Annotated in this window: 56 protein-coding genes and 1 pseudogene (2 of these 57 only partly in view); 23 read left to right on the top strand and 34 right to left on the bottom strand. The window is 72.9% G+C overall.

Features of this window, described 5'->3' with window-relative positions:
- The 3 genes in view from cydC to K5O09_RS08045 are tightly spaced (at most 40 nt apart) and all read right to left on the bottom strand, a layout consistent with a single transcriptional unit that may run on beyond the window.
- Window positions 1-561 carry the 5' portion of a thiol reductant ABC exporter subunit CydC gene (cydC, locus tag K5O09_RS08055; RefSeq protein WP_222172244.1) on the bottom strand. Its footprint begins 3066 nt before the window's first position, so 561 of the gene's 3627 nt are visible here — the first part of the coding sequence; it begins with the start codon at window positions 559-561; its stop codon lies off the left edge, out of view.
- A complete protein-coding gene (gene cydB / locus K5O09_RS08050; protein ID WP_222172243.1) occupies window positions 558-1556 on the bottom strand; it encodes a cytochrome d ubiquinol oxidase subunit II in 999 nt (332 codons plus the stop codon). The genes cydC and cydB overlap by 4 nt, the downstream gene beginning before the upstream one ends.
- A gap of 40 nt (window positions 1557-1596) precedes the next feature.
- Complete coding sequence (locus K5O09_RS08045; RefSeq protein WP_222172242.1) at window positions 1597-3075, bottom strand: cytochrome ubiquinol oxidase subunit I; 1479 nt, start codon at window positions 3073-3075, stop codon at window positions 1597-1599.
- 117 nt (window positions 3076-3192) lie between these two features.
- Here K5O09_RS08045 and K5O09_RS08040 point away from each other — a divergent pair, with 117 nt between their 5' ends.
- From K5O09_RS08040 to K5O09_RS08030, 3 genes are all read left to right on the top strand, one after another.
- Window positions 3193-3543, top strand: a complete 351-nt coding sequence (locus K5O09_RS08040; RefSeq protein ID WP_222172241.1) for a BlaI/MecI/CopY family transcriptional regulator — start codon at window positions 3193-3195, stop codon at window positions 3541-3543.
- Between the two features lie 77 nt (window positions 3544-3620).
- Entirely contained in the window at window positions 3621-4559 is a 939-nt protein-coding gene (locus tag K5O09_RS08035) for a M56 family metallopeptidase (RefSeq protein ID WP_222172240.1), read from the top strand.
- A gap of 341 nt (window positions 4560-4900) precedes the next feature.
- Window positions 4901-6292 (top strand): IS30 family transposase, encoded by a 1392-nt coding sequence (locus tag K5O09_RS08030; RefSeq protein ID WP_222172239.1) that lies wholly within the window; start codon window positions 4901-4903, stop codon window positions 6290-6292.
- Between the two features lie 340 nt (window positions 6293-6632).
- On the opposite strand, the gene K5O09_RS08025 is transcribed toward K5O09_RS08030, so the two are convergent.
- Entirely contained in the window at window positions 6633-8207 is a 1575-nt protein-coding gene (locus K5O09_RS08025; protein WP_222172238.1) for an ABC transporter permease, read from the bottom strand.
- A 53-nt stretch (window positions 8208-8260) separates the two neighbouring features.
- Window positions 8261-9190, bottom strand: coding sequence for an ABC transporter ATP-binding protein (locus tag K5O09_RS08020; RefSeq protein ID WP_222172237.1), 930 nt, complete (start codon window positions 9188-9190; stop codon window positions 8261-8263).
- 74 nt (window positions 9191-9264) lie between these two features.
- Here K5O09_RS08020 and K5O09_RS08015 point away from each other — a divergent pair, with 74 nt between their 5' ends.
- The 4 genes and pseudogenes from K5O09_RS08015 to K5O09_RS08000 all read left to right on the top strand — a co-directional run bounded on the left by K5O09_RS08015 (window position 9265) and on the right by K5O09_RS08000 (window position 13118).
- Window positions 9265-9873: a TetR family transcriptional regulator gene (locus tag K5O09_RS08015; RefSeq protein ID WP_222172236.1), complete on the top strand. Its 609-nt coding sequence runs from the start codon at window positions 9265-9267 to the stop codon at window positions 9871-9873.
- A gap of 188 nt (window positions 9874-10061) precedes the next feature.
- Window positions 10062-10421 (top strand): helix-turn-helix transcriptional regulator, encoded by a 360-nt coding sequence (locus K5O09_RS08010; protein WP_222172235.1) that lies wholly within the window; start codon window positions 10062-10064, stop codon window positions 10419-10421.
- Window positions 10418-12313: pseudogene (locus tag K5O09_RS08005) on the top strand (heavy metal translocating P-type ATPase); the annotation flags it as partial. The gene K5O09_RS08010 and the pseudogene K5O09_RS08005, both read left to right, overlap by 4 nt.
- Before the next feature lie 199 nt (window positions 12314-12512).
- Entirely contained in the window at window positions 12513-13118 is a 606-nt protein-coding gene (locus K5O09_RS08000) for a cadmium resistance transporter (protein ID WP_222172660.1), read from the top strand.
- A gap of 451 nt (window positions 13119-13569) precedes the next feature.
- On the opposite strand, the gene K5O09_RS07995 is transcribed toward K5O09_RS08000, so the two are convergent.
- The 5 genes from K5O09_RS07995 to K5O09_RS07975 all read right to left on the bottom strand — a co-directional run bounded on the left by K5O09_RS07995 (window position 13570) and on the right by K5O09_RS07975 (window position 18476).
- Window positions 13570-13830: a zf-TFIIB domain-containing protein gene (locus K5O09_RS07995; protein WP_370635549.1), complete on the bottom strand. Its 261-nt coding sequence runs from the start codon at window positions 13828-13830 to the stop codon at window positions 13570-13572.
- 687 nt (window positions 13831-14517) lie between these two features.
- Window positions 14518-15789, bottom strand: a complete 1272-nt coding sequence (locus K5O09_RS07990) for an erythromycin esterase family protein (protein ID WP_222172233.1) — start codon at window positions 15787-15789, stop codon at window positions 14518-14520.
- A gap of 72 nt (window positions 15790-15861) precedes the next feature.
- A complete protein-coding gene (locus K5O09_RS07985) occupies window positions 15862-16140 on the bottom strand; it encodes a hypothetical protein (RefSeq protein WP_222172232.1) in 279 nt (92 codons plus the stop codon).
- Window positions 16137-17882, bottom strand: a complete 1746-nt coding sequence (locus tag K5O09_RS07980; RefSeq protein WP_255596318.1) for a cation-translocating P-type ATPase — start codon at window positions 17880-17882, stop codon at window positions 16137-16139. Before K5O09_RS07980 ends, K5O09_RS07985 begins: the two co-directional genes overlap by 4 nt.
- Window positions 17883-18080: 198 nt before the next feature.
- On the bottom strand, window positions 18081-18476 hold the full coding sequence (locus K5O09_RS07975; protein WP_222172230.1) for a metalloregulator ArsR/SmtB family transcription factor: 396 nt from the start codon (window positions 18474-18476) through the stop codon (window positions 18081-18083).
- 126 nt (window positions 18477-18602) lie between these two features.
- On the opposite strand from K5O09_RS07975, the gene K5O09_RS07970 reads away from it, so the two are divergent.
- Together K5O09_RS07970 and K5O09_RS07965 are read left to right on the top strand one after the other, a co-directional pair.
- Window positions 18603-18965: a helix-turn-helix transcriptional regulator gene (locus K5O09_RS07970; RefSeq protein ID WP_222172229.1), complete on the top strand. Its 363-nt coding sequence runs from the start codon at window positions 18603-18605 to the stop codon at window positions 18963-18965.
- A gap of 53 nt (window positions 18966-19018) precedes the next feature.
- A complete protein-coding gene (locus K5O09_RS07965; RefSeq protein ID WP_222172659.1) occupies window positions 19019-21097 on the top strand; it encodes a cation-translocating P-type ATPase in 2079 nt (692 codons plus the stop codon).
- A gap of 83 nt (window positions 21098-21180) precedes the next feature.
- Here the strand turns inward: K5O09_RS07965 and K5O09_RS07960 are convergent, their stop codons facing one another.
- The 13 genes from K5O09_RS07960 to K5O09_RS07900 form a co-directional block, all read right to left on the bottom strand.
- Window positions 21181-24363, bottom strand: a complete 3183-nt coding sequence (locus K5O09_RS07960; RefSeq protein ID WP_222172228.1) for a LysM peptidoglycan-binding domain-containing protein — start codon at window positions 24361-24363, stop codon at window positions 21181-21183.
- Entirely contained in the window at window positions 24360-24809 is a 450-nt protein-coding gene (locus K5O09_RS07955) for a TadE/TadG family type IV pilus assembly protein (protein ID WP_222172227.1), read from the bottom strand. Before K5O09_RS07955 ends, K5O09_RS07960 begins: the two co-directional genes overlap by 4 nt.
- A 5-nt stretch (window positions 24810-24814) precedes the next feature.
- Window positions 24815-25267, bottom strand: coding sequence for a TadE/TadG family type IV pilus assembly protein (locus K5O09_RS07950; RefSeq protein ID WP_222172226.1), 453 nt, complete (start codon window positions 25265-25267; stop codon window positions 24815-24817).
- On the bottom strand, window positions 25264-25608 hold the full coding sequence (locus K5O09_RS07945; protein ID WP_255596202.1) for a TadE/TadG family type IV pilus assembly protein: 345 nt from the start codon (window positions 25606-25608) through the stop codon (window positions 25264-25266). The genes K5O09_RS07950 and K5O09_RS07945 overlap by 4 nt, the downstream gene beginning before the upstream one ends.
- Before the next feature lie 89 nt (window positions 25609-25697).
- On the bottom strand, window positions 25698-25901 hold the full coding sequence (locus K5O09_RS07940) for a hypothetical protein (protein WP_222172225.1): 204 nt from the start codon (window positions 25899-25901) through the stop codon (window positions 25698-25700).
- Window positions 25902-25937: 36 nt separating this feature from the next.
- The gene (locus tag K5O09_RS07935) at window positions 25938-26840 is read right to left on the bottom strand and encodes a hypothetical protein (RefSeq protein ID WP_222172224.1); all 903 of its coding nucleotides are present in this window, start codon (window positions 26838-26840) and stop codon (window positions 25938-25940) included.
- Window positions 26837-27706 carry a type II secretion system F family protein gene (locus tag K5O09_RS07930; RefSeq protein ID WP_222172223.1) on the bottom strand — a complete coding sequence of 290 codons (870 nt, stop codon included), beginning with the start codon at window positions 27704-27706 and terminating at the stop codon, window positions 26837-26839. Before K5O09_RS07930 ends, K5O09_RS07935 begins: the two co-directional genes overlap by 4 nt.
- A complete protein-coding gene (locus tag K5O09_RS07925; protein WP_222172222.1) occupies window positions 27703-29307 on the bottom strand; it encodes a CpaF family protein in 1605 nt (534 codons plus the stop codon). The genes K5O09_RS07930 and K5O09_RS07925 overlap by 4 nt, the downstream gene beginning before the upstream one ends.
- Window positions 29304-30128 carry a hypothetical protein gene (locus K5O09_RS07920; protein WP_222172221.1) on the bottom strand — a complete coding sequence of 275 codons (825 nt, stop codon included), beginning with the start codon at window positions 30126-30128 and terminating at the stop codon, window positions 29304-29306. Before K5O09_RS07920 ends, K5O09_RS07925 begins: the two co-directional genes overlap by 4 nt.
- Before the next feature lie 4 nt (window positions 30129-30132).
- Window positions 30133-30780: an SAF domain-containing protein gene (locus K5O09_RS07915; RefSeq protein WP_222172220.1), complete on the bottom strand. Its 648-nt coding sequence runs from the start codon at window positions 30778-30780 to the stop codon at window positions 30133-30135.
- An 89-nt stretch (window positions 30781-30869) separates the two neighbouring features.
- A complete protein-coding gene (locus tag K5O09_RS07910) occupies window positions 30870-31742 on the bottom strand; it encodes a PKD domain-containing protein (protein ID WP_222172219.1) in 873 nt (290 codons plus the stop codon).
- The gene (locus K5O09_RS07905) at window positions 31730-32353 is read right to left on the bottom strand and encodes a hypothetical protein (RefSeq protein ID WP_222172218.1); all 624 of its coding nucleotides are present in this window, start codon (window positions 32351-32353) and stop codon (window positions 31730-31732) included. The genes K5O09_RS07910 and K5O09_RS07905 overlap by 13 nt, the downstream gene beginning before the upstream one ends.
- A 284-nt stretch (window positions 32354-32637) precedes the next feature.
- Entirely contained in the window at window positions 32638-32814 is a 177-nt protein-coding gene (locus tag K5O09_RS07900) for an AlpA family transcriptional regulator (protein ID WP_255596201.1), read from the bottom strand.
- 209 nt (window positions 32815-33023) lie between these two features.
- Between K5O09_RS07900 and K5O09_RS07895 the strand changes: the two genes are divergently transcribed.
- Complete coding sequence (locus K5O09_RS07895; RefSeq protein WP_222172216.1) at window positions 33024-33449, top strand: helix-turn-helix transcriptional regulator; 426 nt, start codon at window positions 33024-33026, stop codon at window positions 33447-33449.
- A gap of 265 nt (window positions 33450-33714) precedes the next feature.
- Here K5O09_RS07895 and K5O09_RS07890 read toward each other — a convergent pair whose 3' ends face one another.
- Window positions 33715-34197 (bottom strand): Fur family transcriptional regulator, encoded by a 483-nt coding sequence (locus K5O09_RS07890; protein ID WP_222172215.1) that lies wholly within the window; start codon window positions 34195-34197, stop codon window positions 33715-33717.
- Between the two features lie 101 nt (window positions 34198-34298).
- On the opposite strand from K5O09_RS07890, the gene K5O09_RS07885 reads away from it, so the two are divergent.
- Genes K5O09_RS07885 through K5O09_RS07875 form a run of 3 tightly spaced genes read left to right on the top strand, consistent with a single transcriptional unit; the run spans window position 34299 to window position 37321 of the window.
- Window positions 34299-35534, top strand: coding sequence for an iron ABC transporter permease (locus K5O09_RS07885; RefSeq protein ID WP_222172214.1), 1236 nt, complete (start codon window positions 34299-34301; stop codon window positions 35532-35534).
- An 18-nt stretch (window positions 35535-35552) separates the two neighbouring features.
- Window positions 35553-36539: an ABC transporter substrate-binding protein gene (locus tag K5O09_RS07880; protein ID WP_222172213.1), complete on the top strand. Its 987-nt coding sequence runs from the start codon at window positions 35553-35555 to the stop codon at window positions 36537-36539.
- A complete protein-coding gene (locus K5O09_RS07875; RefSeq protein WP_222172212.1) occupies window positions 36536-37321 on the top strand; it encodes an ABC transporter ATP-binding protein in 786 nt (261 codons plus the stop codon). The genes K5O09_RS07880 and K5O09_RS07875 overlap by 4 nt, the downstream gene beginning before the upstream one ends.
- Before the next feature lie 11 nt (window positions 37322-37332).
- Here K5O09_RS07875 and K5O09_RS07870 read toward each other — a convergent pair whose 3' ends face one another.
- From K5O09_RS07870 to K5O09_RS07850, 5 genes are all read right to left on the bottom strand, one after another.
- A complete protein-coding gene (locus K5O09_RS07870) occupies window positions 37333-38628 on the bottom strand; it encodes an amidohydrolase family protein (protein ID WP_222172211.1) in 1296 nt (431 codons plus the stop codon).
- Window positions 38625-39431, bottom strand: a complete 807-nt coding sequence (locus K5O09_RS07865; RefSeq protein ID WP_222172210.1) for an ATP-binding cassette domain-containing protein — start codon at window positions 39429-39431, stop codon at window positions 38625-38627. Before K5O09_RS07865 ends, K5O09_RS07870 begins: the two co-directional genes overlap by 4 nt.
- Entirely contained in the window at window positions 39428-41167 is a 1740-nt protein-coding gene (locus K5O09_RS07860) for a dipeptide/oligopeptide/nickel ABC transporter permease/ATP-binding protein (protein ID WP_222172209.1), read from the bottom strand. Before K5O09_RS07860 ends, K5O09_RS07865 begins: the two co-directional genes overlap by 4 nt.
- Window positions 41160-42236 carry an ABC transporter permease gene (locus K5O09_RS07855; protein WP_222172208.1) on the bottom strand — a complete coding sequence of 359 codons (1077 nt, stop codon included), beginning with the start codon at window positions 42234-42236 and terminating at the stop codon, window positions 41160-41162. The genes K5O09_RS07860 and K5O09_RS07855 overlap by 8 nt, the downstream gene beginning before the upstream one ends.
- Window positions 42237-42312: 76 nt before the next feature.
- Window positions 42313-43878 (bottom strand): ABC transporter substrate-binding protein, encoded by a 1566-nt coding sequence (locus tag K5O09_RS07850; RefSeq protein WP_222172207.1) that lies wholly within the window; start codon window positions 43876-43878, stop codon window positions 42313-42315.
- A 281-nt stretch (window positions 43879-44159) separates the two neighbouring features.
- Here K5O09_RS07850 and K5O09_RS07845 point away from each other — a divergent pair, with 281 nt between their 5' ends.
- Genes K5O09_RS07845 through K5O09_RS07835 form a run of 3 tightly spaced genes read left to right on the top strand, consistent with a single transcriptional unit; the run spans window position 44160 to window position 46191 of the window.
- A complete protein-coding gene (locus K5O09_RS07845) occupies window positions 44160-44921 on the top strand; it encodes an amidohydrolase family protein (protein ID WP_222172206.1) in 762 nt (253 codons plus the stop codon).
- Complete coding sequence (locus K5O09_RS07840) at window positions 44918-45388, top strand: hypothetical protein (RefSeq protein ID WP_222172205.1); 471 nt, start codon at window positions 44918-44920, stop codon at window positions 45386-45388. Before K5O09_RS07845 ends, K5O09_RS07840 begins: the two co-directional genes overlap by 4 nt.
- Window positions 45385-46191, top strand: a complete 807-nt coding sequence (locus tag K5O09_RS07835; protein WP_222172204.1) for a creatininase family protein — start codon at window positions 45385-45387, stop codon at window positions 46189-46191. Before K5O09_RS07840 ends, K5O09_RS07835 begins: the two co-directional genes overlap by 4 nt.
- Before the next feature lie 117 nt (window positions 46192-46308).
- On the opposite strand, the gene K5O09_RS07830 is transcribed toward K5O09_RS07835, so the two are convergent.
- Together K5O09_RS07830 and K5O09_RS07825 are read right to left on the bottom strand one after the other, a co-directional pair.
- Window positions 46309-47631 carry an MFS transporter gene (locus K5O09_RS07830; protein ID WP_222172203.1) on the bottom strand — a complete coding sequence of 441 codons (1323 nt, stop codon included), beginning with the start codon at window positions 47629-47631 and terminating at the stop codon, window positions 46309-46311.
- A 73-nt stretch (window positions 47632-47704) separates the two neighbouring features.
- Window positions 47705-48427, bottom strand: coding sequence for a GntR family transcriptional regulator (locus K5O09_RS07825; RefSeq protein ID WP_222172202.1), 723 nt, complete (start codon window positions 48425-48427; stop codon window positions 47705-47707).
- Between the two features lie 174 nt (window positions 48428-48601).
- On the opposite strand from K5O09_RS07825, the gene K5O09_RS07820 reads away from it, so the two are divergent.
- The 7 genes from K5O09_RS07820 (at window position 48602) to K5O09_RS19160 (ending at window position 53731) form a co-directional block, all read left to right on the top strand.
- Complete coding sequence (locus tag K5O09_RS07820) at window positions 48602-48904, top strand: urease subunit gamma (protein WP_222172201.1); 303 nt, start codon at window positions 48602-48604, stop codon at window positions 48902-48904.
- A gap of 17 nt (window positions 48905-48921) precedes the next feature.
- Window positions 48922-49272, top strand: a complete 351-nt coding sequence (ureB, locus tag K5O09_RS07815; RefSeq protein WP_222172200.1) for an urease subunit beta — start codon at window positions 48922-48924, stop codon at window positions 49270-49272.
- Window positions 49265-50980 (top strand): urease subunit alpha, encoded by a 1716-nt coding sequence (locus K5O09_RS07810; RefSeq protein ID WP_222172199.1) that lies wholly within the window; start codon window positions 49265-49267, stop codon window positions 50978-50980. The genes ureB and K5O09_RS07810 overlap by 8 nt, the downstream gene beginning before the upstream one ends.
- Window positions 50981-50985: 5 nt before the next feature.
- Window positions 50986-51726 carry an urease accessory protein UreF gene (locus K5O09_RS07805; protein WP_255596198.1) on the top strand — a complete coding sequence of 247 codons (741 nt, stop codon included), beginning with the start codon at window positions 50986-50988 and terminating at the stop codon, window positions 51724-51726.
- Window positions 51719-52474, top strand: coding sequence for an urease accessory protein UreG (gene ureG, locus K5O09_RS07800; protein ID WP_222172198.1), 756 nt, complete (start codon window positions 51719-51721; stop codon window positions 52472-52474). Before K5O09_RS07805 ends, ureG begins: the two co-directional genes overlap by 8 nt.
- A gap of 24 nt (window positions 52475-52498) precedes the next feature.
- Window positions 52499-53263 (top strand): urease accessory protein UreD, encoded by a 765-nt coding sequence (locus K5O09_RS07795; RefSeq protein WP_222172197.1) that lies wholly within the window; start codon window positions 52499-52501, stop codon window positions 53261-53263.
- Window positions 53264-53599: 336 nt separating this feature from the next.
- Window positions 53600-53731 (top strand): hypothetical protein, encoded by a 132-nt coding sequence (locus tag K5O09_RS19160; RefSeq protein WP_255596196.1) that lies wholly within the window; start codon window positions 53600-53602, stop codon window positions 53729-53731.
- 27 nt (window positions 53732-53758) lie between these two features.
- Here the strand turns inward: K5O09_RS19160 and K5O09_RS07790 are convergent, their stop codons facing one another.
- The 3 genes in view from K5O09_RS07790 to K5O09_RS07780 are tightly spaced (at most 31 nt apart) and all read right to left on the bottom strand, a layout consistent with a single transcriptional unit that may run on beyond the window.
- A complete protein-coding gene (locus K5O09_RS07790; RefSeq protein WP_222172196.1) occupies window positions 53759-54382 on the bottom strand; it encodes an urea carboxylase-associated family protein in 624 nt (207 codons plus the stop codon).
- A gap of 31 nt (window positions 54383-54413) precedes the next feature.
- Window positions 54414-55955 carry a hydantoinase B/oxoprolinase family protein gene (locus K5O09_RS07785; protein ID WP_222172195.1) on the bottom strand — a complete coding sequence of 514 codons (1542 nt, stop codon included), beginning with the start codon at window positions 55953-55955 and terminating at the stop codon, window positions 54414-54416.
- Between the two features lie 14 nt (window positions 55956-55969).
- A protein-coding gene (locus tag K5O09_RS07780; RefSeq protein ID WP_222172194.1) for a U32 family peptidase crosses the window boundary here: on the bottom strand, window positions 55970-56028 show its end. 844 nt of this gene lie beyond the right edge of the window; the window shows 59 of its 903 coding nt (coding positions 845-903); the start codon falls outside the window, past its right edge; its stop codon occupies window positions 55970-55972.

The following is a 56028-nucleotide window of genomic DNA, read 5'->3' as shown; positions in this document are numbered from 1 at the left end:
CCAGCCGACCAGCGCGGCGAAGACCGGCACCAGCGGCAGCGTCACCAGCACGGTCGCGGCCGAGGGCAGGTCGACGAGTGCGAGCAGGGCGACCACTGCGGGCGGCAGCACCCCGGCGACCACCAGTGCGGGCAGGTAGGTTGCGAACCACGGCCGCAGCGGGTCCAGGCCGGTCGACAGCAGCGTGGCGACGTCGACCGGGTCGCCGCCGGCGCCGCGGCTCGCCAACCAGGCCGGTCCGCGCCGCGCGATCGCGGCCAGGCCGTCGCGCCGTGCCGAGGCGATCACCCGCGCGGACACCCGGTGTGCGGCTGCCGGGAGCAGCGCGGCGGTGCTGGCGCGCACCAGCAGGGCGGCGGTGAGTCCCGCCAGCGGCACGAGCCAGCCGCCGCCGTCGTCGAGCACCGTCACCACCAGGTGCGCCGCGCCCAGCGCGATCACGACGACGGCGAGCGCCTGGGACACCGAGAGCGTCACCAGCCAGACGAGCGCGCCGACCGCGGGGCGCGCCAGGCGCAGCAGGCGCGGGTCGAGCGGGCCGCGTGGCCTGGGCCCGGTCACGTCGGCACCGGCTCGCTCGCCACGCGCTTGCGGAAGACCCAGTAGGCGAAGGCCTGGTAGGCCAGGACGCCGGGCAGGATGAGCACTGCGGCCCAGCTGATCGTCTGCAGCGCGGTGGGACTGGCTACCGCGTTCTCGACGGTCACGGACCATGCCGGGTCCAGCGTGCTGGCCAGCAGCACCGGGAAGCGGTGCAGCAGGACGCCCGCCACGGTGGCCCCCACCACGCCGACCGCCAGGGCGAAGGCCCAGCCCTCGCGTCGCCGTCGGGCCGCGAGGACCACCAGGGCGAGCAGCCCGGCCGCGAGCAGCCCGGCCCACCACGGCCAGGCTCCGGTGAGGCCCGAGACCAGCGCTGTCGCCCCGAGCGCCAGCGCCGGTGCCGCCACCCAGGCCCGGGCGCGTTCGCGGACCGGCCCGGTCGTGCGCAGTCCCAGGTATGTCGCGCCGAGCACGACGGCGGCGCTCAGTCCGATCAGCGCCCCGGTGAGCGCGGCGGGTTGGGCGAGCGCTGACAGGGTGCGGCCGAGTGCACCGCCGCTCGCCGCGACCTCCCCGTCGGGGCCGAGGGCCAGCCCGCCGGTGAGCACCCCGAGGGTGGCGCCGAGCAGCGCGGCCGTCAGCGCCGAGCTGGCCGCCAGTGCGATGTCGCAGCCGCGGCGCCAGGCGGCGGAGTCCTTCTTGCCGCGGAACTCGAGGGAGACGCCGCGGACCGCGAGCGCCAGTAGCAGCGCCACCATCGGCAGGTAGAGCCCGGAGAGAAACGCCGCGTACCAGTCCGGGAAGGCGGCGAACATGAGCCCGATCGCGGCGACGAGCCACACCTCGTTGCCGTCCCAGACCGGGGCGATGGTGCGCAGCGCCGCACCTCGCTGCGCGCCGTCGCGGCCCAGCGCGGGGGCGAGGATCCCGACGCCGAAGTCGAAGCCCTCCAGCACCAGGAACAGCACCCAGCACACGACGATGAGGCCGAACCAGACGACGGCGAGGTCCATGGGTCTCCTGAAGGTCAGGTGCTGGCGGGGTCGGGCGAGCTCAGTAGGCCGGGGCGGGGCCGCGCCCGGCCGAGCCGGCCGAGGTGCGGGCGGCGGGATCCTCGTCGTCCTGGTCCGGCTCGTCGGCGGTGGGGTCGGTGGACAGGTCGAGGCGGGACAGGTGCAGCACGAGGCGCAGCCACACGACGGCGAGCACGCCGTAGACCAGGCCGAAGCCGACCAGCGAGGCCAGCACCTCCCCCGAGGTCAGGCCGGCCGAGACGCCGTCCTCGGTGCGGAACAGCCCGAACACCAGCCACGGCTGGCGGGCGGTCTCGGTGAAGATCCAGCCGAAGGTGTTGGCCAGCACCGGCAGCGTGGGGATGAGGGGCAGCAGCCGCAGCAGGGTGCGCCCGCCGAGGGCCGTCAGCCGGGTCGACCCCACCAGCGGGCGGCCCTTGCGGGTCAGCACCAAGAACAGCAGCGCGAGCCCGGCGGCGAGCATGCCGGTGCCAATCATCAGCCGGAAGGTCCAGTAGGCGACCGGCACCCACGGCACGTAGTTGCCTGGGCCGTAGGCCGCGGTGTACTGCGCCTGCAGGTCGTCGATGCCCTCGACGACGGCGCTCGGGTCGCCCATGGCCAGGATCGAGAGCAGGAACGGGACGTCGATCGAGAAGAACGGCTCGCCACCTCCCGGGTCGCCGATCGCGAGGATGGAGAACGGCGCGCCGGCTTGAGAGGCGTAGAGCGCCTCGGCCGCGGCCATCTTCATCGGCTGCACGGTGGTGATGACCTTGCCCAGCACGTCCCCGGTGATCGCCACGGCGCCGCCGCCGAGCGCGGTCACCCAGGCACCGAGCCGGGCCAGGCGGCGCCAGGCGGCGTGGTCGCGGTGACCCATCCCGCCGTGGCGGCCCCAGGCCCGCCAGGCGCCGATCGCCATCAGCAGCGCGCCGCCGGTCATCGCGGCGCCCGCCATGGTGTGCGGGAAGGCCGCGAGGTTGACCTCGTTGACCATCAGGTCGCCGAAGCTGTCCAGCCTCGCCCGCCCGGTGTCGGGGTCGATGTCGTAGGCGACGGGGTTCTGCATGAAGGAGTTCGCGGCCAAGATCACGAAGGCCGAGATCGTCGTGCCGACGGCCACGACGTAGATCGTCGTCAGGTGCACACGCGGGGGCAGCCGGTCCCAGCCGAAGAACCACAGCCCGAGGAATGTCGCCTCGAGGAAGAAGGCCAGCATGCCCTCGATCGCCAGGGTCGGCCCGAAGACGTCGCCGTAGAACCGGGAGAACGCGCTCCAGGACAGCCCGAACTGGAACTCCTGGACCAGTCCGGTGACCACCCCGACGGCGAACGTGGCCATCAGCAGCTTGCCGACCAGCATCGTCAGGTCCCGGTAGTGCTGCTTGCCGGTGCGACGCCACGCCGTCTGCAGGCCCGCCGTCAGCGCGGCCAGCGAGATCGACAGCGGCACGAAGAAGTAGTGGTAGATCGTCACGACCGCGAACTGCAGACGTGACAGGTCGAGCGTGTCCATGGGGGCGACGTCCTCCGGGGCGTCCGACGGAGTACTACACGTCGTCGTAAGTATGACACGCCAGAGTACGTGATTCGTAGTACGACAAGGGCCGTAGGTCCCGGGTATACTCCCGCCATGGCGATGGGCGAGCTCGAGAGCGCGGTGATGGCGCACCTGTGGGACGCGTCCGGGCCGTGCACGGTCCGCGAGGTCCACGACGCGTTGGCCGCCAGCCGCCCGCTGGCCTACACGACCGTGATGACGGTGATGGACCGCCTCGCCAAGAAGGGCGTCGTCACCCAGGTCCGCGACGGCCGGGCCTATCATTACGTCCCGGTGCGCACCAGGGAGCAGACGACCGCCGATCTCATGCTCGACGCCCTCGGCGGTGCCGACCCCGCCACCAGGGTTGCCGCGCTGCAGCACTTCGTGGGTCGGGTCAGCCCGCGCGAGGCCGAGGCCATCCGCGCCGCGCTGTCGGGCTGAGCCCGCCTCGTGGCGACCGCCCTCGGACCCCCGCCCCCCGCGGCCGTCGTCGCCGGTCGGGCCCAGCCCGGACCGGCATGACCGCGCTCACCCTCGCGGCCCTCGCCGTCCTGCTGTCCCGGTTCGCGCCCGTCCTGCTCGCCCGCGCACGCCTGCTCGACCGGGTGCCCCGCGCCGCCGTCGTGCTCTGGCAGGCGGTGGCCGGCGCCGCGGTGCTCGCCGCCGTCGGGGCCGCGCTCGCCGCACCAGAGGAACTGGTGCGCGCGCTGCGCGGGGACCGGCTGCGCCTCGACCCGGTCGTGCTGCTCGCCGCCGCTGCCGCCGCGGCCTTGGCCGGGGTGATCGTCCTGCGGCTCGCCGTGGTGGCCCTGCGCCTCGGCGTGTCGCTGCGCCGCCGGCGCCGCCGGCAGCGCGAGCTGCTCGACCTGCTGGACTCGCCCGATCCGGAGCATCTGCGCCTGCACGTGCTGGGCGGGCAGGTGCCGATGGCCTACTGCGTGCCCGGGCGCCCCGCTAGCGTGGTGGTCACCGAGGCGACGTTGCGCATGCTGTCCCCGTCGCAGCTCGAGGCCGTCGTCGCCCACGAGCGCGCGCACCTGCGCGCCCGCCACGATCTGGTGCTGGAGGGCTTCACCGCGCTGCACGTCTCCTTCCCCCGGTTCGTGCGCAGCCGCCTGGCGCTGGAGGCGGTGCGCCGGCTGCTCGAGATGCTCGCCGACGACGGCGCGGTCCGCCGGGTCGGCGCTGCGCCACTGCGCCAGGCGCTGGCCGAGCTTGCGCCGACCGCCGACGACGGCGAGATCGAGGCACGGATCGCGCGCCTGGGCGACGTCCCCGCCCAGGCCGAGGCCGACGGCCACGAGGGCCCGCAGGCCCGCGCCGCGACCAGGGGCGCGCCGTCGTCGCTGCCGCTCTCCGCCCTCGCCTACGCGCTCGCGCTCGCCGTGCTCGCGGTGCCGACCGTCGCGATCGTCTCGCCATGGCTGCGCACCGCCCTGGGTGCCATCGGGTTCTAGGCGCTGGCATGGCTGCCTGGCGTCTTCGGATCGCCCGTGTCGTGGGCAAGAGGAGCACCCGCAGAGCGCCCGTCGAGGATGGCACCGCAGCTGCGACCCGCCCCAGGACAGCGATCAGAGGTGCCGCGCAGTTGTGCCATGGCGTGGCAGCCTCGACGGGCCGCTCCGCACGGGTAGGCGTCGCCGGCAACCTGAAGGCCGACAGACACGGCCGGTGCACCCCACGGCCGCGCATGTTCGCGCCGTGGCCGGTGCGATCGGACGTGAGGTGGTCAGTGACGGCGGCGCAGATGGCGGACTCAACCGGTCGTCGCAACACCTCGTGATCGCGGAGGTGTCGGATGGCACGGCGGCAGCAACAGGCGGATCGGGCGTTGCGACCGGCGATGCGATCACCGGGTCGACCGATTCCGGCGAGGCATGTGGAGCGGGAGTTCTGGCGGCTGATCGCGGCGGGCAAGAGCAGCGAGGAGGCCGCGGCCGGGGTCGGTGTGTCGGGGCCGGTCGGGGTCCGCTGGTTTCGTCACGCTGGCGGCATGGCGCCGTTGTCCCTGGCTGAGCCAACCGGCCGCTACCTGTCGTTCGAGGAACGCGAAGAGATCGCGGTGCTGAAGGCCCGCGGGCTCAGTGTCCGCGCGATCGCCCGCGAGCTGGTGCGTGATCCGGGGACGGTCTCGCGGGAGTTGCGGCGCAATGCCGCGACCCGGGGCGGCAAGCTCGAGTACCGGGCGACGGTCGCGCAGTGGAAGGCGCAGACGGCCGCCCGGCGCCCCAAGGCGGCCAAGCTCGTCACCAACCCCCGCTTGCAGGAGTACGTCCAGGTCCGGCTCAGCGGGCAGCTGCGCCGGCCCGACGGGACGCTGGCCGCCGGGCCGGCGACGGCCTGGAAGGGTCTGAACAAGCCCCGCCGGGGCGACCGGCGGTGGGCGATGGCCTGGAGCCCGGAGCAGATCTCGCGGCGTCTGGTGGTCGACTTCCCCGACGATGAGGACATGCGCATCAGCCACGAGGCGATCTACCAGGCGCTCTACATCCAGGGGCGCGGGGCACTCAAGCGCGAGCTGGTCGCCTGCCTGCGGACGGGGCGGGCGCTGCGCAAGCCCCGGGAGCGCGCGCGCAACAGGCCCCAGGGTCACGTCACGCCCGACGTCGTCCTCAGCGAGCGGCCCGCCGAAGCCGAGGACCGGGCGGTCCCCGGGCACTGGGAGGGCGACCTGATCATCGGGCTGAACCGGTCCGCGATCGGCACCGTCGTCGAACGCACCAGCCGCTACACCCTGTTGGTCCACCTGCCGCGCCTCGAGGGCTACGGCACCGTCCCGCCGGTCAAGAACGGGCCGGCCCTGGGCGGCTACGGCGCCGTCGCGATGAAGGACGCCCTGCAAGCCACGATGACCACGATGCCGTCGGAGCTGCTGCGGTCGCTGACCTGGGATCGCGGCAAGGAGCTGTCCGCGCACGCCCAGTTCAAGATCGACACCGGCATCGCCGTCTACTTCGCCGACCCGCACTCGCCCTGGCAGCGCGGCACGAACGAGAACACCAACGGGCTGCTGCGCCAGTACTTCCCCAAGGGCACCGACCTGTCCCGATGGCCCGTCGAGGACCTCCAGGCCGTCCAGGCCGCGATCAACAGCAGACCCCGCAAGGTCCTCGGCTGGAGAACACCGGCCGAAGTCCTCGATGAGCAACTACGGTCGCTCCAACAGGCAGGCGTTGCATCGACCGGTTGAACCCAGTGATACCAGATCCGCGTCGCGGTCGAGCAGACAAACAGAACGGCGACGCCGGCGATCGTCAGCGCCAGGGTGCTTGTGACGACGCCCGCCAGGGTCAGCGTGCCGCCGACTACCAGTGCCGCGACGATCCGGGCGATCGCGGGCCGCTCCTCGCGTGGCAGTCGGCTCTCGTCGCGCATTGGAAGAGCCTCGCACGGACCGGTCCGCGCCGGTACTCCTCCCCCGCCGCATGGAGAACGTGGCGCCGGCTCCTAGGCCGGCGATCGAGTCTCGGGCCTGGCGACCTCGACGCGGTCTCGCTCACGCCGGTCTTGCCGGCCGAGTGCCTGCGCCGTCATGGTCGCAGTGCGAGGTCTCGCCTGTGGAAGGCGACGGCGCCCGCAGCGGTGAGCGCGACGGCGAGCGCGGTCAGTGCCAGTAGGGGCCCGGCGGTGATGTCCTGGGCCGGGGCCGCGGGGGCATGGGTGAAGGGGGAGATATCTCGCAGCCCGTCGGGTAGTCCGAGTGCCTCGCCCAACGGTCCTAGGAGCAGGGCGGCCGTGAGGGTGGCCCAGGTGGTGGCCGTGGCCCATCGGGGGATGGTCGCGAAGATGGCGACGGCGAGGCCGGCCAAGGTCAAGATGGCTGGGCCTTGGGCGAGGGCGGCGGCGGTGAGGGAGGTCACCTGGGTGGGTAGGTCACCCGTGGACAGACCGTGCACGAGGCCGGTCGTGGCTCCGGCCGCGGTGAGCAGGCCCAGGATCGAGATGGTGGTGATGGTGAGGTGGGCGAGGAGCCATCGGATGCGCTCGACGGCGGTGGCCAGCACCGGCTCGAGGCGCCCGTCGGCTTCCTCGGATGCCAGGCGCAGGACGGTCTGTGCGGGGTAGCACGCGATGATCGCACCGATCAGGGTGGTGACTGCGGCGAAGTAGGTGTCGGCGATGGTCTGGCTGGTCGCCCCGAGGCGGGCGAGCAGGTCGACGAACTCGGGGTTGGAGGACAGGTCGTCGATCTGGCGGCCGACCGATCCGAGGACCGCTGCGAGCACGATCATCCCCGCGCACCATCCGGCGAGCGGGCCGCGCTGCATCCGCCACGCCATCCCGAGCGGGCCGAGGAGCCCGGTGGACGCGGTCGGTGGCCCGAGGCGCGGGGGGAGCATGCCTTGTCCGAAGTCGCGGCGGCCCAGCAGGACTGCTGCGGCCGCGCCGGTGACGGCGAACGCCAGCACCGACAGGCCAAGGGGCCACCAGGTGTTCTCGGCGAACGCCTTGACCTGCTGCGCCCAGCCGATCGGGGACAGCCACGACGGCCACGCGCTGGTCGCGGTGAGCCCGTCGTGACTCAGTTCGCCCAGTGCGTCGCCACTCGCGCGCAGCAGGTAGGCGACGCCGACGGCGACGACGGACATGGAGCTGGCAGCCCGTGCGCTGGGCGACAGCTGCGCGACGACTCCGCCGACGCCGACGAACACCAGGCCGGTTGCTCCCAGCGCTGTGCCGAAGGCCAGCGCACCGTCGGCCGGCAGACCGCTGGTGAGCAAAGTCAGGGCGAGCGCTCCGGCGAGCAGCAAGTTCGTCAGGGCACCCAAGACCAGTGCGGCGACAAGGCCGGCGTGCGAGCCCACGGGGGCTGCGCCGACCAGCTCTCCACGGCCGGTCTCCTCCTCGTGGCGGGTGTGGCGGACGACCGTGAACGCGCTGAGCAGCGCGGTCAAGATCGCCAGGATCCAGAACGCGTCTGATGCCAGAAGCGCCCCGGCACTGGTGTCGGCGGCCGGACCGCGCAGCATGCGCAGCGCCGGGTTCGCCGCCAGGACCACCGCGGCGCTGGTCCGTTCGGCCTGCGTCGCGTAGGTCTCGGCGTTCCCGGCTGCCTGCGCGGCCAACAGGGCAGACAGCCCGGCGATCCAGACCGGGATGCGCACCCGCTCGCGTCGACCCGCGAGCCGGAGCAGCCGCAGTGTCCCCGTGGACGCGCTCACCGGTGGCTCGCCTGGCCTCGCCCGACCCGCCCGGGCGGGTCGGCGGCCACGTCGTAGTGGCGCAGCAGCAGCTGTTCCAGGGTCGGGGGTTGGCTGACCAGCCTGCGCACACCGGCCGCAGCGATCGCCGCGAGCACCTGGTCCAGAGAGCGGTCGTCCACCTGGCAGCGCACGGTGCCCCCGTCGAGCTGCAGGTCGTGCACCCCGTCCATCGCGGCGATCTGGTCGATGGGTCCGCTGACCTCGGCCTCGACGAAGGTGCGGGTCAGATGGCGCAGGTCGTCGAGTGTTCCGCTCTCGACGGTCCGCCCGTCGCGCACGATGCTCACCCGGTCGCACAGCGCCTCGACCTCCCCCAGGATGTGACTGGACAGCAGGATCGTGCGTCCCTGGTCCGCGATCTCGCCGACGACCTGCCGGAACACCTCCTCCATGAGGGGGTCGAGGCCGGAGGTGGGCTCGTCGAGCAGGAGCAGCTCGACGTCGGAGGCCAGAGCCGCCACCAGTGCGACCTTCTGCCGGTTGCCCTTGGAGTACGCCCGTCCCTTCTTGCGCGGGTCGAGATCGAAGCGCTCGAGCAGCTCGGCTCGCCGGCGCCGGTCGATCCCGCCACGCAGGTGGCCGAGCAGGTCGATGACCTCCCCGCCGGACAGGTTCGGCCACAACGTGACGTCCCCCGGCACGTAGGCCAGCCGACGGTGCAGACTGACCCGGTCCCGCCACGGGTGGCCGCCCAGGAGGCGGGCATGCCCGCCGTCTGCCCGCAGCAGGCCGAGCAGGACGCGGATGGTCGTCGTCTTGCCGGCTCCGTTGGGTCCGAGGAAGCCGTGCACCTCCCCCGCCTCGACCGTCAGGTCCAGACCGGCCAACGCCGGACTCCGTCCGAACGCCTTGGTCAGTGCGCTGACCTCGATCACGGATGCCATGCCAGGACCCTAGTTCACTTGATGTGAAACTACAACCAGTGAAGTTTTACAAGGAGTGGACTAGAGTCGGGGCCATGGTGGTCGACCCCGGACTGCGGGAACGCAAGAAGCAGCGCACTCGCCGCGAGCTGGCCCACGCCGCACTGAGGCTGTTCGCCGAGCAGGGGTACCAGGCCACGACGGTCGCCCAGATCGCCGCGGCGGCCGAGGTGTCAACCAAGACGTTCTTCAGCTACTTCCCCAGCAAGCCCGACGTGCTGTTCGCCGACCCGCACGAGCGCATCGACACCGCCGTCGGCGTGCTCGTGGACCTGGCTCCGACGCAGCCGCCCGACGTCGCACTGCACCGGGCGCTCGGGCACCTGCTGAGCACGGCACAGCACGCCGATCCCGATCTCGGCATCCTTCGGCAACGGCTGATCGCCACCGAACCCGCGGTCCAGGCCCGCGCGCTCGCACACATCCTGTCCGCGCAGGCGCAGCTGGCCGAGGCGCTGCATCGCGCCTACCCCGACCGCCTGGACCGCCTGGTCACCGCAGCCGCGGTCGGCTCCGTCGTCGGCGCGCTGGTAGCTACCTTGTACGAGGGGGTCCGGCAAGACCTCCCGGTCGAGGACCTGCGGCGCGCAGCCTCGCACGCGACACAGATCGCGCTCGACGGCGTATCGTCCGCCCTGCCCTGAGGCAGCCGACGAGAACCGACTGTCTCCGTCGTCAGCACGTCGGAGCAGATCCCGGACGGGGGTGATGATCGGCCGATCGAGTGCGTCACGCCTCTGGTGTCTGCTTGTGGGTAGGCAGGCCCGGGGAGACTCAGGCGAAGTTCAACTGACTGTTGGAGATAGGTCAGCGTCTGCTGTATGGTCAGCGTGTGCTGACTATTGCTTCGCGGTTGGATGTGATGAACCGGCTCGGTCGGGCGATGGCCGATCCGACCCGTTCGCGGATCTTGATGACGCTGCTGGAGGGACCGAGCTATCCGGCGGTGCTCTCGCGTGAGCTGGGGTTGACGCGCTCGAACGTGTCGAACCATCTGACGTGTCTGCGGGACTGCGGGATCGTGGTTGCCGAGCCGCAGGGCCGCCAGACCCGGTATAAGATCGCGCACCCGCACCTGACCGCGGCGCTGACCGCGCTGGTGGAGGTCGCGTTGGCCGTGGATGAGGACGCGCCGTGCCTCGATCCTGGGTGTTCGATCCCGGGGTGCTGCGGGACGGGAGCGAGCGCGTGAGTGCGGTCACCGGCTCGCAGGTCGACGACGTCGCCCTCGACGATGACGACGACGAGTACGAAGGGCCGTGGTGGCGGGACCGCGGGGTGCTTGTCCCGGTCTTCTCCGGGGTCGCGTTCGCCGCGGGGCTGATCTGCGAGTGGTCCGGGGCGAAGACGCCCGCGCTGGTGCTGTTCTGGGTTGGTCTGCTGCTCGGGGCGTCGGCCTTCACCCCTGGCGCGATCCGCAAGCTGCTGAAGGGCAAGCTCGGGATCAGCCTGCTGATGACGATCAGCGCGATCGGGGCGGTGATCCTCGGGTTCGTCGAGGAGGCGGCCGCGCTGGCGTTCTTGTACTCGATCGCCGAGGCCCTGGAGGACAAGGCGATGGACCGGGCCCGAGGCGGGCTGCGGGCGCTGCTCAAGCTCGTCCCCGAGACCGCGACGATCCTCACCGATGGCACCCCGGCACAGATCGCCGCGAAGGACCTCGTCGTCGGACAGGTCATGCTGGTGCGTCCCGGTGAGCGGATCGCGACCGACGGGATCGTGCGCACCGGGCGCAGCAGCCTGGACACCTCCGCGATCACCGGGGAGTCCATCCCAGTCGAGGTCGAGCCCGGCGACACGCTCTCGGCTGGCGCGATCAACACTGCCGGGGTGCTGGAGGTCGAAGCCACCGCGGCCGGGACCGACAACTCCCTGACCACGATCGTCGAGCTAGTCGAGCAGGCCCAGGCCGAGAAGGGCGAGCGGGCCCGCCTCGCCGACCGCATCGCCCGCCCCCTGGTGCCGGGCGTGCTCGTCCTGGCCGCTCTCGTTGCCCTGGTCGGATCCCTGCTCGGGGACCCGGAACTGTGGATCACGAGGGCACTGGTCGTCCTGGTCGCCGCGTCCCCGTGCGCGCTGGCGATCGCCGTCCCGATCACCGTGGTATCCGCGATCGGCGCTGCGAGCAAGTTCGGCGTCATCGTCAAGTCCGGCGCGGTCTTCGAGCGGTTCGGCGCCATCCGCCACATCGCCGTCGACAAGACCGGCACCCTCACCCGCAACCAGCCCACAGTCACCGGCGTTCTGACCGCGGACGGGATCGCCGAAGAGGACGTGCTCGGCTGGGCGGCCGCGCTCGAACAGCACAGCACCCATCCCCTCGCCGCGGCCATCATTGCCGCCGCCCCGGAGGGCCGGGCCGCCGACGACATCACCGAGCTCGCCGGACACGGCATCCAGGGCACCATCGACGGCACCTGGGTCACGGTCGGCAACCCCCGCTGGCTCGACCCCGGAGCCCTCACTGACGGGGTCGCGGGCCTGGAGGCGCAGGGGATGACCGTCGTGGTGGTCCAGGTCGACGACGTGCCGGTCGGCGCGATCGGGGTACGCGACGAGCTGCGACCCGAAGTCCCTGAAGTCGTGGCCGCCCTGACCGGTCAGCGCATCGGGGTGACCATGCTCACCGGCGACAACACCCGCACCGCCCACGCCATCGCCACCCAGGCCGGCATCACCGACGTGCGCGCCGAGCTGCGCCCCGAGGACAAAGCCGCCGCCATCACCGCACTGACCGGCACCAGTCCCACAGCGATGATCGGCGACGGCATCAACGACGCCCCCGCCCTAGCCGCCGCCGACATCGGCATCGCGATGGGCGCGGCCGGTTCGGACGCTGCGATCGAGTCCGCCGACATCGCCTTCACCGGCCACGACCTGCGCCTGATCCCGCAAGCCTTCGACCACGCCCGCCGCGGACGACGCATCATCAACCAGAACATCGTCTTGTCCCTGCTCATCATCACCGTGCTGTTGCCGCTCGCCATGACCGGCGTCCTCGGGCTCGCTGCGGTCGTCCTGGTCCACGAGGTCGCAGAAGTCATCGTCATCCTCAACGGAATCCGAGCAGCACACACACACCAACGACCGTCGGCGCCTAGACAGTCCAGTCAGGTCGCTCGTAGCTGCCTTCCCGGCCACCCGCCCCCGGGAAGGCATCTGGCCGTGCGTGGCGCGGTATCCGCGCACGGGTCCGGTACGCGCGGTCGATACAGTGGACGGGCTGCTCAAAGTGCCGTGATGAGCGTCCCGTCCTGTCGATCGAGAAGGGACCCTGCCCGAGATGCTCACCACCGCGATCGCTGCCGTCGGCCTGTTCGCGGGCACCAACGTCGACGACATCATCGTCGTGACCCTGTTCTTCCTCGCTGTCCAGCGCGGCGCGCTCCGCACCTGGCAGGTCGTGGTCGGGCAGTACCTCGGAGTCGGTGCGCTGATCGTGCTCAGCCTGCTCGCCGCCCTCGGGCTGACGATCATCCCCGACCAATGGGTAGGTCTGCTCGGTCTGATCCCGCTGGGATTGGGCGCGTGGGGGTTCGTGAAGTTCCTCCGCTCCCGCAACCGCGACGACGACCAGCCGCCGGCCGCGCTGAACCCCGGCGGTCTGCTCGGGATCACCGGCGTGACCCTGGCCAACGGAGCAGACAACCTCGCCGTCTACACCCCGCTGTTCCGGTCGATGTCGACGCCCGACACGATCACCACGGTGATCGTGTTCGTCATCCTGATCGGGGTGTGGATCCTGGTCGGCCGGCTCGTCGGATCTCGCCCCCGGGTGCTGCGCGTCATCTCCAGGGTCGAAACCTGGCTCGTGCCGGCCGTGTACTGCGTCCTCGGCCTGGTGATCCTGGCCGAGTCCGACGTCTTCACCGCGCTGCTCCCGCGCTGACGCTGCCGGCACTCGATCTGCCCGCGCCAACCGCCGGCTGCGTTCACCGCCTCACGCTCGTGCGGCCGGGCGGGAGGACTCGGGCCGATACTCGGAGGGAGCCCGTGGGTGTCGGCGTGCTCTACGCCAGGCTCTGGATCAGGCGCGATCGGCCGATAGGCCCGGCCGGACATCCACAGCGCTGGGAGCCTTGCGCGGGTGAAGCAGGAAACGTCAGCCCCAGCAGGCCCATGCAGCTGGCTCGACTGGACGACGCGCCGCGCTCAGTGGAGTTCCGCGTCGGCGACCGAAACACGTGCGGACGGGTCCTGCACCAGGCGGCGAGGCGCCCCGACCATCCCCGTGGTCCCCGGCGACGTTGACGCCATGCCCGAACACCAGCATGTCGTGCACACGGGAACGGGCCGGGTCCTTCGCGGGGGGACGGATCGGTCTCGGGCGCCGGCGGAACCTAGTCGAAGAGATCTCCCAGGAAACCGCCGCGCCTGCGCCGAGGAGAGCGGCCCCCGTGGTCGGAACCGTGCCCGCCGTGGTAGTAGTCGTCGCTGTCGTCGCCGCGCCCCGGCCGGGTGCGTGCTTGCTCCGACACGCGCGAGGAATAGAACGCGCCCTCTGCATCGATCAGCGACTCGAGTTCACCACGGTCCAGAAAGACGCCGCGACAGCCCTCACACTGATCGATGGTGACGCCGTTGCGTTCGTAGGCCCGCATCTCCGAGCGACATTTCGGACACGTGAGTGCGGCAGGCTGGGTACTCATCTTTGCTCCGGTTCTCGGTCACGCGGACTCTGCTGCTATGCCTTCCCGGACCATACGCTCGCAGGGCGTGCCGGCTGCCTTCAGGGCGAGGATCTCGGCAGGCTTTAGTCGGATCTTCATCCCGGCGGTGCTCACGCGAGCCTGGCCTGTACCGATCGAAGGGAAGCGCGCGCACGTACGGGCCGCTCGCCTGCCTCGAACGCGTCTCCCGCTGCGCCCGATGCGCACCAGAACCCAAGGCAGAAACTCGGGACCGTCCAGGCCTTCGGTTCGCCGCTCAGCGCCGAGCGTCGTCACGGGCGTGGAGCCCCTCCTTCTGCGGTGTCGCGGGCACCGCCGCGGTACCGCCACTCTGCTGCGTCGCCGCAGGCGCGCCGGCCCACCCCACGCCGCACAGGCGCGGTCGGCGCGTGCCGGTTGACCATCCTTGCCCGCTGTCATCGCATGGCAGCACGGCGCAGAGGAGCCCACCCGGTGAACGGGCGAGGAGGAAGCGTCCAGCGCTGTTCAGTGCCCGGCACCCACTTGCCATCCGAGTCGACAGACTTTGCTCGCGTCCTCGATCTCGATGGGTACGTCGCCAGACCGGAGTCGCGGCGCCGCCCTCGCCGACCACAGTCACCCCGATCGGCTGCGCGGTCAAGCACGGAGCGGGGTGACGTTCTGGACGAAGACCACGGCATCGGTCTGTCGGGCGAGTGCGGCGCGGAACGTCGCGCCGTACAGGCCCATGACGTCGACGCGCCGACGCAACGGCCGGGCAGCGGGTGCGCTCGCGTCGGTGCGCAGCAGGAACCTGGTCCCGACCCGCCCGAGGGTGGCGTTGATCGAGCCGGGAACGGTGGGGTACTGGGCCGGCAGGGTCGTGAACGGGTGAGAGCTGCTGCCGTGTTCGTGCAGCAGCCAGATCGCGAACACCTGTGCGCCAAGCTCGTGGGCGATGACGGTGCCCACCGAGGGCTCCAGTCCGCCGCCGGGCGGACCGGGACCCAGCCGGCGCATCGCAGCGAGGTCCTTGGACAGGTGCCGGTTGTGCCCGAGCAGCACGAGCCGGTCCGCAGTGCCCATCTGGTCCAGGAGCCAGGTGGCGTGCTCGACCATCAGCCGTTCGCGCGCGGCCAACGCCGGGCGCAACGCCCGGTAGTCGGTCGCCGAGGCCGCGATGGCCTGGTAGGCCAGCGACGCGCGCATCGTCTCGACCGACCGGCGCACCGTCGCAGCCGCGTCCAGCCCGACCAGGGCGGCAATGCCCGCAATGCGCTCGTCGAGCACCCGCGCGAGGTCGGCCAGTCGGGCAACCTCGTGCTCGAGGCTCTCGCCGTGCACGGGCTCGACCGGCACCCCGGCGCGGGCGAGGTCCTCACCAGCCAGGTCGATCACGTCCCGGTAGCCGGCCGCCGGTACCGGGTCGACGTCGATCCCGGCGAAGTGCAGCCGATCCCCTGCGGGTAGATCCTCGGCCAGTCCGCGCAGGAACCGTGCGAACCGCACCTGCTCGGCACCGAGCGTCGGCACCGGGTCCGCGGCGTCGGCCAAGATGCCCGTCGCCCGGTCGTCGCGGTCGGGTCGCACGTCACCGCGAAAGCCATAGGTCGCTACACGCCGCAACATGCTCTCGTCCCCCGCGGCCAGATAGCGGTCGATGCGCAGCCCATCCGACCAGCCCAGCTCCTCGCCGATCCAGCGCCAGCCCCGCGAGACGAGGTAGCGCACGAACAGCCGCCGGTAGGGGTACTTCTCGTGCACCCAGTGGTCCTCCTCGCCGAGATAGACCACGCGCACGTCCCGCAGCACGTCATCGAGGACGGCCAACCGTGCCAGATCGTCCTGCTCATCGCCGCTCAGGGGCACGGCGTGCCTGCGTGCCCAGTCCACGAACCGCTCGCGCGCACCACGTTGCACCGGGTTCACCGTCCTCTTGACACCTCGCGCCGGCGAGTAGGACCCGACCCGCACCCGGCACGGCGGACCTGCCGCACGAGGCTAGGTCGACATCCGGTGGCCAAGGCCCACCCTGATGAGGCGGTACCAGGTGCCCACTGAGTCGTGCACGGTGTCGATCAGGTTGGCGGCGACCAGCTCATCGGCCGCGGCCGTCAGTCGATCGACAGGCACGCCGAGCGCCATGGCCAGATCGCCGCGGTAGCCGGGCGCTTCGACCAGGACCTCGAGGAGTCGAGGGCTCAGCGGATCGGTGACGGCCCAGAGGACGGTGGTAGCCGGCCCCGCGTCGGGCGGTGCGCCGTGCACGTGGGTGCTCACGGCCTGGCCACCTGGTCTACGACCGATGAGCTCCCGACGCGGGATCGATCGGCGCGACGGCCGGGGATGAGGCGGGCGGAGTTGAGGATGAACGCCGACTCGCTGCCTACGTGGATGATCGCTGCCAGGACGGGGCCGAGCAGGCCGAACGCGGCCAGGACCATGCCGACGAGGTCGATGGCGATGGTGCCGACGAAGTTGGCCTTGACGACGCCTCGGGTCCGGCGGGCGACCTGCACGGTGCGGGTCAGGTCGGTCAGGTCGGAGCTGATCAGGACGATGTCGGCGCTCTGACGGGCGACCTCGGTGCCGCTTCCCATCGCGATCCCGACCGTGGCGCGGGCCAGCGCCGGTGCGTCGTTGACGCCGTCACCGACCATGGCGACCTTGTGGCCGACGGCCCGCTCGGCGTCGATCGCGGCGAGCTTGTCGCCCGGCAGCAGGTCGGTGCGCACATTGTCGATGCCCAGCTGTGCTGCGACGGCAAGCCCGGTGGCCTGGCTGTCACCGGTGAGCATCACGACCCGCAGTCCCATGGAGTGAAGGTCGTCCACGCACCGGCGCGCCGAGGGGCGCACGGTGTCGGCCAGGGCGATGGTGCCGATGAACTGTCCGTCGACGGCCACGTGCACGTGCGTGGAGGTCGCCTGGCCGGGGTCCGTATCCCGGTCGGTGGGCGCCCCGGGGACCAGGGTGGCGTTGCCGACCTGGACGAGCGCGTCGTCCACCTGTGCGGACAGGCCACGGCCGGGCTCGTAGTCGAAGGACTCCGGCTGGCTCGGGCTCAGGCCGCGGGTGCGTGCGTGGTCGACGATGGCCTGGCCCAGGGGGTGTTCGGAGTACAGCTCGGCCGCCGCCGCCATGGCCAGCACGTCCTGCTCGCTGCGACCCGGGCCGGGGTGCACGCCCACGACCCGCGGGGCACCTTCGGTCAGGGTGCCGGTCTTGTCGAAGACGATCGTGTCGACCGCCGACAGGGCCTCGAGGTGGGCGCCGTCCTTGATGAACGCGCCGGTGCGTGCGGCGCGCCCGATCGCGCCGAGCACGGCCAGGGGTGTGCCGGCGGCGATGCCGCACGCACCGGCCACGATGACCACCGAGATGGTCGCGGTGATGTCACGGGTCACGACGTAGGTGATCAGCGCCCCGCCGAGTGCGAGGTAGACCAGGTACCCCGCGAACCGGTCCGCCAGCCGCTGGACCGGTGCCTGGGAGGACTGCGCGGCGCGCACCGCGTCGATGATCTGCCCGTAGGACGACTCGGCACCGACCTTCTCCGCAGTGACCTCCAGCGCCCCCACCTGGTTGACCGACCCGGCGTACACCCGATCGCCCGCCGCCACGTCGACCGGCAGCGACTCCCCGGTGATCCGCGACTGGTCCAGGCTCGACCGCCCGGCCACCACCGTGCCGTCGACCGGCACGCGGCCGCCCGGCGAGACCACCACCGTCTGCCCCACACGCACGTCACCTAGAGGGACCGTGCGCACCTGGTCGCCCTCACGGACCTGCGCGTCCGACGGCAGGAACGACATCAGGTCGGTCAGCGCGTCCCGGCCACGGTCCATCGACAGGTCCTCGAGGATCTCGGCCGCCAGCACGAACGCGGTGACCACCACCGCGGTGACCCACTCCCCGATCGCCGCAGCCGCGACGATCGCGATCAGCATGGACAGCTCCATGCTCATCCGCCGGCCCCGCACGTCCTCCCACGCCTCGACCAGGATCGGCCAGCACCCCACCACCAGGCCGGCCCACTGCCACGAGCGGCACCGCTGGCCACGGCCCGGTCAACCCGGCCAGCAACGCCACGGCGCACGCGGCCACGAAGGCGGTCCGCACCAGGTCACCCCGGTCGACCCGGCTCCACAAGCTGTCGCCGCGGGCTACGGCAACCCGCGCCGCGGGCACCACCACCGGACGCACATCGGGCGACACGCTCATGCCGTGCCCCCCGCACGTCCCGCCAGCTCACGTGGGGACGGGTGCCCCTCCAGGTGGTGACGAGGGATCACGTCCACCACGTGCTCTGCCTGGAACACCGCGTGGTCGACCAACTCGCGTGCGTGCTCGTCGATCAGGCTGTAGAACACCCGCGTACCGTCCTGACGCGCCTGCACCACCTTCGCCCAACGCAGCTTCGCCAGATGCTGCGAGACCACCGTCGGAGACTTGCCCACCACCTCGGCCAACCCACCCACCGACAGCTCACCGGCCCGCAACGCCAGGATCAACCGGATCCGCGTCGCATCCGACAACAGCGAGAACACCTCCGCGGCCAGATCCACGTACTCGCTCTCCACACCGAACGCGCAACCCTTAGTATCTTCACCCATACGCAGACACTAAGGGAGTGTTGCTGCCTCCGACAAGGGCCCTCGTGTCTGACGCTTCTGTGTGGTTCGGCATCAGACTGGGGCCGAGCACCCTCGATAGGTCAGCCTTCGCTGTAAGGTCAGTACATGCTGACTGTTGCTTCTCGGGTGGGCGTGATGAACCGGTTGGGGCGGGCGATGGCCGACCCCACCCGGTCGCGGATCCTGCTGTCGCTGCTGGAGGGTCCGGGGTATCCGGCGCAGCTCGCGCATGAGCTGGGGCTGACCCGCACGAACGTGTCGAACCATCTTGCTTGTCTGCGGGGATGCGGGATCGTGGTCGCCGAGCCCGAGGGCCGGCAGACGCGTTACGAGATCGCCGACCCGCACATCGCTGCAGCGCTGACCGCACTGGTCGACGTGACGCTGGCAGTCGATGAGAGCGTGCCGTGCCTGGACCCGACGTGCTCGGTGCCGGGCTGCTGCGACACCGATGAGGTGTCGCGGTGAGCGAGGGGTGCTGCGGGCCGGACGAGGCGAGCCACTCGGCCGGGACGGCCCGGATGCCGGCGACTCGGATCAGCGTCGGTTCTTTGCACACGTCTGGCGACGCCTGCTGCGGCCCGGTCGATACCGCACCGGCGGTGCACGATGACGGTGATGCCTGCTGCGGACGCGACCCGGCCGGTCGGGCGTCGGGTGCGGGTGAGGAGCCCGAGGTCAGGCCGCCGTGGTGGCGGGACGTCGCGCTGCTGCCGTCGGTGGTCTCCGGGGCGTTCCTCGCAGCGGGCTACGCCCTGGGGTGGACCGGCTCCGGCGATGCCGCGCTGGTGGCGCAGTGGGTGGCGCTGCTTGCCGGCGGGTGGACGTTCGTGCCCGGAGCGCTCCGGCGCCTGGCGCGAGGCCGGCTGGGCGTGGGCTTGTTGATGACCATCGCCGCCGTCGGGGCCGTGCTGCTGGGCCATGTCGGGGAAGCAGCAACGCTCGCGTTCCTCTTCTCGCTCGCGGAGGCGTTGGAAGACCGAGCGATGGACCGCGCGAGGGAGGGGCTGCGCGCCCTGCTGTCCCTCATCCCGCAGACGGCCCGTCTGTCACGGATAGGTGGAGACGTCACGGTCCCGGTCGCGCAGGTCCGAGAGCTGGACGTGCTGATGATCGGAGCCGGGGAACGCATCGCGACCGACGGGGTCGTGGCCGAGGGACGGTCCAGCATCGACACCTCCGCTGTCACCGGCGAGTCCATCCCGGTCGAGGTCGGCCCCGGAGACGTCGTGCCCGCCGGGGCGGTCAACGGGTCTGGCAGCCTGCTGGTGGAGGCCACCGCCGACGGGCGGGACAACTCGCTGACGCAGATCGTCGCGCTGGTCGAGCAGGCCCACGCCCGCAAGGGTCAGCGCGCCCGCCTGGCCGACCGGATCGCCCGCCCCCTGGTCCCTACCGTGCTGATCGCCGCTGCCCTGGTCGCCGTGTTCGGGATCGCGGCCGGGGACCCGGAGACGTGGGTCGAACGTGCCCTGGTCGTGCTGGTCGCAGCCTCCCCGTGCGCGCTGGCCATCGCCGTGCCGGTCACCGTCATCAGCGCGATCGGGTCCGCGTCGAAGTTCGGGGTGGTCATCAAGTCCGGGGCCGCGTTCGAGCAGTTCGGCACCATCCGGACCGTCGCGTTCGACAAGACCGGCACCCTCACCCAGGGCCGCCCCCAGGTCACCGAGGCCCGCACCGCGCCCGGGTTCACCCGCCAGGAGGTGCTGGGCTGGGCCGCGGCCGTCGAGGCCACCAGCAGCCACCCGCTCGCGGCGGCGATCACAGCCACCGCACCGCACACCCCTGCTGCCGAGGACGTTAGCGAGGATGCCGGGCACGGCATCCTCGGCCGCGTCGGCACCCGCACCGTGCGAGTCGGCAGTCCCCGCTGGATCGACCCCGCCACCCTGGGCCCGGACGCCGACGAGCTGGCAGCGGCGGGAATGACCGTCGTGGTCGTCGAGACCGACGGACAGGTCGCCGGCCTGATCGGGGCACGCGACGAGCTGCGGCCAGAAGCGGCCGAGACCGTGCGGTTGCTCCACGCCCAGGGCATCGGCACGCTCATGCTCACCGGCGACAACGCCCGCACCGCTCACGCGATCGCCGCCCAGGCCGGCATCAACGACGTCCGCGCCGAACAGCTTCCCACCGACAAGGCCGCCGCGATCACCGAGCTGGCCACCAGGGCGCCGACGGCGATGGTCGGCGACGGCATCAACGACGCCCCCGCCCTGGCGACAGCGACCGTCGGCATCGCGATGGGCGCCACCGGCTCGGCCGCGGCGGTCGAGTCAGCCGACGTCGCCTTCACCGGCCACGACCTTCGCCTCATCCCCGCCGCCCTCACCCACGCCCGGCGGGGCCGGCGGATCATGACTGTCAACATCGGCCTCGCATTGGCGATCATCGTCGGCCTGTTCCCGCTGGCGTTGTTCGGCGTACTCGGCCTGGCCGGGGTCGTCCTCGTTCACGAGATCGCCGAGGTCATCGTCATCGGCAACGGCATCCGCGCGGCCCGCCGCCCCGCCGCGGCGCGAATCGGCGCAGAGCCTTCGGGCGCACCGATCACCTCACCGGATCAGGAACGACATCAAGTCAGCCTTGGTGGGCATTGACCTCACAGCGAAGCGACGGGGCAAGTTGCAGTGCCTCGCCCGCCCCTCGACGACATCCCTTGCCTCCTCCCAAACCAGAGCGCTCAGGATGCCCTGTTGGTGGGCCAACCCATACGTCCTTCAAGGATCCGTTCGGTGCGGTCGACGAGGTCGGGTGGTGCACCTTCGTCGTCGCTACGGTTGGCGATCTCGTCGCGGATGATTCGCCCCGCCTCAGCATGCCGCCCCTCGGCGGTAGCCACTGCGGCCAGGTCTAGCCGCGGGATCTCCTCGAACGGGGCGGCCATCGCTGCTGTGTCGGCGGCCATGCGGGCGGCGACCATGTCGCCCGTGGCGAGAGCATGTGTGACGACGAGGTGGGCGACGTCGACGACGGCGACGACGGCGTGCTCGTCGAGTCGGTCACCGTCGACGAGCCAGGTCCACCCGCCACCGGCCCGGCGCTGGACTGGGGCGTCGAACGGGCGGCCCTCGACCAGCCGTAGCGCGGTGCGCAGGTCCTCGATGCCGTCGGTACCGCGCGACTGCCCGCGGACGCGCAGACGACGGAACAGGTCGAGGTCGACGAGTAGGTCGACCACTTCGTACACAGCAGTTCCGCGGTGCAGCGTCCCTTGCGCGAGGCGCGCGTCGGGCAGGTGCGGTTCGCCGGTACGGGGGTTGGTACCGAGCCATTCGCGCACGAGGCGGACGTACTCACGGACCTTGGCCGAGTTGATGCCGAAGGCCTCCGCGACCTCACTGGGAGTGGCACCGTGGGGATGCAGGGCGATGAACGTCAGCAGCTCGGTCATGTAGGGCTTGCGCTTGAGCAACGGCTTGCCGCGGGTAGTGGCGCGCACCGGGCCGAGCAGACGCAGCTTCGGTAGGCGGCTTGACTCGGCGAACCAGGCATCGATGTCCTCGTCAAGCCCAGGGTCGGCATCCTCGACGTCGTGGCGCACGGTCGTTTCGACCCTGGGTGCGAGGGTCTGCAGGTCCTCCGCCGTCGTGGCTGAAGTACCCAGGTACAGCTCGTCTGGTTCGCTCAGAACCGTGCTGGCAGGGGGTTCGCTGTCGCTATGGTCTGGCGCTTCTCGCGGCAGGGTGTGCTCTTCCCGAAGTGCGCCAGCCTGGTCGGCGAAGGACCGCCAACCCTGGGTGGCCTGGTCGTCGACGGGTACAGCGACGGGGTCGATCTGCTCACTCTGTGCCAAGAGACTGGCGCAACCTTGTGCCTCGTCACTGGTCAGCCCGACAGCCACGAGGTCGAGACCAGCACTGGCGAGCTTGACTCGCCCCGCGGCGGTGACGTCCAGAACGATGCCGGGAGCATTCGGACGTGAGCCGTTGAGTACGACGCAGGTGCCGGTACGTCCCGGATGGGCGCTGACGAGGCTGAGCAACTCGTCGAGAGCGGGGTGTGTCGTGGTGGCGTCGAGCACGATCATCCGGGCAGTCCAGGCGTCTGCCCCCACCTGGGTGGCACGCGCGGTGACGACATCGACACCAGCGACGTCCGCGTTTCCGAGGATGCGGACAGCCTCCGCCAGAGCGTCCTCGATCAGATCGCCATCGTCGTCGGGCGGCTCATGCACCGTGACTCGATCGGGGTTGAGCCCCTCAAGCTCATGGCCGACGCCCACGCACTCGACTCGGACGCCGGCCGACCATGGATTACACGCGATCTCTGCGACGAGGTAGCGCGCGAGGTCCAGTCCGTAGGTCGGGTCACCGGTGATGGACACGGCGAGATTCTCGACGTTGAGCAGCCACACCGCCTCGTCGTCCCCGACCCCGATAGTGGCTAGGAGCGGGTAGGGCGCGGGATGGTCGTCGACGTGGGGTCCGACCTCGTCGAGTGGCGCCGTGGCCGGGACACCCCAGTGACACCCGTCCGAGCTTGCGACCCACGGCTCGCCTAGCTTCGTGGGCACTCTCAGATGCAGGATGACGTGGCTCGCCGATAGCTCGACCGCCGCGAGATCGGGCATGGTGCCGCCGTCCCGAGCGACCGCGGCAGCCAGACGGCGCAGGACGGCATCCATGTGCTGGACCGTGGGGGCAGTGACCGCGCCGACGGCGGTGATCGTCTTCTCGACCGGTGCGAGGACGGCCGCGGGGGCGGCGAGGGTCCGCCCCGGTCGTCGGGCACGGGACCGGGCACGGCGACGGCGAGCGCGCAGCAAGAACAGGGAACCCGCGAGCACCGCGCCGCCACCCGCAAGGCCGGCGACCAGCCACGGCGGGGCGGTGGCGCCGTCATCCTCGTCCCACTCCGGCGCGTCGACTTGTGCGGCACCGGAAGGAACGGGCTCGGGTGCACGGTGCGTACTCGTCGGAACGTCGCTGGGCTCGGGCAAAGCGACGTCCGGTGCCGGCGCTGCGTCGGACTCGGGGTTCGCTGCAGCGGGCGGCGGGTCGGTCGGGGCAGCGACCGGTTCCACGGTGCCTGGGATGGTCAGCACCTGACCGATGTCGATCACATCCGGGTCGGTCACCCGTCGACCGTCGGGCTGCACAGTGTTCGTGCTGGCCTCGAAGATCTCCGGGTAACGGTCGGCGTCCCCGAGCTCACGGGCGGCGATGCTCGACAGGGTGTCGCCCGGCTGCACGGTATACGTGCGCGTGGGCGTCGCCGGGGGCGCAACGGGCGGCAGCAGCAGCACCGTGCCCGCGTAGATCAGGTCCGGGTCGTCGGCGACGACGGGGTTGAGCTGAACCAGCTCCGGCCACCGATCGGCATCACCGAGCTGGTCCCGGGCGATCGCCGACAGGCTGTCACCGGGCCGGACCATGTAGGTGGACGGCGCACGCGCGGAGACATCCTCGTCGGGGACCTCGTTCGACTCCGTGACGACCGGCGCGTCGACGATGTCGTTCGTCACCGCTGCGTGGGCCGTCGCAGCTCCGGCGACGGTCATGCTTACCGAGGGGACTGCTACGAACAGCAGCGTCGCCGCGTTCACGAGCTGCCGTGCGGCGACCTGCGGAAGGTGCAGGCCCGGGATGCGCGGCGCGCGGACTCCTCGGAGGCGAGCCACGACTTCGAGCACGATGCTCGCGCCCAGGGCCACCCAGGCCAGCCATGCGACGACCGTGACGGCCAGCAGTAGGAGCGTGCCGTCGTCGGGCGACCGCAGGGCGTCCCAGACCTGCCCGAGACTGGGTACCTCGCTCGGGATGACGTCGACGCCCACCCGAAGGAGAGCTGCCGGGACCGCGACGAGCACGCCGATCAGCACGATGCTGGCGACGAGGCCGACCAGGCGGGCGCGCAGTCTCATCCGACGACTCCCTCCACAGCGCGCACGGTCCGCGCCTCGGCGTGGCCGGTGACGGTGAGCTGCTGGATCCCGACGATCGACAAGAACCGCGTCTGGTAGGTCGTCACGGTGTCCACCACGACGCGGTCGCCGACGACGCTGGCCGTGCCGACGACCTCGGGCGTGCCCGCGATGTACGTGGTGGCGGCCGCGACCGCGAGGACCGGGTCGACCACCGCCCCCTGGCCGAGCACCGCAGCAGGACCCTGGAGCTGCTGGCCTCCGGCGCGGGCCGCCTCGAACGCGACCACCTGTGCGTGCTGCTTCGCCAGGACCTGCCCACCGAGGTCCACCGCCAGCCCGACCAGCAGCACCATCGTCAGCGCGGTCGTGATCATCCAGATGGTGGCCGAGCCACGCTCGGAATCGTCCTGGGCGAACCGACGGCGCACGACGGTCGTGGACATGGCGGTCACCGCTCTCGGTACGTGTCGAGGGCCGAGCGGACCGTGGCCGTCACACCGACCGAGCCAGGAAGGCCGGGCAGGGTGTCGGCGAGCGGAACCTGGCACGTCACGGTCGCCCCGACCGAGGCCGGCGTCCCGGCCGGTGTGGCGAAGCCGGCGACGTCGACGCTCACGTCGCTGGCGACGCAGTTCAGACCCTGGGCACCCAGCGCCGAGACGGCCGCCGCCTGCGCTGAGGTCAGCGCCTCGTCCTGGGTACGCGCGATGGACGCCGACCGCGCGGCCTGGGCAGCAGCCGCCTCGACCGCCTGGTGGGCCACGGCGAGCCGCCCGCCGGCGACGATGAGACCGAGGAAGAGGGCAAGAGCCGGGGCGAGGATGACGACCTCGACGACCGTCGACCCCTCGTCCGAGGGACGGCCGCCGCGACGTCGGGCCCGAGCGAGCAGTCCGTTCATCCCGTCACCCGCTCGACGGGCGCCGATGCGCTCTGGACGATCTGCGGTGTCCAGCCCGGGACCACGCTCATCGTCGTGCCGGTCACGATCACCGAGGCGGTCGTTGCGTCTCGCGTCGCCGTGACCGTGACCACTCGCAGCACGTCCTCTCCCCCGGCGGAGGCGATGAACTGCTCCGCAGCGAGATCACCGGCCTCGGCCGACGAGTACTGCGCCGCTGCGGCGCGGGCACCCTCCTGTGCAGCGGCGATCGCCACCGTGCGGGCGTGGTAGATCAGCGCGGCCTGCATGCCGGTGAACATGAGCAGGAACAGCGCCGGCATCAGCACGACGATCTGCACGGTCGCCGACCCGCGGTCGTTCGCCGGACGCGCGGGAGCCGCACGCGCCCGTCGGCGCCTCACCTCGGCTCGACGCTTCCGCACGGTACTCAGCTGATCCCCGGGATCTTGCCGTTCACGTACGCCTGGATCGCGGCGTAGACGAGTCCGGCGAGGGCGAGCAGACCGACGGACCAGAACACGATCTCGATCGTGCTGGCTCCGTCGTCGTCGTTGTGGATCAGGGCGGTCTTGACGCGGTCGCGCAGGGTCAACCCGAAGACGAGCAGGGTGGAGATCAGGCGGTGTGGCATCGTGCGTTCCTTCCTCGTGGCGGGCAGTGCGGTTCGCTACATCCCGAACAGACGCAGCAGGGACGGGGCCATCAGCAAGGCGAGGAACACCAGGCCGATGAACGAGCCGGGCACGTACATGCGCTCCTCGACGACGTTCGCCTCGGCCAGCTCCTCGGAGAGCAGGCTGCTGCGCACGGTGGCGCTGCGGGCGCGCAGCGATCGGTAGACCTCAGAGTTCTCGTCGCCGGCGAGCCTCATGATGTGGGCGACGTCGGCCAGCTCGGGCAGGCCGATGGTGTCCGACAGCTCGTTGAGTGCGTCCCAGGGCGGTTGGCCGTTGTACCGGGCGCGGGCCAGCTCCTCGCGGATGCGGCTAAACACCCACGAGTCGCCGACCTCAGCCGCGCCGGCCAGCGCGACGGTCGCCCCGGCACCGCTGTTGCGCTCGAGAGCGCACATCTCGATGTAGGCGCTGAGCGCCCGGGCGCACTCGGCGCGCGCCCGCTTCGCCTCCTCCGCGATGTCCCGCGAGGGCGCCATGAACATCAGCGCACCCAGCAGCACGGTGCCGCCGACCGGCACGACACCCGGCACACGGATGCCGAGCAGGGCGAAGAAGCCGGTCAGCAGAGTGGGGAGGGCGAGGCCGAGCAGTCCGTAGGCGACCTTGCGGCCGTAGAACTGGGCCGGGGTGCGGCGCAGGACGGCGAGATCCCGGGCGGGCGCCGCACCGAGCAACCGGCCGGGCAGGGTCCGCTGCGCCCAGATCCCCAGGCGTTCCTCGGTGCTGGGAGCCGCCGACGGTGGAGTTGTGGTGGTGGGGCGCCGTGACGCCGGGGACAGGCGCGCGAGCACGTCGCCGAGATCCGGCTGGGCCGGGACCAGCGCGTACAGGGCTCCGGCCAGACCGGCACCGACGACGACACCGAGGACGAGGGCGAGCTGGAGGGCGGTCATCGGGCGCCTGCCTTCGCGACCGGGCCGAGGAACCTGGGCAGCGGCTTGCCCTCGGTCATCTTTCGCATCCACAGCAGCCCGGCGGCGTAGGCGGTGAGCAGCCCGACGAGCAGCACCTGGCCCAGGGGGGTTCCGTAGGGCGCGATGTAGTCGCCGGTGAACGCCAGCCAGACGAGGACGCCGGCGGAGAACATCGTGACGAGGCGGGCGCTCCCGCGCGGCTTCGCGCGCCCGGCCTCCACCTTGCGCCGGGAGGTCACGTCCTCGCTCACCGACTCCGCGACGCCCTGCAGCGCGTTGGCCAGGCTCCGGTTCCGGCGCTGCGCGGCCAGGATCAGGTTCGCCACGATCAGGTCGCCAGTGACGTCATCGAGATCGTCGGCGAAGGCTCGCAGCGCCTGCTCGGTGTCCCACCGGGCCCGCAGCCGGGCGACCAGCGCTGTGACCTCGGGTTTGATCGCGTCCGGCGTCGAGCGCAGCGTCGCGGTCACGGCCTGCTCGAGGCCCACTCCCGAGCTCAGCACGCCCGCCAGGTTGCGGGTCCACTCCTCCATCGCCTCGAGCCGGCGGACGGTGGCCGCCGTGGGCGGAGCGGCCAGCAGGTACGGCAGGCCCAGGGCCGCGGCGGGCAGGATCAGCACCGCGGCGACCCACCCGGTCAGCAGAGCGAGCAGCAGCCCGCCGCCGATCGAGACGACGAGCACGAGGCGGGTTCGGCTGGACGTGGCCCTCACGCGGCGGGCCAGCGCCGACGGGCGACGGGCGACCGGCTCACGCACCGGTCGGGGACGCAGTGCGAGCACGGCCCCGATCAGCCCGGCGACGACGAGCGTCCCGAACACGGCCGACCACACCGCGGGGTTCACGCTCGCCACCCCCGCCCGTCCGCCTCTGCCTGGTACTGGTCGAGATCGAAACCGTCGACCGTCAGGTCCTTGCACCGCTCGCTCATCAGCCCGGTCGCCCGCGCAGGGCCGGCTGTGGACGGGCCGAACAGGTGCGTCAGGGCATAGCCCATCTCCCGCTCACCGGGCTCGACCACGACGACCTCGCTGACCCAGCGGCGCAGCTGCTGAGACCCGTCCGGCATCGCCACGACCCGCCGGTTGAGCTGGACGATGACGTCGAGGCAACCGGCGAGCTTCTCCAGGGCCAGGTCCCGCGTGACATGCCCGCCGGCCTCCATCGCGCAGGTGACCAGCTTGCGGATCGCAGCCTCGGCGCCGGCGGCGTGCGTAGTCGAGAGCGAGCCGGTGCCGCTCTCCATCGCCTTGATCATCGTCCAGACCTCGCGACCGCGGATCTCCCCGACGATCTGCCGGTCCAGGGCGAAACGGAAGCTGTCGTTGAGCGCCTCGTCCAGGTCGAACGCACCCGCCGCGCGGCCGTCGGCGCCGATCTCTCCCATGCCCGGCCGGGCCTCCCAGTCGACGACGACGTCGTGGTGCCCGGTCTCGCGCAGGAACAGCTCGTACTCGGTCTCGAAGGTGCCCAAGACCTCCTGCCTCGGTATCTCCGAGCACAACGCGCGCATGAGCGTGGTCTTGCCCGCCGACATCGGGCCTGCCACGACGACGCTCCACTTGCCGCGGACCGCCGCGGCAAGGAAGTCTGCGCAGGCGGGGGTCATGCAGCCGCGGTCGACCCAGGCGGCCAGGGTGTCGACCCTGTGCCTGTGGCGGCGGACGACGACGGTCGGGCTGCTGGTCACCCACGCCGTCGCAGCCAGCCTGGCGCCGCCGTCGAGCTTCAGGTGCAGCCGCGGGGTGCTCTCGGAGAACGGGCGAGGGTTCGACTCGGACCGGTTGGCCAGGAAGCGCAGGAAGTCGACCAGCTCCTCGTTGCTGTCGGCCACCGGGTCGACCTGGATGCGCGAGCCGTCAACGAGCTGGAGCAGCACCCGGTCGTGGCCGAGGATGAAGATGTTCTCGGCCCGGTCGTCGTCGATCAGCGGCTGGAGACGCCCCAGCCGGAAGACCGCGTCGAAGATCGCCTGCGCCATCCGGGCCTGTTCGGCGCTAGTCCACGCGTCGCCCGTGCCAGCCTTGACGACGTCGGCTGTGTGCTCCTTGAGCACGTCGTGGATGACGGCCCAGCCGTACCGCTCCTGCTCTTCTCGGTCCACGTCGACCGCTCGGTGGGATGTGGCCGGGTCGGCGGTCTTCGCGTCCTGTCGCCAGTCTCCGCCGAGTGCTGCGGTCAGACGGCCGGCGACTACGGTGCGGAAGGCGCGCACGAGCTCCCAGTCGATCGGCGTCTCGTCACTACTTGCCCGCGAGGTCGCGGGCGGTGGGTGCAGCGCCGTCCGGTGGCGACGCGCCTCGTCGAGCGCGGCAGGCCCCACGACCGCAGGACGCAGCGAGAAGTCGCCGCGGACACGACCGGCCCGGACCGGTCGGTCCGCGAAGAGTGGCAGCGCTGCCGGGTCTGTCGGCGGCAGAGGCTCCGCACTCGGCTGGCTGGTCATCGTCGTCCCCCTTGCGCGGCGTCCAGACGCGCCCTGGCGGCGCGGATCGTGCCGGTGATCGCACTGTCCGCGGCGCGGATGCTGCGCAGCAGCGGTGAGTCCTCCCAGCCCGACCGACCCGCCAACCGCTGCCACGGGCGGGGACGTGGCGGCTGCGCGCCGTGCGACAGCACGGCGGCGTGCTCCGGGTCCCAGGCCACCGTGGCCATCACCGGGAGGGACAGCACCCGGGACACCTCGCGGGGTCCGAACGGCTCGCCTTCACTCACGAGCAGCACGCCGAGCGAACTCCTGGCTCCCGCGCTGTCGAACCGCTCGCGCAGAGTCTCCGTCCACGACCGGGCGGCGGACAGGGCGACGAGGTCGGTCCGGATGACCAGGAGCGCCAGGTCCGCCGCCTCGATCAGCGGCTCGGGACTGCCAAAGAGTCCCAACCGGCCGGCATCCACGACGACGTCCTGCCCGGTGTCCTCGAGTGAGCGCAGCGCTGCCGCGAGCGGCTCCCACAGACCGACGAGGCTGCGCGCCTGCTCGTGCGAGCGGGTGCCCGGGACGAACCGTATGACCGAGCCCGGCAGCTCGAGCGAGACCTGCGCGAGGGTGTCGAGCAGGTTCCGCCCGTCCTGCTGAGCCAGGGCGAGCTCGATCATCGCTTCGGGCGGCACGATCGACCCGCGGAGGTACCCCGCAGCGATCGCGGACCCGCCGGTGGGATCAGCTTCGACGAGCAGGCAGGGCCGACGCCAGGTCAGCGCGAGCGCGAGCGCCGTGGTCGTCACGCCGGGCGACCCGCTCGCGGAGGTCAGGACGACGAGGCTCATGGCCTCACCGCTCCCGGGAGTCCAGGACGACGGCGACGTCTCCCGTGGCAGCCAGTGCGGCCAGCGACGTCGCGTCCGCGTTCGGCACTTGGACGGTCACGATCGTCTGGGCGCCTGCGCCAGTCGCGTCGGAACCCTGTGTCCCCACGACGACGGCACCCACCGAGACGGGCGTCGCGTCGCTGTCGGTCGTGCTCACGAGCTGCGGCGTGGCCACCACTCGAATCTGATCGCCCGCGACGAGGGTGACGCCGGGCATCCGCGCCTGCGCGACGCCGATGCCCACCAGCGAGTACCCGTCCGGGGGGATCGTCGTCTCGGTGACCGACTCCGCCGTGATCAGCGAGCCGGCTGCCACATCGAGGGCGGCCCGTTGGCCGACCATGTCGGCCAGGTCGCTGCCGGGGACGGTCTGCAGGGAAGGGTCGAGCTCGACCCGGACCGTCATAAGGTCTTCCCGCGTGATCAACGAGCCGCGCTCGATCGTCGACCGCGCCGCGACGACCTCCTGCGCAGTCGTCGTCGACGCCAGCAACCAGGCGTTGCCCAGCGCGCCGAGGGCGACGACGAGCACCATCGCGGCGAACAGGCCCCAGCGCCGGCGAGCGCGAGGCGGGGTGGGCACGGCCACCGGCGACGGCGCGCTGTTCACGGGACGGGTCTCGTCGGCCCTACCGCGTGCCATCTGGGTCGAAGCGGTCACCGCACTACTCGTCATCGTTTGGTTCCTTCCCCTGCGGCTCATTGAGTGAGCACCTGTGCCTCGCCGATCGTCACGTCCGTCGCTTGGGTCAGGTCCAGCGTGATCGTCCCGGCTTGGCCGATGCCCGACCAGGTGACGACCCAATGCGACGTTGCCCGAACCGTGTAGCTGCCCTGCCGGGAGTAGGTGTGGCCGCAGTCGGGTGACGGCGATATTCCGTAGGTCGCGTCGTACGGGGTCCCCGGACCCGCGCACGTCACGACGTGCCTGTCGCCCATGTCCCAGGAGACTGAGGAGACCTTTGCCGTCGCGGACACAGTCCAGCCGTCTACAGAGGCGGTGCGTGTGACCGGTCCGAAGGTCTGCGCATCCGGGGCCGACACCCACATCCAGTTCGGCATCCCGACCAGTCCGACCGACTCAGCCCGCGCTTCGGGCACGATCCCGACCCGCACAGCCTGGAGCTGCATGGACGTGACTGCCTGCTGGGCGAGCATCTCGGGGTCGGGCGGAGCCGACGGCGCGGTCAGCGACCAGTACTGGATGAGGTAGCCGACGACGAACATCCCGCCGAGCCCTGGCGGGACCTCGCAGAGGTAAATCGCCCCGTCGGTGCGACCCTCCCAGACCGCCTCGGTCTTGGGCGGCTGCGGGTCGGCGAGGCCAACCGGCAGACAGGACTGCCCGTCGATCTCCATGATCGGGATGCCGTTCGAACCGCCACCGGAACCTGATCCCGAGCCGCTGCTATCACCGGGGTCGGCGGGAGTCTCGGCCCACAGGGTGCAGACTCCGAACAGGTTGTAGGACACACAGGTCACACCCTCGGCGAACGCCGTCGGCGTGCCCAAGCCGACGAGCAGCCCCGCAACGGCGCTGACCGCCAGCAGACGGCCCGTCAGCCACCGCACGCCAAGTCCTCGGCGGCGACGACGTAGCCGACTCTCCACTGCGTCTGGTCGGGGTACTCGTAGTTGTAGACGGAGACCTCGAGCGGGCTCGTCGCGGCGCGATCGGGTGGGACGATCGACCGGCCGTCCTTGTCCACGACGTTGTACCCGCTCACGTCGGCGCAGACGTCGAAGACGATGGTCGGGACGACGGGCGGGGATGCTGCGGGGTCGCTCGTCAGGTCGATGCCCTGCAGCTCGACCGCGGCGACGACGATCTCTCCGACCACTCGGGTCTCCATCGCCTGGGCACTGGTCAGGGCGTTCTTGAGATTGACGAGCTCGGTCCCGATCGCGACCGCTTCGAAGCACGTGATCTCGGTGGCGGGCGGGTCTGTCAGGCAGTCGGTCTGAGCGCGGAGGTAGGAGCGGACCACCTCTTCCGCCCGCGGCGTCGCGGCGTCCTCCGGGGACGGCACGGGGGTAAGTGAGGGTGAGGCCGCGGACGGGGTCGGCGTTCCGCTCGTCGTGCTTGTGGTGGGCGGGCGGGGCTCGCCGGTGCAGCCCGCGGCGAGCACAACGACGAGCGCGGCGACCAGGACGCTCAGCGCCTGTCGAACGAGTCTCGTCATCTGCGCTCCTCGCGCTCTCGTCGCCCTTAGGCGGCGGGAGAAGCCGTGGTGCTCACCCTGACCTCAAGTCGATCCCTTGCCACTAGTGCTTATGGTGCGACTGCCCGTCTTCGACGCGCTGGGAACGCGCTCGCTGGACACGCCGTGCGACCGACAGCCCTCGGACCAGCGGAGATGTAGTCGTCGCGTTTGATGGACGAGAAGCGAACATGGTAAACGTCAGCGCGCGCGGTCTCACTCCCCGAGCAAGCGGGGTGTGGACGGAACGTCGGCACGGGCAGTAGTTACGCGACCCCGCCGACCGACTGGCGGACGTAGGCCGCGTCGACCCACGCATCACAGTCCTGCTTGCGGTAGAACACGCGTCGGCCGAGCCGGAACGACCGCGGACCTTCCCCGCGTGCGCGCCAGTAGCGCAGGGTCGCAACGGGGATCTTGTAGGCGGCCGAGACCTCAGCCATGGTGAGGCGTACGTCTTCCATTGGTCCGCTCCCTCCTAGTAGCTGGCGTGGCCGGAGACGCCCAGCGACGTCGTACCGTCGTTGACCACCGAAGGCACACCACGCCCGTCGGGTGCTCACCTCTAGTCGACGCAGACCGTCGTCCGGTACACGCCGCCGAGCGACGCGGCGCGGGGCCGGTTGGCACACGGCTCTAGGGTTGTTTCGCCATGGAGAACGCACCCGCGATTGACGGCGCGGCGCTTCGCGCCGCACGTGTCCGCGCAGGCCTCACGCAGCACGAGCTGGCACGCGAGGTCGGGGTCGCGGGCGGGGAACGTGTCTCGATGTGGGAGCGCGGCGAGGCCCGGCCGCGAAGTCCGCGCCTGCTGCACGCGGTGGCGCGTGCTCTCGGAGTGCCGGTGACCACTCTGCTTCGCGCGCCCGAAGGGGGGCCGAGCTTGCGATGGCTCCGACTCGTGGCGGGCCTGAGCGTCGACGAGGTCGCTCAAGCGGCGCACCTCTCCGCCGCCACGCTCAAGCGCTGGGAGAGCCAGGGTTGTCGTCGGCTGCCGTCGAGGACCACACTCGATTCCGTGGCCTCAGCGCTGGGCGTGGGGGCGGACGAAGTCAGGAGCGCCCTTCGTCTGCGGTAGTCCCTGGCCGTCCACCTCTCTCCCAAGTCCGCAAGAAGTCCGCAAGAGGTCCGTTCGCTGCCACAAGCGACCATCACTCGCAGACATCGTTCTCGCACGTCAGCGGCACTATCAGTGAACTGCCGTCAGTAGCCCATCATGCGGGGGGAGTTCGAGCTGTACTACGACGTGTGATCGTCAGGTGTCACGGCTGCTCCCGTAGCGCCTGACCCGCACGACCGGAACCCCCGTCACCCCCGCGGTGGCGGGGGTTCCGCTTTGTCCGTCAGTCCCCGGGGGCGCAGCCCGCGCACACGCCCGCGAGGTCGGTGACGCGGGGCGCGAGGCGGAAGCCGGTGGCGCGCACGACGGCGTCGACGGCCGCGTCGAGGGCGTCCGCCGGGATCGCGACGACCTCGCCGCAGGACCGGCAGTGCGCGTGCAGGTGGCCGTGGCCGTCGGGAGCGACGTCGAGGTGGTAGCCGGTCGCGCCGGCCGGGAGGGGGCGGGTCGTGACCACGCCGGCCCGCACGAGGAGGTCGAGCGTGCGGTACACCGTGGTGCGGTGGACGCCGGCGGCGGCGAGCTCGTCCGCCACCGCGTCCGCCGCCAGGTGCTCGTGGTGCGCGGCGAGGACGTGGAGCACGGCGCGGCGCGGGGCGGTGAGGCGCTCGCCGTCCGCGCGGAGCCGGTCGAGCGCCCGGGACACCGACGCCTCCGCGCCGGCGGCGTGCAGGGCGGCGTGCGGGACGGGTGCGGCGGAGGTCACCCCGGCATGGTGGCACGCCCGGGGCGGCCGTAACGTGCGCGTCATCTGCTGCGACTAGGTTGCAGAACGCCTCGCCGTCCGGCCGTGGCGGAGAGGAGCCGATGCGCACGCCCCGCGCCGCCGCGACCGAGCACGAGCCGGCCGGGCAGGGGCCCGCACCGCACGAGCCCGCCACGCCCGAGCCCGCCACGCCCGAGGCCGCCGCGCACGAGCCCGCCACGCACGCGCCGACCACCCCCGAGCCGACCACTCCTGGGCCGACCCCGCAGGGCGTGACGGGCGACGACCCCCTCGGCGAGCGCGCGCACCGCCGTCGCGCCGCGGCGTGGACCGGCGCGCTGGCCGTCGCGCTCGGGGTGACGCTGGTGGTGGCGTGCTGCACGGGCCCGGTCGCGGTCGAGCCGGCGACGGTGCTCGGCGTGCTCCGGGCGCACCTGACCGGCGGCGGCACGGGTGCCTGGTCCGCGTCCGACGCCACCATCGTGTGGGACGTCCGGCTGCCCCGGGTGGTGCTCGGGGCGGCGGCGGGTGCCGGGCTCGCGGTCGCGGGGGCGGCCCTGCAGGCCGTGGTGCGGAACCTGCTCGCGGACCCGTACGTGCTCGGCCTGTCGGGCGGGGCGTCGACGGGCGCCGCGGCGACCATCCTGTTCGGGCTCGGCGCGGGTCTGGGCGCCGCGGCGCTCCCGGTCGCCGCCTTCGCGGGGGCCTTCGCCGCCTCGGTGCTGGTGGTCGCCGTCGCCCGCGCCGGTGGCCGGGTCACCACGCTGCGCCTGCTGCTGGCCGGGGTCGCCGTCGGCTACGCCCTGTCGGCCGCGACCAGCGTGCTGATCTTCCTGTCCGACTCGGCGGAGGGGTCGCGCTCGGTGATGTTCTGGCAGCTCGGGTCCCTGTCCCTCGCGCGGCGGGACGGGCTGCTGGCGCTGGCGGTGCTCGTCGTGGTGGGCGCGGTGGTGCTGCTCGTCGCCTGGGGCCGCCGGCTCGACCTCATGGCCGCGGGCGACGCGACCGCGCTGGCGCTCGGGCTGGAGCCCGGGCGCGTCCGCCTGCAGGTGCTCGCGGTGGCGTCGCTGACCACCGGCGTGGTGGTGGCCGCCTCCGGGGCGATCGGGTTCGTCGGCCTCGTCGTCCCGCACCTGGCGCGCCGGCTCGTCGGCGCGGTGCACCGGCGCATGCTGCCGGTCGCCGCACTGGCGGGCGCCGTCCTGCTCGTCTGGGCGGACGTCCTCGCCCGTACCGTCCTCGCCCCGCGGGAGATGCCGATCGGCGTCATCACGGCCGTCGTGGGCGCCCCGTTCCTGCTCGTCCTGGTGCGGCGCCTGCACGCGCCCGCCGCCTGACCCCGGGAGGGTCCCGCCATGCACGTCCGCCTGCCCGCCGCAGCCGTTCCCGGCAGCCTCGCAGCCGCGCTCGCCCTGGCCGGGTGCGCGGCCGCGCCGGGCCCCGCGGCGGCTCCCCCGTCGGCCCCCGGGTTCCCCGTCACGGTCGAGAACTGCGGCGAGACCGTCACCTTCGACGGTCCGCCGGAGCGGGTCGTGCTGCTCGAGACGGCACCCGTGACGATCCTCGACGGGCTCGGGGTCCTGGACCGTGTGGTCGCCCGGGCGGGCAGCTTCGCCGACGGCTACTACTCCCCCGACCTGGCGGCCAGGATCGCGCAGATCCCGGCGCTGTCCGACGACCTCGACACCACCGGGCACGTGGTGCTGTCCCAGGAGGTGGTGATCGCCCAGCAGCCCGACCTGGTGCTCGGCCTGCCGGACGGCACCACCCGCGCGGGTCTCGCCGACGCGGGCGCCCGGGTGCTGGAGCAGCCGACGTTCTGCGCGGGCGGCGTCCGGCCCACGACGTTCGCGACGCTCGACGCGCAGATCCGCGAGTACGGCGCCGTGTTCGACCGCGCGGACGAGGCGGACGACCTGGTCGCCGCTCTCGAGCAGCGCGTGGCCGCCGTCGAGGCGGAGGTGGCGGGGGCCCCGGGGCGGACCGCCGCCGTGCTCTACCCGACGCCGGGCGGAGGGCCGCTGTACGCCTACGGCGCCGCGTCGATGGCCACCCCCCAGATGGAGGCCGCGGGGTTCACGAACGTGTTCGCCGCCGTCCCCGACCGCGTGGTGGAGGTCAGCGTGGAGGAGCTCGTCGACCGGGACCCCGACGTGCTCGTGCTGCTCGGCCAGGGTGACCTGGACGGGCTCGAGGACGAGGTCGCCCGGCTGCCCGGCGCCGAGGGGCTGCGCGCGCTGCGCGAGGGCGCGGTGCTCACCCAGCTGTTCAACTTCACCGAGCCGCCCTCCCCGCTCGTGGTGGACGGGCTCGAGCGGATCGCCGAGGCGTTCGCACCGTGATCGAGGCCGTCGGCGTGCACCACGCGTGGGGGCGCGATCCCGTGCTGCGGGGTGTCGACCTGACCGTGGCCCCCGGCGAGGTCGTGGCGCTCGTCGGCCCGAACGGGAGCGGCAAGACCACGCTGCTGCGCACCCTGTACCGCGCGGTCACGCCCGACGCCGGGACGGTGCGCGTGGGCGGCGACGACCTGCGCCGGCTGCGCCGGGCCGAGATCGCACGGCGGCTCGCGGTCGTCGTGCAGGAGGACCCCGGCGACCTGCCGCAGACCGCCGCGCAGACGGTGCTGCTCGGCCGGCACCCGGCCCGCACGCCCCGCACGCCCCGCACGGCCGGCGCCGGACGGGGCGGGCACGACGACCACGCCGCAGCCCTCGCGGCCCTGCACCGCGTCGGTGCGGCCCACCTCGCGCGGCGGCCCGTGACGGAGCTGTCCGGCGGTGAGCGCCAGCGGGTGCTCATCGCCCGCGCGCTGGCCCAGGGGGCACCGCGCCTGCTGCTCGACGAGCCGACGAACCACCTCGACGTGCACTACCAGCACGAGGTGCTGCACCTGGTGCGCGACCTGGGGCTGACCACCGTCGTGGTGCTGCACGACCTCAACCTCGCCGCGCGGTACGCCGACCGGCTCGTGCTCCTGGACGCCGGCCGGGTGGTGGCGCAGGGCGCACCGGCGGACGTCCTGTCCTCGGACGCGCTCACGGCGGTGCTGCGCGTCGACGCGGCGCCGGTGCGCGCCGGCGACGGGCGGCCGCAGCTGCTGTTCCGCCGCGCCGGCGCCTGACCGGCCGGGGGTCAGCCCGCGGCGATCCCGTCCAGGTCCGTCACGACCCGGCCGGACTGCCACACGGCACGCACCGCGCCGGGGGCGGCGAGCGCGTGGACGTCGGCGAGCGGGTCGACCCGCGTCAGGACCAGGTCCGCCAGCTTGCCGGTCTCGACCGACCCCAGGTGCTCGTCGAGGCCCATCGTGCGCGCGCCGACCAGCGTGCCCGCGTGGACCGCCCGCAGCGGTGACATGCCCAGGTCCACCAGGTGCCCGAGCTCGGCGAGGTTCCGGCCGTGCGGCACGATGCCCGCGTCGGTGCCGGTCCCGATGGTGACGCCGGCCTCGACGGCCCGCGCGATCGCCCGGGTGCCCGTGTCCCGCCACCAGAGCTTGCGGTCGATCTTCTCCTGCGGGACGGTGCCGGGCTCCGGGATCCGGTGGAGCACCGCCAGGGTCGGCACGAGCACGGTCCCGCGCTCGAGCATCTCCTCGATCAGGTCGTCGGTGAGGCCGTAGCCGTGCTCGATGCTGGCCGCGCCGCCGCGCACGGCCTCGCGGATGCCCTGCTCGCTCTGCGCGTGCGCCGTGACCGGCTGGTTCCGGCGCCGCCGCATCTCCGCGACGATCAGCGCCACGTGCTCCTGCGGGACGCCGAGCTCGCCCGGGTCGTCGCCGTTCGAGCTCAGGCCGCCGGACGTGCAGACCTTGATCACGTCCGCGCCGGTCCGGTCGAGCCGCCGGACCGTGCGCAGCACCTCGTCCGCGGTGTCCACCACGCGCCAGCCCGGCGTGGTGGCGCGCTGCGCGTAGACGGGCAGCGCGCCGTTCGGCGCCGCCGGGTCACCGTGCCCGCCGGTGGGCGACAGCAGCGCGACGGCGAGGTGCAGCCGGGGTCCGTCGATGTGTCCCGCCGCGACGGCGTTGCGGAAGCCGGGCGTCAGGCCGCTCAGGTCGCGCGCCGTCGTCACCCCCGCCTCGAGCGTCTGCCGCAGCGACCGGGCGGTGGCGAACGCCTCCTCCTCGGGGAACCACTGGGCGATCTGCTCCGGACCGGCGTCGTTCGGCATGCACGCGTGGACGTGCAGGTCGACGAACCCGGGAGTGAGGTGGTAGCCGGTGGCGTCGACGACCCGGGCACCGGAGGCGCCGGCCGCCCGGACCTGCTCGGCGGTGCGCCGCGGCCCGACGTACCCGATCCGCCCGTCGACGACCTCCACCTCCGCGTCGGGGCGCGGTGGGGCGAGCGTCCCGTCGAGCACCGTGGCGCCCACGACACGGGTGCGGCCGGTCCCGTGCGGGGTGACCGGGAGCCGGGCCGTCACGCCAGCACCTCGGCGGCGGCCGGGCCGCGGACGGCGTCGAGCGTGAACGCCGGGGACCCCGGGTCCGCCGCGAGCAGCGCGCGGGTGTACCAGTGCTGCGGCCGCTGGAACACGTCGGCGGCCGGGCCCTGCTCGACGACGACGCCGCCGTACAGCACGACCACCTCGTCGCTCACGCGCTGCACGACCGCGAGGTTGTGCGAGATGAACATCATCGTCACCCCGAGCTGCGCCTTGATCTCCGCGAGCAGGTCGAGGATCTGCGCCTGCACCGACACGTCGAGCGCCGAGGTGATCTCGTCGGCGATCACGAGCGCCGGCTCGACGACCAGCCCGCGGGCGATCGCGATGCGCTGGCGCTGGCCGCCGGAGAACTCGTGGGGGTAGCGGTGCATGACGTCGGCCGGCAGGCCCACGCGCTCCAGCCAGTGCGCGATGAGGTCGCGGTGCCGGGAGACGCGCGCGCGAGCGGGGTCGACCGCCTCGGCCAGGGTCTGCCCGATGGTCTGCCGGGGGGACAGCGACGAGAACGGGTCCTGCGGGATCATCTGCACCCGCCGCCGGTACGCGACGAGCTCCCGCCGGCTCGCCGTCGCGACGTCGATGCCGTCGACCCACACCTGGCCGGCGGACGGCCGGTTGACGCCGACCATCGTCTTCGCGAGCGTCGACTTGCCGGAGCCGGACTCCCCGACCACCCCGACGGTCCGGCCGCGGTCGAGCGAGAGGGACACGCCCTTCAGGACGTGCGCCGTGCCGAACCGCACGTCCAGCCCCTCGACGTTGACGATCGTGTCGCTCACGGGCCGACCTCCTTCGCGTCCGCGGGCGGTCCCGCGACGACCGACGGCGTGGCCGCCAGCAGCTGCTTGGTGTACGGGTGCGTCACCGAGTCGACGGTGAGGCGGTCCGGCGAGGTGATCTCCTCCACGACGCGGCCGTCCTTCATGACGAGCACCCGGTCGCACAGCCGCCGGACCACGCCGATGTCGTGCGAGATGAACAGGACGGCGGTGCCGGACTCCGTGTTCATCCGCTTGATGATCGACAGCACCTCCCGCTGGACGGTCACGTCGAGCGCGGTGGTCGGCTCGTCCGCGACCAGCAGGTCCGGCTCGACGCTCATGGCGGAGGAGATCATCGCCCGCTGCTTCATCCCGCCGGACAGCTCGTGCGGGAACTGCCGCAGCCGCCCCTCCGGGTCCGGGAGCAGCACGCTGCGGAACCCGGCGGCCACGCGGGCCCGCGCCGCCCGGCGGGACAGGCCCCGGTGGGTCGTGAGCACGTCGGAGAACTGGGACCCGAGGGTGAGCGCCGGGTTCAGCGCGGTGCCCGGGTCCTGGTAGACGAGCCCGATCCGGGTCGCGAGCTCGGTCGGCGACACCTTCCCGGTCAGGTCGGTGTCCCCGAGCCGCAGCCGGGACGCGGTGGCGGTCAGCCCCTCGGACACGAGCCCCGACACGACCGAGGCGGTCAGCGACTTGCCCGACCCGGACTCCCCGACGATGCCGAGGATCTCGCCGCGGTCGATGTGGAACGACACGTCGCGCACCAGCTCCCGCCCGGTGCGGGCGTGCGTGACCGTGATGTTGCTCGCGGTCAGCACGGCCGTCGCCGGGGCCTGCGGTGCGTCCGACGGGCCGGCGGGGACCCGCTCCAGCCGGGCGCGGGTGCCGATGGACCGGGGGTTGGCCGCGGCGGCGAGCCCGTCGCCGACGAACAGCGCGGCGAGCGAGGTGAAGAACAGCGCGGCGGCCGGACCGACCACCAGCACCGGGTTGGTCCCGAGCCGGCCGAGCGCGTCCTGGAGCAGGGTCCCGAAGTCGAACGACGGGTTCTGCGAGCCCAGGCCGACGAACGACAGGCCCGAGATCTCGACCAGGGCGCCCGCCAGGGTCTGCGTGAGCAGGATGAGCATGGGCTCGGCCATGTTCGGCAGGATGTGCCGGGTGGCGAGCCGGTGCGGCGGGACGCCGACGAGCCGGGCGGTCGTGACGAACTCGCGCTGGGAGAGGCCCGCGGCGAGGTTCGCGGTGAGGCGGGCGAACCCGGCGATGTTCGCGACACCGATCGCGATGACGACGGTCGTGACGCTCTGGCCGAGGATCGCGGCGATCATGATCGCGACCAGCAGGGTCGGGTAGGACACCGCGAACTCGATGGCGCGCAGGCCGAGCTCGCGGACGCGGCGCGGGGCGAGCCACACGCCCACGCCGATCGCGATGCCCGCGACCCCGGCGATCACGGTGGCCGCCAGGGCCATCAGCACCGTCTGCCGGGTGGCCACGAGGGTGCGCGCCAGCATGTCGCGGCCGAGCGAGTCCGTGCCGAGCAGGTGCCCCGGCACGCTGCCGACGCCGGCGTCCGCGCTCAGGGCGGTCGCCTTCTCGGTGAGCAGGAACGGGGCGACCACGGCCACCACGGCCACGACGGCCGCCATGACCAGGCCGACGACCAGGGTGCCGTTCCAGGCGAACCGCCGGCCGCGGTCAGGCGCCGCGGTCACGGCGGGGGGTGCCGCCACCACCGTGTCAGTCATGCGAGCCTCCGAGGGTGCGCGGGTCGACCAGGCCCAGGACGACGTCGATCAGCAGCGTGATGAGGATGGAGACCGTGCCGATCACGAACACGGCGGCCTGGATCACCGGGTAGTCCTTGTCGACGGCGATCGCCTGGATGACGGTGCTGCCCAGGCCCGGCCAGGCGAACACGGTCTCCACGATGAGCGCGGAGCCGAGCATCGAGGTCAGGATGATCCCGGAGAGCGTCAGCGTCGTGGTCAGCAGGTTCGGCAGCAGGTGCTTGGCGTAGGCGCGCCCGGCGGGCAGGCGCCAGCCGCGGACGGTGCGCATGAAGTCCATCTCCTGGGCGACGGCCGTCTCGCGGCGCACGATGCGCGCGACGGACGACACGCCGCCGATCGACAGCGCGAGCACGGGCAGCACCGCGGACTCCACCGGGCCGTAGGCCAGCGTGTACGCCGGGGGCAGCACGGCCAGCCACACCGCGAACACCAGGACGAGCAGCGTGGCCTGCAGGTAGGCCGGGATGGCCTGCATGAAGCCGGTGACGACGTTGAACACGCGGTCGAGCCACCGGTTCCGGTCACCGCGGGTCGCGATGCCCACGACGATCCCGGCCGTCGTGCCGACCAGCAGGACCAGCAGCACCGCGGCCGCCGCGATCGACAGGGTGTACGGCAGGGCGGTCGTCACGATGTGCAGCGCGGGCAGCCCGTAGCGGAACGAGTCGCCGAAGTCGCCCTGGACCACCCCGCCGACGTACCGGCCGAGCTGCACGGGCAGCGGCTCGTCGAGCCCCAGCCGTTCGCGCACCAGCTCCACCTGCTCGAGCGTGGCGTTCTCGCCGGCGATCGCCGTCGCCGGGTCGCCCGGGATGAGCTGCACGATGAAGAACGTCAGCACCACCAGCAGGACGACGTTGACGGCGGCGCCCGCTCCGCGCCGGACCAGGAACCGGCGCCAGAGCGCGCCGCGCGAGCCCGCCCGGTGGCCGCCGGAGGTGGCGGCCGCGGGGGCGTCCCCCGTGGCGGGGCCCGCCGGGCTGTCCGGGCTGCTCGGGCTGCCCGGGGTGAGCGTGGTGGTCATGCGGCTGCTCCTCGGCAGGACGGTCGGGCGCGGGCGGCCCCCGGCCGGCCGGGTCGACCGGCCGGGGGCGGTGGGGTCAGGAGGTGATCCGCAGCGCGGAGACGTCCCAGTAGCCGGAGAAGGTGTGGGCGGCGAAGCCCTCGCGCGTGACGATGTAGTGCGTGCTGGTCGCCAGCGGCGCCATGTCCACGCGCTCGAGCAGCGTCTCCTGCGCGGCGAGGAAGTTCTCGCTCTGCTCGTCCGGGTCGGCGCTGGACAGCGCGGCGGCGAGGTACGCCTCACCCTCGGGGTTGTCCGAGCTCGTGTAGTTGGTGCCGCCCTCGGTGAAGGACGGGCCGATCTTGGTCACGAGCGCCTGGTGCACGAGGCCCGACGAGTTGGTCTCGCCCCGGATCGTCAGGTCCCAGGTGGTCGGCTCGGTGCGCAGCTTGGCCGCCCACTCCGAGGCGTCCAGGGACTCGACCTGCACGGTGGCGCCGGCCGCCGAGAGCGCCTCGGTGACGTAGTCGACCGCCGGCTCCCAGTTGGTCATCGTGAGCAGGCGGATGGTCGTGCCCGTCAGCACCTCGGCGGCGGCCTCGGGGTCGTACGGCTGCAGCAGCGACTCGTCGTCCAGGACGTTCGCGAAGCCGGAGTCGGTCACCGACGTCATGAGGTTGCCGAGCCCGTCGAGCGCGGCGGCGTTGAACGCCTCGGCGGAGACCGCCTGCGCCACGGCGGCGCGCAGCTCCTGGTCGTCCGCGAACACCGAGGTCGGGTCCTCGTTGAACAGCAGCGTGTTGGCGGTGCTGTTGTCCGTCACGTAGCCGAACGCGTCGTTCTCGGTGAACCGCGTCGCGTTGGAGTCGTAGAACCGCGCGACGTCCAGGCCGCCGGACTCCAGCAGGTTGGCGCTGGTGTTGGAGTCGGACTCGACCGTGATGTTGATGGTGGTCGCCGGGGTGCCCTCGACGCCCTCCCAGTCGGGCCACGCGTCGTAGTCGTCCCGCAGCGTGTAGGTCGCGCTCACGCCCGCGGAGTAGCCGGTGAGCGTGTACGGGCCGGAGAACGCGCCCTCGACCTGGCCGGCGGCCAGCCCCTCGGGGTCGGCGAGCCCGGCGGGGCAGATGATGCCCGTGCCCTCGAGCGTCATCCCGCCGAGCAGCTGGGAGTACGGCTGGCTCAGCTCGATCGCGACGGTGCCCGCCGCGTCGTCGACGGTGAAGGTCGGGTCGCCGTCGCCGAACGCGAGCGAGCGGGTGTTGGTGCCCTCGGACGCCGCGAGGTTCTCCAGGGAGTCCGCGACGACCTGGGCGGTGATCGGCGTGCCGTCGGCGCACGTGGCGTCGTCGCGGACCGTGAACGTGTACGAGGACGCCGAGGCGGCCTCCCAGTCGGTCGCGAGGCCACCGAGGTAGGCGCCGTCGTCGCCCTTGCGCAGCAGCGTGTCGAAGCCGAGCCGGGCTGCGGTCAGGTCCGGCGAGCTCGAGGCGGTCGCCGGGTCGAAGTTCGACGGCGCGTACCAGAGCACGGTGTTGATCGCGCTGGTCGCGGGGGCGGACGACGAGCCGCCGCCCTGGGACGCACCGCCGGACGAGCAGGCGGTGAGCGCGACGCCTGCCGCGACCGCCAGGGAGATGGCGGCGAGGGACTTCCTGGCCATGGCTGCTCCTACGAGGAGAGGGGGACGAGGGACACCGACGCGAGGTCAATGTGGATCCAATCTACTCACCGATGTATCCCTGACACGTCCGGCGTGTTTCCGGAATGTGACGCGCCTGGTCGCCCCCTCCGCGAGATCTCCGCTGATCACGCGGCTGTAGCGACGCGGAGCCCGCTCCGGGGCCGGAGGAGTCAGGCGGCACACCGCCGGTCCGGCGTGCGCTAGATTGGATCCAACACGACCGCTGCACGACCAGCTCGACGCCCCGGAGGCCGCACCAGATGATCATCGACGCCTACAACACCACCCAGGACGTCCGCGGGCGCAGCGACTACCTGACCGGGGCGCGCCCGGGGCAGCCCGCGCCGCCGTACACCCCGTTCGACTCGCAGCGGATCATCGACCGCATGGACGCGGCCGGGGTGGACAAGGCGATGGTCTGCTCGCTGGCGCAGCGGATCGAGAACGACTTCCTCGTGGGCCTGGTCGCGAAGCACCCGGACCGCCTGTTCGGGTTCGGCCAGGTCATGCCGCAGGACGACGACGCCGTGGACCAGGTCCGCCGGTTCGTCGACGCCGGCCTGGTGGGCCTCAAGCTGCACCCGAGCATGCACGGCTACCACGTGGCCGACCACGGCCTGCTCGACCCGGTGTTCGAGGTCTGCGCGGAGCTGGGCATCCCGGTGCTGATCAACGCGCTCGACGACGCGTTCTGCGCGCCGCTCGCCATCGAGGAGATCGCCAAGGACCACCCGACGGTGCCGACGATCATCGCCCACATGGGGGCCGTCTGGAACGTCCCCGAGGCGATCATCGTGGCCGAGCGCCGGCCCAACATCTACCTCGAGACCTCGGCGACGCTGATGTCCGACGTGAAGCGCGCCTACGCGCGCCTCGGCGCTGGGAAGATCGTCATGGGCTCCGAGTGGCCCGGCAGCGACTTCGACCTCGAGCGCTTCAAGATCGCCAAGGCCGTCCCGGACGAGGCCGACCGCGCCCTGATCGAGGGCGGCACCATGGCCCGGATCATGGGCTGGGCGTGACGGCGCCCGACCGCCCCGGCGTCGCCGCCGCCGGCCGCGCGATGCCCGTGCACGACCAGGAGCTGCTCGACGTCGCCGGGGCGCTCCTGTCCCGCCGCTACGCCGAGCGCCGGCACGAGGTCGCCGCTGCCGCCCGGCTCGCCTCCGGCACGGTCGTGACCGGCCTGCACGTCGAGGCCAGCCAGGGCCGCGCGTCGGTCTGCGCCGAGTCCGGGGTGCTGTCCGCCGCGGCCGCCACCGGCGACCCCGTGCGCACCCTGGTCGCCGTCCTGCGCCGCCCCGACGGCGAGGACTACCTCATCGAGCCCTGCGGCGTGTGCGCCGAGATCCTCGCCGACCACTGCCCCGACGCCACCGTGTGGGTGGCGCGGCACGGCACGGTCGAGGCCGTCCCGGCCACCGCCCTGCTCCCCTACCGCCACACGCGCACCGCGCGCCTCGCACCACCCCGGAAGGACCCCGCATGACGACGCTCCCCCCCACAGGCCTGGACATCCCCGCGCTCGCCGCCGAGCTCGGCGGCACCGGCTCCCCCGTGCTGTGGGAGGAGCTCGACTGGCCGTCGGTCCCCGACCTCGTCGCCCGGCTCCGCGCGGTGATCATCCCGATCGGCGCCATCGAGCAGCACGGCCCGCACCTGCCGCTGAACGTGGACACCGAGATCGACCTCGCGGTGGCGCACGCCGTCTCGGCGATCACCGGCATCCCCGTGGTGCCGCCCGTCGCCGTCGGCGTGTCCGCGTCGCACGGCGACTTCCCCGGGACGCTGACCTACCGGCCGGAGACCCTGGTCGCCGTCATGGAGGACCTCACCGACTCGCTGTACCGGTCGGGCGTGCGCCAGTTCGTCTTCATGTCCGGGCACATCTGGAACAACGGCGCGCTCGACGTCTCGATCGAGAAGCTGCGCACCCGGTACGACGACGTCCGTGCCCGCTCCGTGGGCTACGTGACGATGTACCCCGGCCCGGAGGTCGACGGGCACGTCCAGCACGGGCGCGGCCTCATGCACGCCAACTTCTTCGAGACGTCCGTGATGCTCCACCTGCGGCCCGACCTGGTGCGCATGGACCGCGCGGTCTCGCACCGCGACGTCGACTCGTTCTGGGACTACCGCATGGACCAGGTCAGCGACTCCGGGGTGTGGGGCAACGACGTCGCCGAGGCGAACGCCGCGCACGGCAGGGCGGAGTTCGACCGCTGCGTCGAGCGCAACGCCCGCGCCCTGGCCGCCGCGGTCCGGGAGCCGCAGCCCGAGCGCACGCGCTGAGACGCGCCGGGGCGCACCGCCCCGTGAGCACGCGCAGGACCCCCGACGACAGGCCGGTCGTCGGGGGTCTCCTGCGCGTGTGCGACGCCCGGCTGGCGGCCGCTGGACCGCGGCGGGTCAGCGGGCGTCGACCGCCGGGACGGGACGCGCACCCGCGCCCGCGCCCGCGGGCAGCCGGGGCGCACGCACCGCCGGGAGCACGAGCAGCTGGAGGACGGCCCCGCACGCCAGCGCCGTCACGGAACCCGCTGCGGCGATCAGCACACCGCCGCCGAACGCCCCGGCCGCCATGCCGAGCGACGTGGCGGCGGAGAACACCCCGATCGCCGGGGGACGCAGCGGATCCGGCAGGGCCGCCGTGCTCAGCAGCGTGAGCGACGGGTAGAGCGGCGCGTACCCGACGCCGAGCAGCACCGCGGCCGCGGCCGCCGTCCAGAACGAGTCTGCGACCGCCATGCCGGCGAGCCCGGCCGCCACCGCGACCAGCGCACCCCGGGTCGTCGTCACGGGACCGAGCCGGTCCGGCAGCGACCCGAGCGCGAACCGCGCGGCGACGACGGCGGCGGCGAAGACGAGGAAGATGCTGGACGCGCCCAGGACACCCGCGGCGGGGACCCCGCGCGACTGCAGGTGCTGCACGAGGAACGTCGTGAACACGCCCTGGGCGCCCCAGGCGCACAACGCCACCAGCGCCGGCGCCCGCACGACGGCGACGACCGCGCGAGCCCGGCCGGGACCGGTCGCGGCGGGCACGGCGGGCACGGCGGACGCGGCGGACGCGGCGGGCACGGCGGGCACGGCGGACGCGGCGGACGCGGCGGACGCGGCGACCCGGAGCGGGACGGGCGGGGCGGGTGGTGCGGGGCGCGGGGGTGCGGCGACGGACGCGGCTGCGACCAGCGCGACGCCCTGCACCGCCAGCAGGCCGGCCCACGTGGCGGCGTTGCCGGACGCGGCGTAGAGGTTCTCGCCCAGCACGGGGCCGAGCGCCAGGCCGACCCACACGCTGATGCCGTAGTAGCCGAGCGCGCGGCCCCGCGTGCCTGCCGGCGCGGTCACCGACACCCAGGCCGTGGTGGCCACGGTGATGCCGGCGTTGCCGATCCCGTACACGACGCGCCCGGCGACGACGCCCGGGACGGTGAACAGGGCGACCAGGGCGCCGACGCCCAGCACCGCCACCGCCGCGCTGACGAGGGTCACGGCACGCGGCCCGTACCGGCTCGTGGCGATCCCGACGAGCGTCATGCAGGCCGCCCCCGTGAGCCCGGTGATCGAGACGAGCGTGCCGGCCAGCGCCTCGTCCCCGCCCAGCACGTCGGGCACCGCGCGGCTGAGCAGCGGCGCGGAGGCCGACAGCACCGTGTAGTTGGCGGTGGCGGCCAGGACGACCACCCAGAACCCGGCCGACCGGGTGCCGGCGGACCGGGTTGAGAACACGCGCGCTCCAAGGGGACGGGCGCGAGCGCGTCAGAGGCGCCCGCAGATTGGATCCAATCCTACGCCCCGCCGGTCACGCCCGCGGCAACGAGCCCGCGTGCTGCTCGTACCAGCGGGCGACCTGGTCCCCCGTGCTGATCACGTGCTGGCGCATGAGGCGCGCGGCGAGCTCCCCGTCCTCCGCCTCCAGGGCGTCGAGGATCGCCACGTGCTCGCGGTAGTTCCCCTCGCGGTGCTGGGCGTTCTCCCGGAGCAGCATCGCCGGGACGTTGCGCGGGTACGACAGGTGGATGTCGTTCAGCAGGTGCTGCAGGCGCGCGTTCATGGCGGCCTCGTGGATGGTGGAGTGGAGCGCGTAGTCGTTGGCGGTGTCCAGCACGTCCTGCCCGCGCAGCGGCGTGGCGCCCTCGGCGGCGGCCACGGCGAGCGCGTACAGGGAGTCGTTCGCCTCGCGCATCCGGGCGATCGTGCGCGCCGACAGCCGCGTCGCCGCACGCCGCGCCGCCAGCGCCTCGAGCGCCGCCCGGACCTCGTACGTCTCGCGGACCTCCCACGGCACCGGCACCCGGACCACGGCCCCGCGGTGCGGGTGGATCTCGATGAGCCCGCTGGTCTGCAGCTGGCGCAGCGCCTCCCGGACCGGGGTGCGGCTGATGCCGAACTTCTCGGCGAGGTCCGCCTGGCGCAACGGCTTCCCCAGGGGGATCTCGCCGGACAGGATCTGGTCGCGGATCCGCGCGGCGAGGTCGTCGACCAGGGCCGAGCCGTCGCCGGGCCTCGTCGTCGTGGTGCTCATCCGTCGCCTCCTGGCGGTCGTCGTGGTGCCCGTCGCGACGTCCGGCGCGCCCGTCGAGCCTGCCCCGACAGGCCCGGGGAGCAGGCCCGGCCACCACGATGGATCCAATCCGCGTATTGTATCCAACACGAGCCCCGCACGGGCCTCGTCCCACCCGTGAACCACGGAGGCGCTGTGCACCTGACACCGGCCGACACCGAGAAGCTGCTCCTCGCCGTGGCGGGGATGGTGGCGCGCGACCGGCGGGACCGCGGCGTCCGGCTCAACCACCCCGAGACGGTGGCGCTGCTGACCACCTGGGTGATCGAGCGGGCCCGGGAGGGCGCCGGCGTCGAGGAGCTCATGGTGGCCGGCCGCGAGGTCCTCGGCCGCGACGACGTCATGGAGGGCGTCGCGGAGATGCTGACCGACGTGCAGGTCGAGGCCACGTTCCCCGACGGGCGCAAGCTCGTCACCCTCCACCACCCGATCGCCTGACGGACGGAGACCCCACCTTGGCCGCCCCCTCACGCTCCGGCCCCGGCGCCGTCCGGGTCGACCCCGACGCCGGGCCGATCACGCTCAACGCCGACCGGGCCCCGCACGAGCGTCTCAGCCTCGTCATCGAGAACACCGGCGACCGTCCCGTGCAGATCGGCTCCCACCTGCACCTGCCCGACGCCAACCCCGCGCTCGCCTTCGACCGCGCGGCCGCGCACGGGTTCCGGCTCGACGTGCCGTCCGGCACCTCGCAGCGGTTCGAGCCCGGCGCCTCGCGCCGGGTGGAGGCGGTCGCCCTGCGCGGCGCCCGCCGCGTCCCCGGCCTGCAGCGCGGCAAGGCGGACGGGGGACGCCTCGATGGCTGAGATCTCCCGCGAGCGGTACGCGGCCCTGTACGGGCCGACCGTGGGCGACCAGGTGCGCCTGGGCGACACCGACCTGTGGATCGAGGTCGAGCAGGACCTGACCGTCGGCGGCGACGAGGCGGTGTTCGGCGGCGGCAAGTCGATCCGCGAGTCCATGGCCCAGGGCACGACGACCCGGGCCGAGGGCGCGCCGGACACGGTCGTCACCAACGCGCTGGTGCTCGACTGGTGGGGCGTCGTCAAGGCCGACGTCGGCATCCGCGACGGCCGCATCGTGGCGATCGGGCGCGCGGGCAACCCCGACATCGCGGACGGCGTCCACCCCGCCCTGCGCATCGGCCCGAGCACCGACGTCATCAGCGGCGAGGGCCGCATCCTCACCGCCGGCGGCATCGACTCCCACGTGCACCTCATCTCCCCGTCGCAGGTCCACGAGGCGCTCGCCACCGGACTGACCACGCTGGTCGGCGGCGGGACGGGCCCGAGCGAGGGCACGAAGGCCACCACCGTGACCCCCGGCGCGTGGCACCTCGAGCAGATCCACCGCAGCCTCGACGCGCTGCCCGTCAACGTGCTGCTGCTCGCCAAGGGCAACACCGTGAGCGACGCGGCCCTCGCCGAGCAGGCGCTCGCCGGGGCGGCCGGGTACAAGGTGCACGAGGACTGGGGGTCGACGCCCGCCGCGATCGACGCCGCGCTGCGGGCCGCCGAGGAGTGGGGCCTGCAGGTCGCCCTGCACTCCGACAGCCTCAACGAGGCCGGCTACGTGCAGTCGACCCTCGACGCGATCGCCGGACGGTCGATCCACGCGTTCCACGCCGAGGGCGCCGGCGGCGGGCACGCGCCGGACATCCTCACGGTCGTGTCGCACCCGAACGTCGTCCCCGGGTCCACGAACCCGACGCTCCCCCACACGGTCAACACCGTCGCGGAGCACCTCGACATGCTCATGGTCTGCCACCACCTCAACCCGCAGGTCCCCGAGGACCTCGCGTTCGCCGAGTCCCGGATCCGCGCCACGACGATCGCCGCCGAGGACGTGCTGCACGACCTCGGCGCGATGTCCATCACCTCCTCCGACGCGCAGGCGATGGGCCGGATCGGCGAGGTCGTCACCCGCACCTGGCAGGTCGCGCACGTCATGAAGGCCCGGCGGGGCCGGCTCACCGGCGGACCCGCCGGTTCGGAGCGCGCCGACAACTGGCGCGCCCGGCGCTACGTCGCGAAGTACACGATCAACCCGGCCGTCGCGCACGGCATCGACGCGCACGTCGGGTCGGTCGAGGTCGGGAAGATGGCCGACCTGGTGCTCTGGCGGCCGGCGTTCTTCGGGGTGCGCCCGGAGGTCGTGCTCAAGGGCGGCGTGCTCGTGCGCGGGGCCCTCGGCGACCCGAACGCCTCGATCCCGTCGCCCCAGCCGGTCCTCCTGCGCCCGGCGCTCGGCGACGCGGTCGCGGCCCGCGCGTCGGCGTCCTTCGTGTCCCCCGCCGCGCTCGCCGACGGGCTCGCGGACCGGCTCGGCCTGTCCCGGACGCTGCTCCCCGTCGCCGACACCCGCGGGGTGGGCAAGGCGCAGATGGTGCACAACGACTACCTGCCCGCGCTCCACATCGACCCCGAGACCTTCGCCATCACGGTGGACGGCGACCTCGTCGAGCCCGCACCGGCCGAGCGGCTGCCGCTGGCGCAGCTGTACCAGCTGTTCTGAGCACGATGGCGGCGGCAGGCGCGCACGGCGGCGGCGGCGAGCTGATGCTCGCGCTGCTGGCCGACGCGCGCCTGCCCACCGGCGCGCACACCCAGTCCGGCTCGCTGGAGCCGGCGCTGCGGGGCGGGCTGCGCCCCGACCAGGTCCCGGCGTTCCTCACCGCCCGGCTCCGGACCGTCGTCCGGGTCGAGGCCGGGGTCGCCGTCGTCGCCCGGCACGTCGCGGCGCACCCGGACGGGGCGGCCGCCGCCGGGCTGGTCGCCGTGTGGCGGCACTGGGAGGCGCGCACCCCGAGCCGGGCGCTCCGCGACAGCTCGGTGCGGCTCGGGCGGGGGCAGCAGCGGCTGCTCACGGGTCTGTGGCCCGAGCACCCCGGGGTGGGCGCGCTGTCCGCCGCGGTCGCGCTCCGGCGGACGGCGGACCGCTCCCCCTCGGCCGGGCACCCGCCGCGTCCCCTGGTCGTGGGCGTCACGGCCGCCTGCGCCGGGCTGTCCGGCGCGCAGACCGCCCGGCTCGTCGCCTACGACGACGCGCAGACCGTCGCGGCCGCGACCCTCAAGCTCGCCCCGCTCGACCCCGTCGAGACGATCCGCTGGGTCGTCGACGCCCGGGACGACATCGAGACCCTGGTCGCGGAGGTCCGCGACCTGACCGACGCCGCGCGCATCCCCGCGAGCGGCGCCCCCCTGATCGAGCAGTGGGCCGAGACCCACGCCCGGACCGACGAGAGGTTGTTCAGTGCCTGAGACCACCACCGCCACCCCCGGCGTCGCCGCCCCCGCCGCGACCCGCGCGCTGCGCCTCGGCGTGGCCGGCCCCGTCGGGACCGGCAAGAGCTCGCTCATCGGCCTGCTCTGCCGGCACCTGTCCGCCGACCTCCAGCTCGGTGTCATCACCAACGACATCTACACCGACGAGGACGCCCGGTTCCTGCGCTCCGCCGGCGTGCTCGACCCGGAGCGGATCCGCGCCGTCGAGACCGGCGCGTGCCCCCACACCGCGATCCGCGACGACATCACCGCGAACCTCATCGCCGTCGAGGACCTCGAGGCCGACTTCGGCCCGCTCGACGTCGTCCTGGTCGAGTCCGGCGGCGACAACCTCACCGCGACGTTCTCCCCCGCCCTGGTCGACGCGCAGATCTTCGTGCTCGACGTGGCGGGCGGCGGCGACGTGGCCCGCAAGGGCGGCCCCGGCATCGGCCGCGCCGACCTGCTCGTCGTGAACAAGACCGACCTGTCCCCCTACGTCGGCGTCGACGTGCCGCAGATGATCGCGGACGCCGAGCGCGCCCGCGACGGCATGCCGGTGCTCGGCCTGTCCCGGGAGGACCCCGCGTCCATCGCGCATCTGACGGGGTGGGTCCGCACCGTGCTCGCCTCGCACCGGGCCGGGCAGCACGTCCCGCAGGACCCGGGCCCGATGGCGCCGCACTTCCACGCCGACGGCGAGGAGCACACCCACGAGCACGGCGACGAGCCGCATGCCCACTGACGCCCGCCGCCCGGCGGGCCGGCGGTGACCGGCCTGCCGGGCGCAGGTGCGCGCACCGTCGTCGAGGTGCACGCCGACCCGCACGGCGTGCGCGCCACGTGCCGGACCGCGACCGGCGCCCTGGCGGCGCGGGTGCTCCGCTCCGACGACCGCGGGGCGCACGTCGCCCTCGTCGCCAACCGCGCCCTGCTGCTGGCGGGCGACCACGTCACGATCGACGTGGTCGTCGGGCCCGGTGCGTGGCTGGAGATCGAGGAGGTGACGGGCACCGTCGCCTACGACGCGTCCGGGGTGCCGTCCTCCTGGTCGGTCGGCGCGCGGGTCGGCGCGGGCGGGACGCTCGTGTGGGACGCGCCGCCGTTCGTCGTCGCCACCGGGGCGCACGTGGAGCGGCGGACGGACGTGATGCTCGCGGCCGGCGCGGTCGCCGCGTGGCGCGAGGCGCTCGTGCTCGGGCGGACCGGCGAGGCCGGCGGGTTCGTGCGGTCGGCGACCCGGGTCACGCAGGAGGGCGCGCCGGTGCTCGTGGACGACGTCGTGCTCGGCGATCCGTGGTCCGACCTGGTGACGCGGGGTGACGCGCGCGTGCTCGACACGGTCGCCGTCGTCGGGCTGCGGCCCGCGGAGCCGCTGCAGGCGGAGCCGGCGGACGGCGTCACCGTGCTGGAGCTCGCCGGCCCCGGCGCCGTCGCGCGCGACCTGCGCGCCCACACGCACGACCCGGCGCTCGACGAGCGGTGGGCGGCGTGGCGGGGCGAGGCCGGCGCGGCGCGGCACACGGGCGTCTGACGTCCTCGCGCCGCGGAACGGGCCCGCTCTCCCGGCCGGAGACACCATCCGCGAGCACCCGGCGGTCGCGGTGGTCGACGGCGACACGGGCTCGGTCGCCTCCGCCTGGGACCGGAGGACCTGCGGGCCCCTCGCCGACTCCGTCTCGTCCGTGGTCCCCGACGCCGTCACCGGGGAGGTCCTGGGCACCGCGGTCACGATGCCGCGGGAGACGCCCGCAGGGGCCCGGCACGGTGGAGCCGGGGACCTCCGGCCCCGCCGTGCGTCCCGCGGCCGGACGTACCGTGGGAGGACCACCGAGGACAGCGGCCCACGGGAGGGGGCACGGCGCTGTCCGTGGGGCTGATGGGCGTCGCCGCGCTCGGCGCGGTCCCGCCGGTGCTCGGGGCCGTGAGCCAGGAGGCCGTCGACCTGATGGCGATCCTCGACGCCCTGCGGGCGCTGCGCCCCGGCGCCGACGAGCGGTGAGGCCCGCCGGCACCGGGACGCCGCGCGTCACTCGACGGTGACCGCCATCGGCGTCACGTGGTACGCGTTGCAGGGGTTGTGCTCCTCGGGGCAGTTCGAGAACCCGACGTACACGTCGCTGAGCACCTCCAGGACGATCCGGTCGCCCGCCGACGTGGTCGGCTCGACGATCTCCATGCGCCCGTCGGGGTGGTGGAGGATGTTCATGAACAGCGAGATGCACTGGTCCGGGTTGATGGCCGTGACGTCCAGGCCCAGCTCCTCCCAGTCCCCGATGAGGTTGTCCAGGCAGCCCCACGTCTCCTCGACGCCGTACCGGATCGCGTTGGAGTACCGGGTGCAGTAGCCGCCGGTCATGTTGTGGGTGCCGTTGTCGTCGTGCACGACGCGGAACATCGGGCGGCACCGGTCGGAGTAGATGGTGTAGCCCTGCTTCAGGTCCCACTTGCCCGACGAGACGCGGGTGAACATGGCGGACAGCCGCTCGTCGGGGTCGTCGACCATCGAGGCGATGAAGTCCATCACCTGCTGGCCCTCGAGGTCGGTGACGGTGACGCGCTGCCCGGCGCGCAGCTTGAGGGCGAGCCGGCCCTTCGGCGGCAGGACGGTGCTGCCGGGTGCGGCCCAGTCGGAGGTCGTGGTGGTGGTCATGTCGGAGGTCCTCTCGGTTCGGGGGGCGGGGTCAGGCGGCGCCGTAGCCGCCACCGCCGGGGGTGCGGAGCAGGATCCGGGAGCCGGGCTGCAGGGCGGTCCTGCCCTTCGGAGCGGGCACGTCGACGTCGTCCACGCGCAGCAGGCCGGTCGCGCCGTCCTGCCCGCCCGCCAGGCCGGGGGCGGCGTGCTCGATGCGCTCGGTGAGGAACACGATGTCCAGCGGCTCGTCGTGCACGGACCGCAGGACCACCTCCTGCCCCTCGCCGCCGGTCCACCGGCCGGCGCCGCCGGAGCCGCGGACGATCCGCTTGGCCTCGACGAGCACCGGCACCTGCGACTCGACGACCTCGACGGGGGTGTTCGAGACGTTCGACGGGGTGGACAGCGTCGCGTAGCCGTCCTGGCCCTGCGAGGCGCCCTGGCCGCCGTTGAAGCACAGCAGCGACGCGAACGGGCCGTCGGCGGCCTCGCCGCGGATGCCGACGACCCAGAACGGGGTGCCGGCGGCGGCCGAGACCCGGGTGGGCAGCGGGCCGAGCAGCGCGCGGGACAGCACCGCCGGGATGGCGTGCGCCGGGAAGTTGGCGGACACCGCGGCGGTCCTCGTCGGCTTGAGCAGGGAGCCCTCGGGCACCCGGATGGTGATCGGCCGCAGCGCGCCCTGGTTGTTCGGCACGTCGGGCGCGAGCAGGCACGCCAGCCCGTACCGGGTGTAGCCGTAGGTCGGGGACGCGGAGTTGATGCCGAACCGCGACTGCGGGGACGTCCCGGCGTAGTCGACCACCAGCTCGTCGCCGGCGACGTCCACCGTGACGTGGATCGTCTTCGGCTCCTCGAACCCGTCGAGGTCGACCGACGCCGTGTACCGGCCGTCGGGGATCGCGGCGATGGACCGGCGCACGGCCCGCTCGGTGGCGCCGCAGATGTGCTCGGCGGCCTCCCGCAGGTCGAGGTCGGGGTCCGCGTCGAGCATCGCCTGCAGCCGCCGCTCCCCCAGCGCGTTCGCCGCAACCAGGGCGTCGACGTCGCCGAGCACCTGCCCGGGCACCCGGACGTTGCGCGCGAGGATGCGGCGCACCAGGGCGTTCGGCACGCCCTCCTCGACGAGCTTCACCGGCGGCAGGCAGAAGCCCTCCTCGTACACGTCCTGCGCGAACGCGCCCTCGGACGTGCCGCCGATGTCGGACAGGTGGCAGATGCTCGCCACGTAGGCCACGATCTCGCCGTCGCGGAACACCGGCGTGACCGCGGTCAGGTCGGGCAGGTGGGTGTTGCCGAACCACGGGTCGTTCGTGGCGATCACGTCGCCGGGCCGCAGGTTCTGCTTGCCGAGCTCGGCGACCATCGCGGTCGCGGTGCCCGCCACGGTGCCGGTGAACACCGGCACGGACCGGCCGTACTCCACCAGCAGCGTGCCGTCGGCGGTCAGCACCGCGCAGGCCAGGTCGTTGGACTCCCGCACCACGGAGGAGAAGGCGGTGCGCAGCAGCACCGCGGCCATCTCGTCCGCGACGGAGATGAGGCGCTGCCACACGATCTGCAGCGACGCGGCGTCCCAGGTCGTCGTCATGGGGGTCTCCTTCTTCAGAACTCGGGCTGGTCGGACGCGACCGCCTCGGGGAGCAGGCGCCGCAGCACCTGGT

Source organism: Cellulomonas sp. C5510 (genome assembly GCF_019797765.1).
GTDB lineage: Bacteria > Actinomycetota > Actinomycetes > Actinomycetales > Cellulomonadaceae > Cellulomonas.
Note: the sequence above shows the minus strand (reverse complement) of the source record. Positions and strands in the feature narration are given on the sequence as shown.

Excerpts from the sequence above, each read along its gene's own strand:
- cydB (WP_222172243.1), bottom strand. The coding sequence starts at position 1,556 with ATGGACCTCGCCGTCGTCTGGTTCGGCCTCATCGTCGTGTGCTGGGTG.
- K5O09_RS08045 (WP_222172242.1), bottom strand. The coding sequence starts at position 3,075 with ATGGACACGCTCGACCTGTCACGTCTGCAGTTCGCGGTCGTGACGATC.
- K5O09_RS08040 (WP_222172241.1), top strand. The coding sequence starts at position 3,193 with ATGGCGATGGGCGAGCTCGAGAGCGCGGTGATGGCGCACCTGTGGGAC.
- K5O09_RS08035 (WP_222172240.1), top strand. The coding sequence starts at position 3,621 with ATGACCGCGCTCACCCTCGCGGCCCTCGCCGTCCTGCTGTCCCGGTTC.
- K5O09_RS08030 (WP_222172239.1), top strand. The coding sequence starts at position 4,901 with ATGGCACGGCGGCAGCAACAGGCGGATCGGGCGTTGCGACCGGCGATG.
- K5O09_RS08020 (WP_222172237.1), bottom strand. The coding sequence starts at position 9,190 with ATGGCATCCGTGATCGAGGTCAGCGCACTGACCAAGGCGTTCGGACGG.
- K5O09_RS08015 (WP_222172236.1), top strand. The coding sequence starts at position 9,265 with ATGGTGGTCGACCCCGGACTGCGGGAACGCAAGAAGCAGCGCACTCGC.
- K5O09_RS08000 (WP_222172660.1), top strand. The coding sequence starts at position 12,513 with ATGCTCACCACCGCGATCGCTGCCGTCGGCCTGTTCGCGGGCACCAAC.
- K5O09_RS07995 (WP_370635549.1), bottom strand. The coding sequence starts at position 13,830 with ATGCGGGCCTACGAACGCAACGGCGTCACCATCGATCAGTGTGAGGGC.
- K5O09_RS07975 (WP_222172230.1), bottom strand. The coding sequence starts at position 18,476 with ATGGGTGAAGATACTAAGGGTTGCGCGTTCGGTGTGGAGAGCGAGTAC.
- K5O09_RS07970 (WP_222172229.1), top strand. The coding sequence starts at position 18,603 with ATGCTGACTGTTGCTTCTCGGGTGGGCGTGATGAACCGGTTGGGGCGG.
- K5O09_RS07965 (WP_222172659.1), top strand. The coding sequence starts at position 19,019 with ATGCCGGCGACTCGGATCAGCGTCGGTTCTTTGCACACGTCTGGCGAC.
- K5O09_RS07960 (WP_222172228.1), bottom strand. The coding sequence starts at position 24,363 with ATGAGACTGCGCGCCCGCCTGGTCGGCCTCGTCGCCAGCATCGTGCTG.
- K5O09_RS07955 (WP_222172227.1), bottom strand. The coding sequence starts at position 24,809 with ATGTCCACGACCGTCGTGCGCCGTCGGTTCGCCCAGGACGATTCCGAG.
- K5O09_RS07950 (WP_222172226.1), bottom strand. The coding sequence starts at position 25,267 with ATGAACGGACTGCTCGCTCGGGCCCGACGTCGCGGCGGCCGTCCCTCG.
- K5O09_RS07940 (WP_222172225.1), bottom strand. The coding sequence starts at position 25,901 with ATGCCACACCGCCTGATCTCCACCCTGCTCGTCTTCGGGTTGACCCTG.
- K5O09_RS07935 (WP_222172224.1), bottom strand. The coding sequence starts at position 26,840 with ATGACCGCCCTCCAGCTCGCCCTCGTCCTCGGTGTCGTCGTCGGTGCC.
- K5O09_RS07925 (WP_222172222.1), bottom strand. The coding sequence starts at position 29,307 with ATGACCAGCCAGCCGAGTGCGGAGCCTCTGCCGCCGACAGACCCGGCA.
- K5O09_RS07920 (WP_222172221.1), bottom strand. The coding sequence starts at position 30,128 with ATGAGCCTCGTCGTCCTGACCTCCGCGAGCGGGTCGCCCGGCGTGACG.
- K5O09_RS07905 (WP_222172218.1), bottom strand. The coding sequence starts at position 32,353 with ATGACGAGACTCGTTCGACAGGCGCTGAGCGTCCTGGTCGCCGCGCTC.
- K5O09_RS07900 (WP_255596201.1), bottom strand. The coding sequence starts at position 32,814 with ATGGCTGAGGTCTCGGCCGCCTACAAGATCCCCGTTGCGACCCTGCGC.
- K5O09_RS07895 (WP_222172216.1), top strand. The coding sequence starts at position 33,024 with ATGGAGAACGCACCCGCGATTGACGGCGCGGCGCTTCGCGCCGCACGT.
- K5O09_RS07885 (WP_222172214.1), top strand. The coding sequence starts at position 34,299 with ATGCGCACGCCCCGCGCCGCCGCGACCGAGCACGAGCCGGCCGGGCAG.
- K5O09_RS07880 (WP_222172213.1), top strand. The coding sequence starts at position 35,553 with ATGCACGTCCGCCTGCCCGCCGCAGCCGTTCCCGGCAGCCTCGCAGCC.
- K5O09_RS07860 (WP_222172209.1), bottom strand. The coding sequence starts at position 41,167 with ATGACTGACACGGTGGTGGCGGCACCCCCCGCCGTGACCGCGGCGCCT.
- K5O09_RS07855 (WP_222172208.1), bottom strand. The coding sequence starts at position 42,236 with ATGACCACCACGCTCACCCCGGGCAGCCCGAGCAGCCCGGACAGCCCG.
- K5O09_RS07850 (WP_222172207.1), bottom strand. The coding sequence starts at position 43,878 with ATGGCCAGGAAGTCCCTCGCCGCCATCTCCCTGGCGGTCGCGGCAGGC.
- K5O09_RS07845 (WP_222172206.1), top strand. The coding sequence starts at position 44,160 with ATGATCATCGACGCCTACAACACCACCCAGGACGTCCGCGGGCGCAGC.
- K5O09_RS07835 (WP_222172204.1), top strand. The coding sequence starts at position 45,385 with ATGACGACGCTCCCCCCCACAGGCCTGGACATCCCCGCGCTCGCCGCC.
- K5O09_RS07825 (WP_222172202.1), bottom strand. The coding sequence starts at position 48,427 with ATGAGCACCACGACGACGAGGCCCGGCGACGGCTCGGCCCTGGTCGAC.
- K5O09_RS07810 (WP_222172199.1), top strand. The coding sequence starts at position 49,265 with ATGGCTGAGATCTCCCGCGAGCGGTACGCGGCCCTGTACGGGCCGACC.
- K5O09_RS07805 (WP_255596198.1), top strand. The coding sequence starts at position 50,986 with ATGGCGGCGGCAGGCGCGCACGGCGGCGGCGGCGAGCTGATGCTCGCG.
- K5O09_RS07790 (WP_222172196.1), bottom strand. The coding sequence starts at position 54,382 with ATGACCACCACCACGACCTCCGACTGGGCCGCACCCGGCAGCACCGTC.
- K5O09_RS07785 (WP_222172195.1), bottom strand. The coding sequence starts at position 55,955 with ATGACGACGACCTGGGACGCCGCGTCGCTGCAGATCGTGTGGCAGCGC.